Origin of the sequence: Streptomyces sp. NPDC001717 (assembly GCF_042892775.1) — a bacterium.
In the GTDB taxonomy this organism is placed as follows: domain Bacteria; phylum Actinomycetota; class Actinomycetes; order Streptomycetales; family Streptomycetaceae; genus Streptomyces.
Genome location: NZ_JBIAUK010000047.1, coordinates 1 through 52,873 on the forward strand (window position 1 = coordinate 1; position 52,873 = coordinate 52,873).

Below are 52,873 nucleotides of genomic sequence, written 5' to 3' on the forward strand. Positions count from 1 at the left end.
CGAGGAGTGGCGCCCTGCGGGACGTTCAGGGACCACTAACCCGCCTCGTATGTGACGTGGGTCCTGTGGGGCGCCTCACCGCCGAGGGCCCCGAATGTCACCGTCCGCGTCCGTCCGTACCCGAGTCGAAGGAGACGGGAGCGTCGAAGGCAGCCTTCCGGGTGGCCCGCCGCAGCGCCTTCAGCAACGTGGCCCCGAGCGTGAGCGTCAGTACGACGGTCAGCGCGGCCCGCCCCAGGTCCCAGCCCAGCGAGGTCGCCAGGCAGTACGCGGCGAAGCGCGCGAGGTTCGCCGCCACCGGGTCCCCCGGGTGGAAGGAGACGCCCTGGCCCATGCCCTGCAGCATCACCCAGCCCTGCAGGTTCATGACCGTGCCGTACGCGAACGAGCCGAGGAAGCCGTACGCCGCCAACATCGCCAGCTCCACCCGGCCGCGGATCCGCTCGGGTCCCGGCAGCAGGCCGGCCCCCAGCGCGAACCAGCCGAGCGCGAGCATCTGGAACGGCATCCACGGGCCGACACCGCCGGTGAGCAGGGCGGACGCGAACATCGTGACGGAGCCGAGGACGAAGCCGAAGCCCGGCCCGAGGACGCGTCCGCTGAGCACCATCAGGAAGAACATGGGCTCCAGGCCGGCCGTACCCGCGCCCAGCGGTCGGAGCGCCGCCCCGACGGCGGCGAGCACACCGAGCATCGCCACCGCCTTGGCGTCCATGCCGTGGTCCGCGATGGTCGCGACGACGACGGCGACCAGCAGCGGGAGCAATGCGGCGAAGAGCCAGGGGGCGTCCTCGGAGTGGGCGAGCCCGGACTGCCCGTCGGCGAGGAGCGGCCAACCGAAGGCCGCGATCCCGATGAGGGTCACCAGGACCAGGGCGGCGGCGGCACGGCGGCCGATGCGGACGGGGCGGACAGGGCGGACGGGGCGGGCGGGGCGGGCGGGGCGGGTCGCCGTGCGGCTCATTCGGGTGCCTCCGCTGCCGCCAGGGCCTCGGTGACCTGGGTGACCGTGAGCCAGTGGCCCGGGGCCAGGACCTTCGCGACCTGCGGTGCGAACGCGGGGGAGGAGACGACCACCTCGGCCGTCGGACCGTCCGCGACGATCTCCCCGCCCGCCAGGATCAGCACGCGGTGGGCCACCTCGGCGGCGAGCTCCACGTCATGGGTGGCCAGGACGATGGCGTGGCCGTCGGCGGCGAGGCCACGGAGGATCTCGATCAGGCGGGCCTTGGCGGCGTAGTCCAGACCCCGGGTCGGCTCGTCGAGCAGGAGCAGCGCCGGGCGGCCCGTCAGCACCAGGGCGAGGGCCAGGGCGAGCCGCTGCCCCTCCGAGAGGTCGCGGGGGTGGACGTCGTCGGGCACGTCCGGGAGCAGCGACGTGACCAGCTCCCGGCAGGTGCCGGGGGCCGCGCCCGCGTCGGAGTCCGCGGCGGCGCACTCGGCGGCGACGGTGTCGGCGTAGAGGAGGTCGCGGGGCTCCTGGGGTACGAGACCCACGCGCCGCACCATCTCGGGCGGCGGGGTGCGGTGAGGGGCGAGGCCGCCGACGGACACCTCACCGGTGGCGGGCGGGACGGTGCCGACCAGGGCCGAGAGCAGGGTGGACTTGCCGGCGCCGTTGCGGCCCATGAGGGCGACGGTTTCGCCGGGGGTGACGGTGAGGGTGATCCCGCGGAGCACTTCCCGGCGGCCGCGGCGGACCCCGAGGTTCCGAACCTCGGCCGGTGCCGTGCCGGCGGCGGGGGTCGGGCGGCTCGGCTTGCCCCGGCGGAGCAGACGGGCCGGCAGGCCGGTGCGGGGTGCGGGGTGCCGCTGCGCGGAGCCGTCCCCTCCCCGCCCCTTCCCGAAACTGGGGCTCCGCCCCAGACCCGGGGCGGACAGGGACGCGAGGCGGGCGCGGAGAGGGGCGGCGAGCCTACGGGCGTCGCGGACCGACAACGGGAGCGGGGACCAGCCCGCCACCCGGCCCAGGGAGACCACGGGAGGGTGGACGGGGGAGACGGCCATGACCTCCGACGGGGCCCCGAGCACGGGCGCCGCGCCCGGGGCGGGCAGGAGCAGGACCCGGTCGGCGTACTGCACCACCCGCTCCAGCCGGTGCTCCGCCATCAGGACCGTGGTGCCGAGGTCGTGGACCAGCCGCTGGAGCACCGCCAGGACCTCCTCCGCCGCCGCCGGGTCCAGCGCCGACGTGGGCTCGTCCAGTACGAGGACCTTCGGGTGCGTGGTCAGGACCGAGCCGATCGCGACCCGCTGCTGCTGCCCGCCCGAAAGGGTCGCGATCGGCCGGTCGCGGAGCTCGTTCAGGCCCAGGAGGTCCAGGGTCTCCTCGACGCGGCGGCGCATCACGGCGGGCGCCAGTCCGAGCGACTCCATCCCGTACGCCAGCTCGTCCTCGACCACGTCCGTCACGAAGTGCGCGAGCGGATCCTGGCCGACCGTGCCCACCACGTCCGCGAGTTCGCGCGGCTTGTGGGTGCGCGTGTCACGGCCCGCGACCGTCACCCGGCCGCGCAGGGTGCCGCCGGTGAAGTGCGGGACCAGCCCGGAGACCGCGCCCAGCAGGGTGGACTTGCCCACCCCGGACGGGCCGACGAGCAGCGTCAGCTCCCCTTCCGGGATCACCAGGTCGACGTCCTGGAGGGAAGGGCCGGCCGCGCCGTCGTAGGTGACGGACACCTGCTCGAAGCGGATCACCGGGATGACTCCTCAGAGGCTGTGGACGGTACGGGGGCCACGAAGGCGGGCAGCAGGCCGATCAGGATCGCCGCCGCCGGCCACAGTGGGAGGGTCGGCGCCACCAGCGGCACCACCCCCGGATGCAGGGCGGCGGGGTCGCGCGCGCCCGCGTACACGAGGAGCGCGGCGACGGTCGCGCCCGAACCGGCGACCAGCCAGGCGCGCGGTCCCCAGCGGTCGGGCCGGTAGCGGGTGCGCACCGACCGGCGGCCGCCGAGCCGCAGGCCCGCGAGGGCCAGCAGCAGGCCGATGCCGAGCACGGGCAGCCCGTACGCGGCGCCCTCCGCGGCGAGCAGCCCGTACGTGCCGGCGCACATGCCGAGCAGGCCGCCGAGGGTGAGGGCGTTCGTGGTGTGCCGCACGGCGGGCGGGACCTGGGCGGTGCGCCCGTACCCGCGCGCGTCCATCGACGCGGCGATGGCGACGGAGCGCTCCAAGGCGCCCTCCAGTACGGGCAGGCCGATCTGCAGGATCGCCTTGATCCCGCCGGTGGGGCGGCCGCGCAGTCGCCGGGCGGTGCGCAGGCGGACGACGTCGGCGACCATGTTCGGCGCGAAGGTCATGGCGACGACCACGGCGACGCCCGCCTCGTACAGGGCGGCCGGGAGGGACTTCAGCAGCCTCGCCGGGTTCGCGAGGGCGTTGGCGGCGCCGACGCAGACCAGGAGGGCGGCCAGCTTGGCGCCGTCGTAGAAGGCGAAGACGAGCTGCTCGGCGGTGACCCTGCCACCGAACCGGACGCCCTGCGCCCAGGCGGGCAGCGGGACCTCGGGGAGGGTGAAGAGGGTGTGCGAGCCGGGAATCGGGGAGCCCAGCAGCACGGAGAAGAAGAGGCGCAGACCGACGACGAACAGGCCCAGCTTGAGGAACGCACCGTAGGAGCGGGCCCAGGGCGCGTCCGTGCGGCGGGCCGCGACCACGTACCCGGCGACGCCGATGACCAGCCCGAGGAGCAGCGGGTTGGTGGTCCGCGAAGCGGCGGTGGCGAGCCCGAGGGCCCACAGCCACCAGGCCCCCGCGTGCAGGGCCGTCGCCCGGCCGGCGAGGGGGGCCTGCCATTTCTTGTACGTCGGCCCGTGCGGGGGGCCCGGCGGCGCGGCGGGGCTTCGGCGGGGCGGGGCCACCCGGTCGGGTGCGGCGCCGCTGCAGGGGGCTCCGCCCCCGGACCCCCGGGAAGCGGAGGCGCGCGGGGCTGGAACGCCCGGCTGGTCGTGCGTCATCGGGGCCGGCGGCGGGACTGCCAGATGCCGGCCGCGGCCAGCGCGGCCACCGCCGCGAGGCCGGTGATCAGGCCCGCGGACGGGCCGCCGCCCGCCTCGGCCGCGGACGGGCCGCCGCCCGGGGCAGGGGACGGTGCCGCCGTCGGATCCGAGCTGTCGGCCGCCGGCGAGGCGACCGGCTCGCCGCAGCCCTGCGCCGGGTAGCCCGAGATCGCGCACAGCATCGCCGCGCCGTTGTAGCGCAGCGGCTTGGCCACCGACGCCAGTGCCTCGGCCGTCGTGGCGTCCGGGGCGACCTGCGCGCAGGCCGTGCGGGGGGCCTCCTGCGGCGGGTTCTCGCCGGAGGGGGCGTCCGCGGGGACGCCGAAGTCGACGACGAGGGCCACCCGCTTCTTCCCCTCGGCCGCCGGGGTCGCCCCGCAGATCGCCGCGAAGTCGGCCGCCGCCCGCGGCCGGGCCGCCTCGGCGGAGGCGTCCTGGCTGACGGCGAAGCGGAACCCCTGCACGGAGCCGTCCGCCGGGCGGGCCATCGAGGGGCCCACCGTGGCGTACGACCAGGACCCGCCGGCCGGCGCGTCCCAGAACGACCAGTACCGGTAGCTCGACGCCGCCGCCGGGAAGGCGGCCAGTACGACCAGGGCGAACCCGAGCAGCACGGCGAGCAGGGACGGCGGGCGGCGACGCATCAGAGCCGGTTCTTCTTGCGGCGGCCGCTCAGCAGGATGCCGATGCCCATGCCGGCCGCGGCGCCCGCGAGGACGATCCACCAGATGTTCTGGCCGCCGGACGGCTTGTCCTTCTTGCCGTCGACCGAGGTCGCGGAGGAGTCCGCGCCCTGCGGGGCCGGGCCGGTGGCGTTCAGCGCGGCGACGAGGTCGGTGCCGCCGAAGGACTTCGGGTCGGCGCCCGTGGCGTGCGCGGCCAGGATCAGCGTGCCCAGACCCGCCGGGTTGCCCTGCGCCCACTGCGCGGAGTTGCCCTTGAGCCACTCCAGCGCGCCCGCCGCGGACTGCTTGTGCCCGGCCGCGGCCAGGGCGATCACCGCGTCGGCGGTGTTGCCGGTGTCGGGGGTCGGCTGGTCCGCGCCCGGGGTGACCGCGGTGAGGTGGCCGTCCTTCTTGAGGGCCTCGGCCAGGTAGCCGGTCGCGCCCTGGGCCAGGGCCGCCGGGTCGGCCGCCGCGTCGGCGGAGGCCGGCGGGCAGGTCAGCGGGGTGGCGGGGGTGTCCGAGGCGGACAGGGCCACGGCCGAGCCCTGACCCAGGCCGGCCAGGGCCGCGGCGGCGGTGGCGTCCGCGTTGGCGGTCAGCTTGCCGTCGAGGGGCTGGTAGGCGAAGGCGCCCCGGTCGCCGGCGGGCTCGGCGGCGCAGCCGAGCTGGAAGGCGGCCAGGCCCTGGTAGGCGGACTTGCCGGCCTTCGACTTCACCTCGGCGGGCTTGTCGCCCGCCACCGCGAGGGCGCTGATCACCAGGGCGGTGGAGTTGGCGTCGCTGGGGGAGCCGGGGACGTAGGACCAGCCGCCGTCCTCGTTCTGGACCGACTTCAGCCAGTCCGTGCTCTTCTTGACCGCCGCGTCCTGGCCGCCGAGCGTCTTCAGCGCCTGGACGGCCGCCGCCGTGGCGTTCGTGTCGAACATCGTCGTCGCCTCGCACGCCGCGGAGGCGTCCGCGCGGAACGCGGCGAAACCGCCGTTCGCGCACTGCTGGCCGACCAGCCAGTCCACGGCCGCCTTGGCGGGCTTGACGCCCACGGTGTGCTGGGCGAGCAGCGCGAAGGACTGGCGCCACACGCCGTCGTACGTCGGGTCGTTCTTCCCGTACAGCCCCGACGGGATCACGGGAGGCGCGGAGGGGGAGGGCGGCGCGGTGTCGGCGAGGGCTGCGGGGGCGGCACCCACGCAGAGCACGGCGGAGGCGGCACCCACGCAGAGCACGGCGGAGGCGGCGAGCGCGGCGGCGCTGCGGCGGACGTTCATGGGGGCGGGGGTGCCTCTCCTGCTGGGGAGCCGGAGGCAGGCACACGCGCGGGCACGCACGGGACCGGGCTCCGGCTCCGTTTACCTCGACGGTGCCGGCCACCGGAGGACCCGGCGACACGAGCCGCGCACCTCCGGAACGGGGCATTCCGGCTCCCTGCCCGACGGCGGGGCCGGGGCGGGTCACGGTTGCGGGTCAGCGCCGGATTCGCACCGGCTTCCCCCCGTACGGAAGTGAGGACGACTCGCCCACTCTACCGGCCCGTAGGAAGCGGGCACGGGGGTGCCGGCCCGCAGCGCCCCTTACCGGCCAACCCCGGCCGCCGCCTACAGGGCTCGGTACGCGACCGGGTCGCTGCCCGGGACCGCTTCCGCGCGGCCCTGCTTCACCAGCCGTCGAAGGTGAGCCTCCGCTTCCGAGACGGCGATGTTGCGGGAGCCGTACGGGATCTGTTCCCAGGGGCGGTTCCACTCCATCCGCTCCGCCAGCCCCCACGGGGTCAGCGGCTCGGCGAGCAGCGCCCACAGGCCGGTCAGCCGCTCCTCGTGGTGGTCGAGCAGCTCCCGTACGCGGGCGGGCGCGTCGGTGAAGGCGTACTGGTGGGCGGGGAGCACCTCGGCCGGTTCGAGGCGGCCGATGCGTTCGAGGGAGTCGAGGTAGTCGCCGAGGGGGTCGGTGATCCGGTCGCTCTGCGGATCCTCGTACAGGCCGATGTGCGGGGAGATGCCGGGCAGCAGGTGGTCCCCGGAGAAGAGGCGGCCGTTGCCGGGGAGGTTCGCGGGGTGGGCCTCCTCCAGGTGGAGGCAGACGTGGCCGGGGGTGTGCCCGGGGGTCCAGATCGCGCGCAGCCGGCGCCCGGCCAGCGGCAGCAGCTCGCCGGGGACGATCTCCCGGTCGGGGACGGCGGCCCGCAGTCCGGGCAGGGTCCGCATCCGGCCGCTGTCGCGGGCGGCGCGCAGCGGGGCGATGTGCTCCTCGGGGGCTCCGGCGGTGGCGAGCTTCTCGCTCATGTAGTCGAACCAGACGCCCGGCTCGGAGGCCCGGGTCCGTACGACGACCTCGGTGTCGGCGGCGTGCATGGCGATCCACGCGCCCGAGGCGTCCCGGACCTGCCCGGAGAGGCCGTGGTGGTCGGGGTGGTGGTGGGTGATCACCACGCCGTGGACGTCGGCGACGGCGATGCCGAGCGCGCCGAGGCCGGCGACGAGGGTGTCCCAGGACTCGGGGTCGTCCCAGCCGGTGTCGACGAGGACCGGACCGCGGTCGGTGTCGAGGACGTGGACGAGGGTGTGGCCGAGCGGGTTGTCGGGGATGGGGACCTTGATCCCCCACACGCCGCCACCGTGATCGGTGACGTGCGGCGCGTCCTGCGGCGCGTCCTTGGCCGTGTCCATTCGCCGTCCCCTGCCTCTATAAGAACGTGTTCCAGTAGTAGCCCAAGTCGACCACTTCTTCGGGCTTCTGACTAGTCGTTGGATCTTCTCCACTCTTCCGTCCTGGCCGTGGACTCCTCGAACTAGAACTGGTATCAGTTCTGCACACGCCAAGCCGCAGGAGGCCTCAGCCATGACCGAGCTCGTGGAACACGGACAACTGTTCATCGGCGGGGAGTGGACGGATCCGCTGGGCACCGACACGATCCGGATCGTCTCCCCCCACACCGAGCAGGTCATCGGCTCCGTCCCGCACGCCTCGAAGGCGGACGTGGACCGCGCCGTCGCAGCCGCCCGCACGGCGTTCGACGAGGGCCCCTGGCCGCGGATGTCCCTGGACGAGCGCATCGCCGTCGTCTCCCGCATCAAGGACGCCATCGCCGTCCGGCACGAGGAGATCGCCCGCTCGATCAGCTCCCAGAACGGCTCCCCGTACTCCTGGAGCGTCCTCGCGCAGGCGCTCGGCCCGATGATGGTCTACGACGCCGCGATCACCGTCGCGCGCAACTACCCGTACGAGGAGTACCGCGCGGGCGCGCTCGGCCCGATCCTCGTACGCCGAGAGCCCGTCGGGGTCGTCGCGGCCGTCATCCCGTGGAACGTCCCGCAGTTCGTGGCGGCGGCCAAGCTCGCGCCCGCCCTGCTGACCGGCTCCACCGTGATCCTCAAGCCGTCCCCGGAAGCCCCGCTCGACTCCTTCATCCTGGCCGACATCGCCCGCGAGGCCGGCCTGCCCGAGGGCGTGCTGTCGATCCTGCCCGCCGACCGCGAGGTCAGCGAGTACCTGGTCGGCCACCCGGGCGTCGACAAGGTCGCCTTCACCGGCTCCGTGGCCGCCGGCAAGCGCGTGATGGAGGTCGCGGCCCGCAACCTCACCCGCGTCACCCTCGAACTCGGCGGCAAGTCCGCCGCCGTGATCCTGCCGGACGCCGACCTGGACGCCGCCGTCGCCGGCATCGTCCCGGCCGCCTGGATGAACAACGGCCAGGCCTGCGTGGCCCAGACCCGCATCCTCGCCCCGCGCAGCCGCTACGACGAGATCGCCGACGCCTTCGCGGCCGCCGCGGGCGCCCTGGTCGTGGGCGACCCGCTCGACCCGGCCACCCAGCTCGGCCCGCTCGTCGCCCGGCGCCAGCAGCAGCGCTCCCTCGACTACATCCGTATCGGCCAGGAGGAGGGCGCCAAGATCCTCGCGGGCGGCGGCCGCCCGGCCGGCCAGGACCGCGGCTGGTACGTCGAACCCACCCTCTTCGGCGACGTCGACAACTCCATGCGGATCGCCCAGGAGGAGATCTTCGGCCCGGTCGTCTGCCTGATCCCGTACGGGGACGAGGCGGAGGCCGCCCGCATCGCCAACGACTCCGAATTCGGCCTGAGCGGCAGCGTCTGGACCGGGGACGTGGAACACGGCATCGACTTCGCCCGCCAGGTGCGCACGGGCACGTTCAACGTCAACACCTTCAGCCTCGACATGCTCGGCCCCTTCGGCGGCTACAAGAACAGCGGCGTCGGCCGCGAGTTCGGCCCGGAGGGCCTGTCCGAGTACCTGGAGCACAAGATGATCCACCTCCCCGCGGGCTACGAGGCGGGTGCCTGATGGGCGACCGCTGGCAGGTGGAGGTGGACCGCGGGGTCTGCATCGGCTCGGGCATGTGCGTGAACCACGCCCCGGACGCCTTCACCCTCGACTCGGCCCGCCAGTCCCACCCCCGCACCCCGCAGACGGACGCGAACGAGCCCACCCTCACGGCGGCGGAGGGCTGCCCGGTGGAGGCCATCATGATCACCCTGGCCGAAACGGGCGAGCCGGTCTTCCCGCCGGAGGAGTAGCGCGCCAGGGCGGGGCGGGGCGGGGCGGGGTCGGGCTCGGGCTCGGGGGTGTGGCCCCCTGGGCCCCGGCCCTGCCCCCGACCGCGACGCTCCGCCCGGCCGGGGCGCGCGTGCGGAACGTACTGCCCGCCGCCCCTACGGCCGGCCCCACTCCACGACCCGCACACCATCGGGCTTGGGGAACGGCAGGATCTCCCACCCGAGGGGCCACCCGCCCGGCCGGGGCAGGCCCGCCTCTGCTTCCAAGACCAATGGAATCCGGCGGTGCCACCACCGGGGCCCCTCTTCGGGACGGTCGGGCCACGGGACCGTTGCCGCACGGAACCGGCCGTCCAGCTCGTCGAGCTCGGGCCGCCGGATCGCCCGCACGCGCGGGGGCAGCAGCGGCCACGCCCTGCCCAGCGCGTCCCGGCACGAGAGGTCGTCGTCGAACTCGGGCGCGCAGGGCCCGTACCCCTCCTCCACGTCCTCCACGACATCCCGCCAGCCCGCGAACAACGAGTTGAGGGTCCACGCCCCTCCCCGTCCGCCCGCCGCGACGGCGGCACGGACGGCTTCGTACTCCTCGGCGGTCAGTGGCGTCCCGTCGACGGGATCAGGCGCGAGCTCCATGCATCTCCTCTTCTCTGCAAGGATGTTAGGTTCCTCCCCGTGGCGGAACACCAGGACGAAACCGGGGCGGCCTACGACGGCGTCGTCGAGCTGTACGCGTCCCTGTTCGACGACCAGCTGGAGACGCACCCGTTCTCCCGGGCCATGATCGGTACCTTCGCGGAGCTGGTCCGCGCGACGGGCAACCGGCGGGCGGCGGACGTCGGCTGCGGGCCCGGACACCTGACGGCCATGCTGAACGACCTGGGACTGGACGCCTTCGGGCTCGACCTCTCCCCGGGCATGGTCGCCCACGCCCGCCGGGTCCGCCCGGCGCTGCGGTTCGACGAGGCGCGGATGGAGGCCCTGCCGGTCGAGGACGGCTCGCTCGGCGGCGTACTGGCCCACTACTCGACGATCCACACCCCGCCCGCGGAACTGCCCGGGCTCCTGGCCGAACAGGTCCGCGTCCTGGCGCCGGGCGGCCTGCTCCTGACCTCGTTCTTCGCCACCGACGGCCCGGAACCGGTCCGCTTCGACCACAAGGTCACCCCCGCCTACAGCTGGCCGGTGGACCACTTCGCCGATCTGCTGACCACCGCCGGCCTCACCCCCTTCGCCCGCCTGATCCACGACCCGGCCTCGGAACGGGGCTTTCTGGACGCGCACTTGCTGGCGCGGCTGCCGGGTGAAGCGTAGGCCCGGAGCCGGTGCCTTGACGGGTGGACGGTCGCACGCGTGGATACGAGGCGGATCACAGTGCGTACGGGTAGACCTCAAGGGCGAAGGTTACGAACGACACGTGCATGCCGATCCTCAGCTCGTCCTTGCGGCGGCCGATCTCGACCAGCACCACGTCCGTGCCGACTTTGAGATCCACCACCGGATCCTCCTGCCCACCGATGGCCAGGACCTCCCCCGTGACGGCGATGCCGTCATGCTCGACGGCCAAGGCGCGGCCGGCTGTTGGCTCCACCGGACGCCAATCGGAAACGACCTCGTCAACAGTGAGTTCCACGACTGCCCGGGTGCCCTGTTCGGGAAGCTTCTTGCCCATCCAGCGGGCCACCGCCCCACCATGGCCCGCGTTGCATCGGAACGCGACGACGCGCTGTTCCTCGCCGACCCGGTTCACGAAAATGTCCACTGTCGCGCTCCGCTCATCCGCTTGAACGTCACGTGCCACTCGACGACGTGAGTTCCCGGCGGTGCTCCAGCCAGGTGTTGCTCAGGTCGTCCCAGATCGCCTGGTAGCGACCGAAGACCTCGCCGAGCTGGTCGTACGTGAGCCGGTCGGCGGCGGTCGAGGCCACGAGGTACTCGAGGTCGTCGCCGAGCCGCCGGAAACGGTGCTGCGCCTGCTCCATCAATACCCACCGGGAACGCCAGTTGAAGAACGGCTCGACGGCTCCCAGCAGCGTCACCAGTGCCACGCACGCCAAGGCCAGGCCGGTCCACGCGTTGAGGTTCTGCAGGCCCAGGATGACGGTGGACGCGGCGGACAGCGCCAGCGTCGCCACCTTGGTGAGGGAGGCGCTTCGGCTGAACCGCTTCTTGCGTCTCCGGGCGTACTCGTTGCCCTCACGGATCTTGTCCAACAGGAGGACGGCCGTCTCGGTCGGGCTGAGACCCACCCCTGGTCCACTGCTCGGCTGCACTCCGCCCCCAAGGTTTTGTTGCTGTCGCCGAAACCACCGGCTCCCCCTTGGGCGGGGCCCAACGCGGCCCGTTGAAAGCGTCGTTGGGGGAGCGCCTGGTGATCTTCATCGCCTGACATCTGGCGAGGGGCTTTGTGGTCATCCGGCTGAAGGTGGAGCGGCTGCGCTGTACGGAGCAGCACTCGACATCGGGGGGTAAGGGGCCGCCGTCTGCCGGCCCGAGACCGGTCTGCGGGTCGGGGGCGGGGGCTTTCGGTGCCCCGGTCGGTCGGGGCCGGGAAGGGTTGGGGCTATCCCGTCGGTCCCATGGTCCTTCCGCGTCGGGCCGCCCTGTCAAGGGCGCTCCTCCTTCGTCGTCGCGTCGCTGCGCGATCGCCTGCGGCGACCCTTGACAGACCGACCCGCCACGGAAAGACAAGGACCAACGGGAAACCCCCAAAGGAACGGGCCGGGAGGAACAGGGACAACCAGCCGGGACAGGCATGTCCGACCCGGCTCCGCGCCGGCAGGCCCCCCACATGTCGACCACAAGAGCCCCAGCCGCAGGAAGGGCGCATCACATCGCTACGCGCTCCTCGCGTCTCAGCGTCTGCGGTCCGTCTGGGGCTGATCTCGCCCCAGATCGCTACGCGCTCCGCGTTGACGGCGTCCGACGGCTGCTTGGGGCTGGACATAGGCCGCCCAAGGCCTCGATTTCTCATCCCTGACCGCGTCCGACGGTCGTCGAGGGGGAAGACGGAGCCAAACAGCGACTATTTCAACCTGTAGTGCAGTCAGGGCAGGTGAGCAGCCAAAATGCTTGAGGTTATGCCCTAATTCATGCGATATGGGTGTGGGTTTTCGGTGTCCGCCGCTCTTTCTCGCGGATGCCCCTCGGCTGGGGAGGATATCCGCCCCGAATTCGGGTCCATCAGCCCCAGGAGGGGGTTGGTCGCGGTCGTCGGGAAGCGCGTAGGGATCGTGGGCGGCTTATGTCCAGCCCAAAGCGACCGCCGACGCCGTCAAAGAGAAGCGCGTAGCGATCTGACGCGTGACCAGCCCCAGGCGGACCGCAGACGCTGAGACGTGAGGAGCGCGTAGCGATTTGGGGCGCCCTTCCCCCCCCGTCGGGGCTCTTGTGGTCGACATTTGGGGAGTGGCCTGCTGGGCCGGAGCCGGGTCGGACATTTCTGCTCCGCCCGGTCGTTTCCGTTCCTCCCGGCCCGTTCTTTTGGGGGTTTCCCGTTGGTCCTTGTCTTTCCGTGGCGGGTCGGTCTGTCAAGGGTCGCCGAAGGCGATCGCGCAGCGACGCGACGACGAAGGAGGAGCGCCCTTGACGGGGCGGCCCGACGCGGAAGGACCATGGGGCCGACGGGAAACCCCCAAGACTTCTCTGGCTGCCGACCGGCCGGGGCGCCGACCACCCCCACCCCCGACCCGCCCATCCGGCAGGGCCGGGTGTGGGCGCCGCTCGGGCCCCGACCGCGTGTCGGTCCGTACCCCCTACTTCACGCCTTTTCCGGGGCGGTCAGGTCGATCAGGCGGCAGACCGTTTCGATGTCTATCTTGACCTGGGCTATGGACGCCCGGCCCGAGAGCCAGGTGATCAGGGCCGAGTGCCAGGTGTGTTCGATGACGCGGACCGCCGAGAGTTGTTCCGCCGTCGGTGGGGCCTCCAGGCCCATGGCGTCCAGGATGATCGCCGTCGTCAGCCGGGACACCGTGTCCACCTCGGGGCTCACGCTGCGGTCCGCGAAGGTCAGGGCGCGGACCATGGCGTCGGCCAGCTGGGGTTCGCGCTGGAGGGCGCGGAAGGCGCGCATCAGGGTTTCCGCCACCCGGGCCGCCGGGTCCTCGCCCGCCGGGGGGCGTTTGCGGAGCGTCGTGTGCATGTGCTGGAGCTGGTCCTGCATGGTGGCGACCAGGAGGTGGACCTTGGACGGGAAGTACCGGTACAGGGTGCCCAGGGCGACGCTGGAGGACTCCGCGACCTCCCGCATCTGCACCGCGTCGAAGCCGCCCCGGCTGGCCAGCTGGGCGCTGGCGTGCAGGATCCGGCGGCGGCGCGCCTCCTGGCGCTCCGTCAGGGGCGGGGACGCCGGCGTGGTGACCGTGGCGGCGAGGTGCTTCGCTTCCGGTGTCATATGTCCCGTTCCGTGGCGTTCCGAGTCGTTGCGGGGAGTGTGCGTGGGCTGATTCGGGCTGCTCCGGGTCCAGCATCTCAGGCGCCGGAGCCGTGGCGCGAATCACCTGCTCCGCCTCTTACGGTGTGGTTTCCGGCCGGTAGATTCAATGGTCTTCAACGGATCAAGTCTGCAACTTGTTCTACATTATCCGAGCGGTTACGCTCCGGCGAAAGTGCAGGGAGAAGGGGGCCGAGAGTGACCGCTGAGGCCATGGTGACGAGCCCTTTCGCGGGTTCCGCCACCGACGGCGACCGCCCGCTACGCATCGCACTCCTCACCTATAAGGGGAACCCGTTCTGCGGCGGCCAGGGCGTCTACGTCCGCCACCTCTCGCGTGAGCTCGTACGCCTCGGACACTCCGTCGAGGTCATCGGCGCGCAGCCGTACCCGGTGCTCGACACGGGTGCCACGCTCACCGAGCTCCCGAGCCTCGACCTCTACCGCCAGCCCGATCCCTTCCGTACGCCGAAGCGCGACGAGTACCGGGACTGGGTCGACGCGCTGGAGGTCGCAACGATGTGGACCGGCGGCTTCCCCGAGCCGCTGACCTTCTCGCTCCGGGCCCGGCGCCACCTGGCGGCCCGTGCGGGCGAGTTCGACGTCATCCATGACAACCAAACCCTGGGGTACGGGCTGTTGGGGGACCTCGGTGCTCCTCTGGTGACCACCATCCACCACCCCATCACCGTGGACCGCGCCCTCGACCTCGCCGCCGCCAAGGACCGCATGGGGCGGCTCTCCGTGCGCCGTTGGTACGGGTTCACGCGCATGCAGAAGCGGGTCGCCCGGCGGCTCCCCTCGGTGCTCACCGTGTCCGGGTCCTCCCGGCAGGAGATCGCCGAGCACCTCGGCGTGCGCGACGAGCGCATCCACGTCGTCCACATCGGCGCCGACACCGACCTGTGGTCGCCCGACGCGTCCGTCGCCGAGGTACCCGGCCGGATCGTCACCACCTCCAGCGCCGACGTCCCGCTCAAGGGCCTCGTGCACCTCGTCGAGGCCCTCGCGAAGCTGCGCACCGAGCAGCCCGACGCGCACCTCGTCGTCGTCGGCAAGCGGGCCGAGCAGGGTCCCGTGGCCCGCGCGATCGAGACGTACGGGCTCCAGGACGCGGTCCGCTTCGTCAAGGGGATCACCGACGCCGAGCTCGTCGACCTGGTACGCAGCGCGCAGGTCGCCTGCGTGCCCTCCCTCTACGAGGGTTTCTCGCTGCCCGCCGCCGAGGCCATGGCCACCGGCACCCCGCTCGTCGCGACGACCGGCGGGGCCATCCCCGAGGTCGCCGGCCCCGACGGCGAGACCTGCCTCGCGGTGCCCCCGGGCGACGCGGGCGCGCTGGCCGCCGCGCTCGGCCGGGTCCTGGGCGACCCCGAGCTGCGTACCCGGCTCGGCGCCGCCGGGCGGGAACGGGTGCTGACCAGATTCACCTGGGCCAAGGCCGCCGAGGGCACCGCCGCGCACTACCGCGCCGCCATCGAGCAGGCCGCAGCCCGTACCCGCCGTTCGCGGTGACCTCCCTCCTCATCCACACCACCCCCGTACACCCCCGCGACCGCGAAGGCAGGCCCCCGTGCTGACCGTCGATTTCTCCCGGTTCCCGCTCGCCGCAGGAGACCGCGTGCTCGATCTGGGCTGCGGCGCAGGCCGGCACGCCTTCGAGTGCTACCGGCGCGGCGCCCAGGTGGTCGCCCTCGACCGCAACGGCGAGGAGATCCGCGAGGTCGCCAAGTGGTTCGCGGCGATGAAGGAGGCCGGCGAGGCCCCGGCCGGCGCCACCGCCACCGCCATGGAGGGCGACGCGCTCGCGCTGCCCTTCCCCGACGACTCGTTCGACGTCGTCATCATCTCCGAGGTGATGGAGCACATCCCCGACGACAAGGGCGTCCTCGCCGAGATGGTGCGCGTCCTCAAGCCCGGCGGGCGCATCGCCATCACCGTGCCCCGCTACGGCCCCGAGAAGGTCTGCTGGGCGCTCTCCGACGCCTACCACGAGGTCGAGGGCGGCCACATCCGCATCTACAAGGCGGACGAGCTGCTGGGGAAGATGGAGGCGGCCGGTCTCAAGCCGTACGGCACGCACCACGCGCACGGCCTGCACTCCCCGTACTGGTGGCTCAAGTGCGCCTTCGGGGTCGACAACGACAAGGCGCTGCCGGTCAAGGCGTACCACAAGCTCCTGGTCTGGGACATCATGAAGAAGCCGGCGCTCACCCGCTACGCGGAGAAGGCCCTCAACCCGGTCATCGGCAAGAGCTTCGTGGCGTACGCGACCAAGCCGCACCTCCCCGTCGACGCCGCGGGCGCGACCAAGTGAGCTCGCCCGAGCGCACCGAACACCTCGTCCTCGACGGGGTGCTGACCGCCGATCAGGCCGCCGAGACCGTCGCGGGCATCCTGGCCGCGCAGCGCGCGGACGGGGCCATCCCGTGGTTCCGCGGGCACCACCTCGACCCGTGGGACCACACCGAGGCCGCGATGGCCCTGGACGCGGCCGGCGAGCACGAGGCCGCCGAGCGCGCCTACGCGTGGCTGGCCCGCCACCAGAACGAGGACGGCTCCTGGTACGCGGCGTACGCCGACCGGCCGGACGGCGTCGACACCGCCCAGCCGCAGGACGCCGGCCGGGAGTCCAACTTCACGGCGTACATAGCCGTCGGCGTGTGGCACCACTACCTCGCCACCGGCGACGACGCATTCCTCGACCGGATGTGGCCGACGGTCTACGCGGCCGTCGAGTGGGTCCTCGCCCTCCAGCAGCCCGGCGGGGAGATCGGCTGGAAGCGGGAGGCGGACGGCACGGCCGTCACCGACGCCCTGCTCACCGGTTCCTCCTCCATCCACCAGGCGCTGCGCTGCGCGCTGGCCGTCGCCGAGCACCGCGAGGAACCCCAGCCGGACTGGGAGCTCGCCGTGGGCGCGCTGCGGCACGCGATCCGCCGCCACCCCGAGCGGTTCCTCGACAAGAACCACTACTCGATGGACTGGTACTACCCGGTCCTCGGCGGCGCTCTGACCGGCCCCGAGGCGAAGGCGCGCATCGAGGAGCGGTGGGAGGAGTTCGTCGTCCCGGACCTCGGCGTGCGCTGCGTGCTGCCGAACCCGTGGGTGACGGGCGGGGAGTCCTGCGAGCTGGCGCTGGCGCTGTGGGCGATGGGGGAGTCGGACCGGGCGCTGGAGATCCTGCGCTCCATCGGGCACCTGCGTGCCGACAACGGCATGTACTGGACGGGCTACGTGTTCCAGGACGACGCGGTGTGGCCGGTCGAGCAGACCACCTGGACTGCCGGGTCCCTGCTGCTGGCCGTGGCGGCGCTGGGCGGGGACGAGGCGACGGCCCAGGTGTTCGGCGGGAACGAGCTGCCGGCCGGTCTGGAGCCCGACTGCTGCGGCTGACGGTGCGGCCGGCTCAGAGGCGGTAGAGCCGGCCCGCGACGGCGTGGCCGACGAGGAGGTAGACCACGGCGGCCACGCCGTAGCCGAAGACGACCTGGACCCATTCCCTGCCGAAGGTGAACAGGTCGTAGGACCAGCCGGCGAGCCAGGTGGCCGTGTCGTGGACGAACTCCACCAGCTCGTTGCCCCGGTTGGCGTCCAGCAGGTACAGCAGGATCCACAGGGCGATGACGAAGGCGAGCAGGTCCGCCACCAGTGCGACGGCCCGCCCGGCCTGATTGCTTCCGCGTGCGCTTGCTCGGGTGAAGGTGGGCATGCACCGCGTGTTGCCGCATCGGCGGACGGCAAACCCCGAACGGGTGCGGCAGGTGGCGGGGCCGGAAGGCCTGGGGGAGGCTGCGGGGGACAGCTCAGCCACCGGAGGCACCCGTGTCCGTACCCCGTACTGCCCGACTGCGCCGAGCCCTCACGGCGGTGCTCCTGTCCAGCGCGCTGCTCGCGGGCGCCACCGCGTGCGGCGGCGGCAGCGCCCGCGGCAGCAGTAGCCAGGCCGGCCAGCCGGCCGCGGACCAGCCCGCCGAGGACCAGATCTCCATGGCCTCGGCCGCGGAGCTGGCCGCCCTGGCGGCGGCGATCCCGGCCGCCGGCGAAGCCGACGAACTGGCGGCCGCGACGCCCTCGCCCACCACTTCCGCCGAGCGGCAGAAGTTCGCCAAGACGCGCTTCGTCGCCAACGCCGGGCTCGCGGCCGGGGCGACGTACCAGTGGATCGTCAAGCCGTACCGCGCGGGCAAGTTCAAGAAGGGCGCCAAGGGCCGTACCTTCGCCCTCGTCAAGGCGGGCCTCGCCGGGGCCTTCGCCTACAACCGGCTCAAGGCGGCGTCCGAGAACGCGAAGGGCGACCCGCTGCTGTCGAAGGCGGTGGCCCCGCTGACGGCCGGCATCGAGTCCCTGAAGGGCCTCGGCACCAAGCTGCGCAAGGGCCAGGCCGGCGACGCCGACATCAGCTCCTTCCAGAACGTGATCGACGGCATCAAGACCGCGGGTGCGGGCGCCGGCGCCCCGGTCAAGGACCAGGTCCCGAGCCTCTCCCAGCTGGGAGGGTAGCCCTCCGCCCCGGCGGGCCTGTTTCAATGGCCGGATGATCGAGTACGTGGTGATGGCGGGCGTGGCCGCCGGGACCGGCTGGCTGCTGCGGCGCAAGCACCGGCAGCGGGTCGCCGCCGGGAACGTGGCGGGCGTCCCCGGGATGGCGCGGCAGCCGGCCGGCGAGGGCCGCTGGCGGATGGGCCGTCTGTACGTCGACCGGGGCGCGGCCCGCTGGGTCCCGCGGCGCGGGGAACCGGTGCCGCTGCCCGGCGCCCGCGCCACCGGGGTTCGAGCCCCCTCCGTGCGGGAGGGGATGTCCATCAACCCCGGCTCGCGGATCGTGACCTGTGGCTACGAGGGCGGCACCATCGACATCGCGGTGATGCCGCTGGACCTGCGCGGGGTCCTGGCGGCGGTGCCCGGACAGGACACCGCCGATCCCTCGGACCCGGCGGGCCCCTCGGACACCGTCTAGTGCTCTGACCGGAAAGGTTCACCGCCTCACGACGCCCGGCACGGCACCTCGCCGCGTTGTCGGGCCACGCAAGTACGTCCAGTACGAGCCGTGGCCCTCCGCCTTGCGATGCACCGCACCGGACGCCGCGAGTCGGCAAACCTTTCCGGCCAGAGCACTAGCCCTGCCTCGTCCAGCGCTGCGAGGCGTCCCCGTCGCAGCTCGCCGTCAGCAGACCGCCGGTGCCGCTCATGCCGAGGTCGAGGCAGCCGCCGCCGAGGTCCGACACCAGGCTGCCGCCCGAGCCGCCGCGCCAGATCCGGCCGATGTCCTGGGCGCAGTCTCCGACGAAGACGGCCTGGTTCAGCCCGTTGGAGTACAGGCAGCCGCCGCTCTGCTTGTTGACGAGCTTGAAGCCGCCGCCGGAGCGGGCCTGCACGGTCCACTGGGTGGTCGCGTCCGTGCATTCGGCGAAGCTCGATGACCCGTACACCTGGCTGATGCACTTGCCGTTGCTGCCGTTGCGGTAGCGGGAGGTGCCGGAGGCGGGCGGCGGGGCGGCCGAGGTCTTCGGGCCGGTCGGGGGCGCGGGGTTCTGGGAGCCCGCCGAGCTGCCGGTGCCGGCGGAGCCGCCGTTCTGGCTCCCGGCCGCGCCCTCGCCGCCGGCTCCTGCGCCGTTTCCGGTTCCCGTGCCGGGACCGGTACCGGCCCCGGGGGCCGTGCCCGGGCCGCCCGCCCCGCCCTGCGCGTTCTGGGCGCCGCCCTCGGCCTTGCCCTCGGGCGGCGACTGGACCGGCGAGGCCGGACCCGACGAGCCGCCCGGATCGGCCGGTGCGGAAGCGGACGACTGCGGGGCGGAGTTCGCGCCGGCCTGGGGGGAGGACGTGTTCGGCAGGTACTGGATGGCGAGGGTCGTACCGCCCGCGACCAGGACGACGGGCACCGCGGCGAGGACGACGCGGACGCGCCGGCGGCGCTCCGGGCGGGCCGGGGCCCCGACCGCGGCCTTGGCCTTGGCCTTGGCCTTGGCCTTGGCGTCGGCCCCGGGCGAGGCCGCAGGGGCGGAGGCCGAGGCGGAGGCGGGGGTGGGCGTGCCGGTGGGCGCGGCGGCCGGTTCACCCGGAGAACCCTCGACCGGTTCCTGCCCGGGCCCGGCCCCGAGGGATTGCCCCCCTCCCTCCTCCGCTTGCGGAGCGGCCCCCGCGAGCGGGGTCGTCGGTACGTCGAGATCCTGTACGTCGGCCGCGAAGGCGGCCCGCTCCGTCAGCCGTTCGTCGACGGCCGCCGGCCACAGCGGCGCCGTGAACGGCCCCTTCCCCGCAGCCAGTTCGAGGAGCGCGGCGGCCGTGGGACGGTCCGCCGGGTCCTTGGCGAGGCAGTTCGCGACGAGGTCCGCGAGCTCCGGCTCGGCCTCCCGCAGCGGGTGCAGGTCGGGTTCCTCGTGGACGATGCGGTACAGCACGCCGTGCCCCGACTCGTCACCGAAGGGCGGCCGGCCGCTCGCCGCGTACGCGAGGACCGAGCCCAGCGCGAACACGTCGGTGGCCCCGCTCGATCCCCCCGATCCCGTGGCCTGTTCGGGCGCCATGTAGGCGGGTGTGCCCACGACCATGCCGGTCACGGTCAGCCGGCTCTGCTCGGCGGCCCGGGCGACGCCGAAGTCGATGAGGGTCAGGCCCTCGACCGTCAGCATGATGTTGGACGGCTTGAGGTCCCTGTGCACCATGTCCAGCGCGTGCACCTGCGCCAGGCCCGCCGCGGCCTCCCGCAGCAGCAGCCACAGGGCGTCGGCGGGCAGGGGGCCGCCGTTCAGTTCGAGTGCCTCGCGCAGGGTGAGCCCGGGGACGTACGCGGTGGCGAACCACGGGGGCCGCGCGGAGCGGTCGCTGCCGAGCAGGGGTGCGGTGGCCCCCTCGGGCAGCCGGGCGAGGTTGTCCAGCTCGTGCCCGAAGCGGCGCACGAAGTCCTCGTCCTCGCCGACGACGGAGGCCAGCAGCTGTTTGACGGCGACGTACCGGCCGTCCCGGACCCCGAGGTACACCCGCCCCATGCCGCCGGCGCCCAGCCGGCCCGCGAGGGGGATCGGTCCGATCCGGCGCGGATCCTCGGGCTCCAGCGGCTCGGCGCCGCTCCCCGTCAGCTCTAACACGTCAGCCCCGTAAGGATTGGAATCAGTCCCCGGAATCTACCGGATGGGTTCATGGGACAACGAGGCTCGGGTGTAAGGGACTTGGGGTCCGTGTCAGCTGTTGAGCTCCGCGAGCACCCGCAGGGTGTGGGGGTCCGGGGCGGTCAGGAGGAGATCGGTGACGGGGCCCTTGCGCCACAGTTCGAGGCGTTCGGCGATCCGCTCCCGGGGGCCGATCAGCGAGATCTCGTCGGCGAACGCGTCCGGGACGGCCAGCACCGCCTCCTCCTTGCGCCCGGCCAGGAACAGCTCCTGGATGCGGCGGGCCTCCTCCTCGTACCCCATGCGCGCCATGAGGTCGGCGTGGAAGTTGCGTGCCGCGTGCCCCATGCCGCCGATGTAGAAGCCGAGCATCGCCTTCACCGGCAGCAGTCCCTCGGCGACGTCGTCGCACACCTTGGCGCGGGCCATCGGCGCGATCATGAAGTCGTCGGGGAGGCCGGCGAGGGAGGCCTGGTAGACGTCCGTGCGGGTCGGCGACCAGTACAGCGGCAGCCAGCCGTCCGCGATCCGGGTGGTCTGCTCGATGTTCTTCGGCCCCTCCGCGCCCAGCAGCAGCGGCAGGTCCGCGCGCAGCGGGTGCGTGATGGGCTTGAGCGGCTTGCCGATGCCGGTGCCGTCGTCGCCGCGGTACGGGTGCTGGTGGAAGCGGCCCTCCAGGGTGACCGGGCCCTCGCGGCGCAGCACCTGCCGGATCACGTCGACGTACTCGCGGGTCGCGGTGAGCGGGCTCGCGGGGAAGGGGCGCCCGTACCAGCCCTCGACGACCTGCGGCCCGGACAGGCCGAGGCCCAGCATCATCCGGCCGCCGGAGAGGTGGTCCAGGGTGAGGGCGTGCATGGCGGTGGCGGTCGGGGTGCGGGCGGCCATCTGGGCGATGGCGGTTCCCAGGCGGATCCGCGAGGTGTGCGCGGCGATCCAGGTCAGCGGGGTGAAGGCGTCCGAGCCCCAGGCCTCGGCGGTCCACACCGAGTGGTAGCCGAGGTTCTCGGCCTCGGTGGCGAGGTCGAGGTGGTCCGGGTTGGGGCCGCGGCCCCAGTAGCCGAGTGCGAGTCCGAGGCGCATGTACGGTCCCCTCCGCGCTGCCGTTCCTACCGTTCCTGACGGGTCGTCAGGTGACTGTAGGGCAACGGCCCCCCGCCGGGAAGGGCGGGGGGCCGTCGGTGCGTGCGCGTGGGACCGGCCGGCTAGCCGCGCTGGATGCCCGAGGTGTCGTTCAGGACGCCGCGGCGGCCGTCCTGGGTCTGGGCGATCAGCGTGGAGGGGCCGCGCTGCTCGACGGCCAGGTACCAGGTGCCCGGCGCGAGTTCCGCGATCGGGTTCGGGGAGCCGTCCTCGGCGAAGAGGGGGCGGGCCACCGGGACCGCGAACCAGAACGGGGAGAAGTCCCCCTCCGGGGGCGGGGTGGGCGTGGCCGCCTGCTGCCCGGCGTCCTGCGGAGTGCCGCCGTACGGCGGGACCGGCTGCGGGGTGTTGCCGTAGGGCTGGCCCTGCTGGCCCTGGCCCTCGGGCGCGCCCGGGTAGCCGTACCCGACGCCGGGCTGGGGCTGGCCCCCGTACGGCGCGGGGGCGGCGGGGCGCGCCTCCGGCGTCAGCGGACCGGCCAGCGCCGGAACCTTGGCGCCGAACAGGGCCACGCCGGCCAGGGCCAGGGTGGCGATGAAGGAGAGGATCGCGCCCGGGCCCAGGTCGAGGATGGCCGGGCAGGTGAACAGCGCCCACAGCGAGGACCACGCCGCCGACACGGCGAGCACGGTGCCCCACGCGATCAGCGGCAGCCCCAGTACCTTGCGCTCCGGCTGGACGCGGCCGAAGACGAGCAGCCCGGCCGCGACGAAGCCGACCAGGAAGATGGTGGGCAGGGCGAGGCCGCCACCGTTCCACGCGCTCGGAAGGTCGCCGCCGGTGGCGGAGTAGAAATCGAGGAACGAGGCGATGAACAGCAGCGCCGCTGCTCCGATCACCACGCCGTCGCCTCGAGTGAGGGAGCGGATGTTCACGTCTTAGGTGTCCTTCTCGGTCTCGGTCGTCTCGTGGTGCCGCGGTCGCAGTACGGAGCGGGCGGGCGGCACCATGGTACGGAGGTTCCCCGCGGCGATCAGGATCGGGGCGGTGACCAAGTCCCGGCGGGACTCCCGAGAGGGCTACCCGCCGAGGAAGGCCACGATGCCGTCCGCGATGCCCTGGGCCGCCTTCTGGCGCCACTCCGGACTCGTCAGCTGCGCCGCGTCCTTGGCGTCACGCATGTTGCCGCATTCGATGAACACCTTGGGCCTGGTTGACAGGTTCAGTCCCCCGAGGTCGTCGCGGACGACCAAACCGGTGCCGTTGCCGAGATAGTTGGCGGGGTCGGATCCGGTGGTCCGGGCGAAGTTCGAGGCGATCCGTTCGCCGAGGGTCCGGGAGGGGCCGACGATCGGCGAGGTGTCGGCGTCGCCGCCCTTGACCCTGGCGGGGAGGATCACGTGGTAGCCCCGGTTGCCGGCCGAGACCCCGTCGGCGTGCACGGAGACGACGGCGTCCGCCTTCGCCTCGTTGCCGATGCGGGCGCGTTCGTCGATGCACGGACCCCAGGGGCGGTCGCCCTCGTGGGTGAGGACCACCTTGGCCCCCTGGGCCTCCAGTGCCGTGCGCAGGCGCTGCGAGACGTCGAAGGTGAACTCGGCTTCCATGTAGCCGGAGTTCGTGGTGGTGCCGGTGGTGTCGCACTCCTTGAGGTTCGTGCCGATGTCCACCTGCTGGTCGATCTCGTCGGTGTGCTTGAAGTTGCCGGTGTTGTGTCCGGGGTCGACGACGACCGTCTTCCCGGCCAGCGGACCCTTGGCGGGGGCCTTGGCGGGGGCGGAGGCCGGTTCCTCGGTCGGGGTGGCGGGCGCGGCGGCCGCCTTCGCGTCGTGGCGGCCCGGCCGGGCGGCGTCACCGGAACCGGACCCGGCTCCCGCCCCGGCGCCGGTCAGGACCTGGGTCAGCACCCACCCGGCCAGACAGGCCGGGGCGAGTGCGGCGACCCCTACGACCAGGGTGGACCGTCGGGCGTACCAGGGCCGCACCGCGGGGCCGGCCGGGGCCGAGGCGTCGGCGGGCTCGGCGGACTCGGAGGGCTGGGGGCTGTCGTCGTAGCGCACGCCGCGATGCTAGACCGGCGGCCCGGCCCGGTCCGTGTTCTGGGCCATTCGAGGGCGTGGTGCGCTTATATGCCCGGAACTGATCCGTTCGGCCCTGTTCACGTGTTCGCCCGTTCCCGGTTCGGGCGCCCCGCACCCGCCGGCCCGCCGTGGGGCGGAGCCGGTCAGATGCCCCCGCCGACGCGGCGCAGCACGCGCAGGGAATCCGTCACCGAGACCTCCTCGAAGGCGCCCGAGGCGAGAGCCCGCAGGTAGATCCGGTACGGGGCCTGGCCGCCGTCGGCCGGGTCGGGGAAGACGTCGTGGATGACGAGCGTCCCGCCCACGGCCACGTGCGGGGCCCAGCCCTCGTAGTCGCCGGTCGCGTGCTCGTCGGTGTGGCCGCCGTCGATGAAGACGAACCCGAGCGGTCCGCCCCACGCCGCCGCGACCTGCGGGGAGCGCCCCACGATCGCGATGACGTGGTCCTCCAGCCCCGCCTTGTGCAGGGTGCGGCGGAAGGTGGGCAAGGTGTCCATCAGCCCGATCTCCGGGTCCACGACCGTCGGGTCGTGGTACTCCCAGCCCGGCTGCTGCTCCTCGCTGCCCCGGTGGTGGTCGACGGTGATCGCCGCCACCCCGGCCTCGCGGGCCGCGTCGGCCAGCAGGATCGTGGAGCGCCCGCAGTACGTCCCGACCTCCAGCAGCGGCAGCCCGAGCGCGGCGGCCGCCGTCGCGGCCTCGTACAGGGCGAGGCCCTCGCCCACGGGCATGAACCCCTTGGCGGCCTCGAAGGCGGCGAGGGTCTCCGGCTTGGGGGTGGCGGCCATGGGTCCTCCGGGGGTGGGGCTGCGTGGTGGTGACGGTGGCGGCCCATGCTGCCCTACCGCCGGGTAGGGGTCCATGCCGGGGCCCGGCACACCGGCGGACCCGGCTCCGGGGGGGCCTCGCGGGCCGGTGGCCGGTCGCCGCCCCGCCCTTCGAAGCGGGCGCGAACAGCCTTTACCCTGAGGCGAGTTCGGCCGACCAAGCGGACTCACCGGGGGAATGGGCAGCATGGGCAGTGGGATCAGCGACGACCAGGACGACCGGCACGACGACGACGCCGATGGCGGCATCACACCGCTCGCGGCCGCGGATCCGAGCCGGATAGGACCGTACCTGCTGCTCGGCCGCCTCGGCGCCGGCGGCATGGGTCGGGTGTACCTGGCCCGGTCCGACGGCGGGCGGACCGTCGCCGTGAAGGTGGTGCACGAGGAGCACGTCTCGGACGCGCAGTTCCGGGCTCGTTTCCGGCGCGAGATCGACGCCGCCCGGCGGGTCGGCGAGCGGTACACCGCGCCCGTGATCGACGCGGACCCCGACGCCGACCGGCCCTGGGTGGCGACGGGGTACGTCCCCGGGCTCTCGCTGGAGCAGATCGTGCGCCGGCACGGCCCGCTGCCCGCGGACTCGGTGCACGCCCTCGCGGAGGGCCTGTTGTACGCCCTGGAGGACATCCACTCGGCCGGGATCGTGCACCGCGACCTCAAGCCGTCGAACGTGATGCTGACCGTCGAGGGCCCCCGCGTCATCGACTTCGGCATCTCGCGGGCGCTGGAGACCTCCGTCGAGTCGTTGCTGACCAGCACCGGCATGGTCGTCGGGTCGCCCGGGTTCATGTCGCCCGAGCAGGTCCGCGGGCAGCGCGCCGGGGCGAAGAGCGACGTGTTCACGCTCGGCTGCGTCCTCACGTACGCGGCCACGGGAAGGCTGCCGTTCGGGGCCGGTGCGAGCAACCAGCACGCCGTGATGTTCCAGATCGTGGAGGCCGAACCGGAGCTGGACGGGGTCGAGGACGAGGCCCTGCGCGCGCTCATCCGACGCTGCCTGGCCAAGGCCGTCGACGACCGGCCCGGAGTGGAGGAACTGCTGGAGGACCCGGAGCGGGTCCGTCCGGCGGCGCCCGGCGGGGCGTGGCTGCCGCCCCAGGTCGTCGCGCGACTGGCCCGGCAGGCGGCGCGGCTGCTCGACGCGGAGGCGGCGCCCCGGCGGGAGGCGGAGGCCGGGGCCGGTCCGGAGGCCGCCGACCGGGCGACGCTCGGGCTGCGCCCCGAGGACGGGTCCGAGGAGCCGGCCGCGGAGCCCGACGCGGAGCCCGCCGTCGTACCGGGTGCCGACGCGCCCCCGGGGCCGTCGGCCGTGGACGGCACCTCCGCGAGCGGGCGACGGGACCGCAGGCGGCGGTGGGCGGTCGTCGTGCCGGCCGTGTTCGTGATCACGATCGGCGGCGGCACGGTGGCCCTGATCCAGCCGTTCGGCGGTGAGGGGTCGCAGGCCGCGCCCCCGCCGAGCAGCGCGCCCGTGACGCCGGGGGCGGGCGGCGCCCCCTCCGCCGCGAGCGGCTCAGCGGCCCCGGGTACGCAGGCCCCGCAGAGCCCCGACGGCACGGCGCAGGGCGGCCAGGTCGGCGGCGCCGCGGACCCGGGCGGCACGGGCGCGCAGCAGGGCGGCGCGGCGGGCGCGGGGACACCGGGCGGCGCGGGCTCCCCGGGCGGGACCGGGAACGGCGCCGGCAAGGGCGCAGGAGGGGGCGGGGGCACCGGTACCGGCACCGGCGCCAGTACCGGCACCGGCGCCGGTCCGGGCGGTGGCAACGCGTCCGGCACCACCCCGGGCTCCACCCCGGGCGGCGCGGGTTCACCGAGTGGCGGCGGCTCCTCCGGTGGGGACGCCGTGCCCTCGTACTTCGCCGGCTCCTGGACGTACAAGGGCCAGTTCAACATCGACCAGCCGGTGACGGTGATCATCTCCCGGTCCGGGTCCGTCCGCCTGATCACCGAGTCCCAACTGGGTCACTGCGAGAACATGGCCAAGGTGGTGTCGGTGGGCGGCGGCGGGAGCCGGATCAACGTCGGCTCGGCGGCGGTCGACAAGAGCAAGTCGACGGGCAACTTCTGCGGCGCCCTGGACCCGTCGTTCTTCACGAAGAGCGAGCCGGCCGGGATCCAGCACAACGTGGGGCCCGCGCACGGCGACGGCTACTACTACGAACGCTCCTGATCCGGGCCGTTGTTGACGGTCTGTATGATCCGCAGCCGGAACCGGGGGAGAGGTTGCGGGACATGCAGAACCAGGAGTCGTCCGTGCCGGCCCGCGTGGGGCCGTTCCGGGTGGTGGGGGTGCTCGGGCAGGGCGGGATGGGCCGGGTGCTGCTCGGGGCGGCGCCCGACGGGCGGCTCGTCGCGGTCAAGGAGGTGCACGCCGAGCTGGCCGAGGACGACGGGTTCCGGGCGCGGTTCCGGCGGGAGGTGGACGCCTCGCGGAAGGTGTCCGGCGCCTACACCGCGCCCGTCGTCGACGCCGATCCGGACGCGGCGACACCGTGGCTGGCCTCGCAGTTCGTACCCGGCCCCACCCTGGCCGAAGCGGTGGCCGCCGGTCCGCTGCCCGAGGACGCGGTGCGCCGGCTGGCGGCCGGGCTGGCGCACGCGCTGGCCGACGTGCACGGCGCGGGGTTGATCCACCGGGACCTCAAGCCGTCCAACGTACTGCTCGCGGAGGACGGTCCGCGCGTGATCGACTTCGGCATCGTGCGCGCGGCCGGGGACCAGACGAAGATCACGCACACCGGGGCGCTGATCGGTTCGCCCGCCTTCATGGCGCCCGAGCAGGTGCTGGGGCAGGAGCTCACCCCGGCCGGCGACGTGTTCTCGCTCGGCGCCACCCTGGTCCTGGCCTGCACCGGGAGCGCGCCCTTCGCCGCGGCGTCCGTGCCCCGGCTGCTGCACGACGTCGTGTACGCCGAGCCCGACCTGTCCGCCGTACCGCCCTCCCTGCGCGGGATCATCGCGCCCTGCCTGGCGAAGGACCCGGCCGCCCGGCCGACCCCGCGTGAGCTGCTGGTGATGGTCGGAGCGGTGACGCCCGCCGCGCGGCCCTGGCCGGAGCCGGTGAACGCGCTGATCGCCGCCCAGCGGGGCCGCCTCGCCGGGCTGCTCGACGCACCGGCGCCGGAGCGGACCACCACCGGGCGGGCCGTGGGGTCGAGGCGTCGCCGACCCGGGCGGACCGGGCTGCTGGTCGCGGCGGGGCTGGTGGCGGCCCTGGTCGCGACCGGGCTGACCTTGGGGCGTCCGGTCGTCGACGAGGTCTTCCGCACGGTCGTGCCCGAGGAGGTGCCGACGCCGGGCGCGGTCCCGTTGTCCCAGGTCGCCGACGCGTACGCGGGCCCGCTCCCCAAGACCTGCGACGAGACCCGCGGCAAGGTGGCGGTCCCGGAAGGCTTCGAGGCCGCGCCCGGCACCAGCGGGGTCTTCGACACGCAGGGCGCGGACGGGACCCGGCATCCGCAGCTCACCTGCGTCTGGAACGACCGCTACGGCGACGAGATCTACGTCATCTGGGACCTCTACACCACCCGCTCCGGCGGCAGGACCGGCGCCGAGCAGGCGAAGCAGCACTACGAGGGCTTCTACATCCGCGGTGGCACGAGGCGTGACGCCGCCCTCGGGTTCGTCGAGGAGGGCATGTGGCTGAAGAAGACGAAGAAGGAGGACGGCTGCGTGCTGTACGCGCGTGATGTGAACCTGGAGCTCTTCCTCTCGCTCCAGGGCCCCGACCACCCGCCGGGTGCCGCCTGTGAGGACACCCTGCGCGGAGTGGCCCGGTCCGCCCCGGCACCGGTGGCCAAACGATGAGGCCGCTGAGGGACTCCGACCCGGCCGCCACCGGACCGTACCGGCTGCTCGCGGAGCTCGGCCGGGGCGGCATGGGCCGGGTGCTGCTCGGCGCCGCCCCCGACGGGCGGTTGGTCGCCGTCAAGCAGGTGCACGCCCGCTTCGCCGCCGACGACGCGTTCCGCGCCCGGTTCCGCCGTGAGGTCGACGCCTCCCGCAAGGTCTCCGGCGCCTACACCGCGGCCGTCATGGACGCCGACGCGGACGCGGCCACGCCCTGGCTGGCCTCGGTGTTCGTGTCCGGGCCCTCGCTGGGCGCGGCCGTGGAGGCCTCCGGCCCGCTTCCCGAGGAGACCGTACGGTGCCTCGCGGCCGGGCTGGCCACGGCCCTGATCGAGATCCATCGGGTCGGCCTGGTGCACCGGGACCTCAAGCCGGACAACGTGCTGCTCGCCGAGGACGGCGTCCGGGTCATCGACTTCGGGATCGCGCGGGCGGTCGAGGCCGGGGACGCCACCGAGCTGACGCAGACGGGTCTGGTGGTCGGCTCGCCCGCGTTCATGTCGCCCGAGCAGGCCGAGGGCGGGGAACTCACGCCGGCCTCCGACGTGTTCTCCCTCGGCTCGGTGCTCGCCCTGGCCGTCACCGGCCGCAGCCCCTTCGCCGGGACGTCCACCCTCCAGACGCTGTTCAACCTGGTGCACGCCGAGCCGGACCTGGGCGCCGTACCGCAGGGGGCGCTTCGTCGGGCCGTCGAGTGGTGCCTGGCCAAGGACCCGGCGGCCCGCCCGACCCCGGAGCGGTTGCTCGGGCTCCTGGGGCCGGTCGTCGCCGGGGCGGCCGGCGGCCGGCTGCCCGCCGTGCGGAGGATGATCGAGGCGCAGCGGGCGGAGATCGACCGGCTGCTGGCCGGCCCGGACCGTACGGCCGCCCCGCTGAGCACGGACAGTCCGCAGAGCCCGCAGAGCCCGCAGAGCCCGCGGAATCCGCAGCGCCCGCAGCCGCCGGTCTGGCTCCGGAAGCAGGCGGCGGCGGACGCGGTCCCGCCCACCGCTCCGCCCACCGCCCCGTACACGCAGGTCGTGGCCACGGAGTCGGGCCGCCGCCCCCGCAGGCCCGCCGTCCTCGCCCTCGCCGGGGTGCTCGCGGTCGCGGTCGTCGGGGGCGGTGCGTACTGGCTGACGAACGGGGACGCGTCGGCGGGCGGCTCCGGCGTGCCCGACAAGTACACGAAGTCGCCGGTCTGCGAGGAGGTGGCCGCGCGACTGCCGCTGCCCGCCGCCGACCGCCGGAAGGACAAGGACGTCCACGACGAGCGGCCTGAGGAGGCGAAGACGGACTGCGAGTGGCGCGGCGCCCCGTACGTGGTGGACGGCAAGAGCTACGAGCCGCAGGACCCGCACGCGCTCGTCGCGTGGGACCTGAAGCGCAGCACCGAGAGCAAGGGCAACGCCACGAAGATCCAACGCGAGGACTTCAGCGGCACCGACAAGGGCGAGACCCGCGAGACCGGCGTCGGTGTCGGTGACGCCGCCTTCTGGCGCGCGCACTGGTACCGGGAGAACTGCTCGCTCGTCGTCCGCGACGGCAACCTCGTCGTTCAGGTGGTCCTCTACGGGGACGAGCACCCGCCGGCGCGCTGCCAGGCCGATGCCAAGGAGATCGCCCGCGCGGCGGTGGCGGCCATGCCGGGCTGACGCCGGGGCCGGCCGTCGTGGAACACGTTCCGATCTGACCTTCCGTCAGAATGGAACGTGTTCTACTCTGCCGCGCATGGGCATCGGAATCACAGCGGAACAGCGGGAGTTGGCCGAAGCCGTACGCGGCTGGGCGGCGCGTGCCATGCCTCCCGAAGAGGTGCGCAAACTGCTCGACACCCCACCGCAGACCGGGACGCGACCCTCCTACTGGGACGCGATGGGCGCGCAGGGCCTGCTGGAGCCGCACCTGGAGGGCGGCACCCTGCTCGACCTGGCCGTCGTCGTCGAGGAGGCCGCCCGGAGCGCGCTGCCCGGGGCGTACCTGCCGAGCGCGCTGGCGTCCGTACTGCTGGACCGGGCCGGGGCCGAGCCGCTGGCCGGGCGGGTCGGGGCGGTCGCGCTCGGGCCCGGGACCCTGACGGCCGTCGCCGTCGAGGGCGGCGGCCACCTGCTCGACGGGCTCGCGCCGCCCGTGCTCGGCGCCGGCGAGGCCGACCTCGTGCTGCTCGCCGCCGAGGCCGCGCACGGCACCCGCTGGTTCGCCGTGGACGCCGCCGCGCTGGACGTCCGTACGCACGAGAGCGCCGACCCCACCCGGCCCACCGCCGAGGTGCACGCGCGCGGCGTCACCGTCGGCGCCGACCGGGTGCTGGAGCTGGACGCGGCCCTCGTGCGGGACCTGGCCTGCACGCTCTTCGCCGCCGACGCCTGCGGCACCGCCGCCTGGGCCCTGCACACGGCCGCCTCGTACGCGAAGGTCCGCGAGCAGTTCGGCCGGCCCATCGGGCAGTTCCAGGGCGTCAAGCACCTGTGCGCCGACATGCTCGTCCGCCTGGAGCAGGCCCGCGCCCTGGCCTGGGACGCCGCGAACGCGATGGACGAGCCCGCGGACGTGCGCTCCCTGGTCGCCGCGCTCGCCGCGGGCACCGCGCTGGACGCCGCGTACTCCTGCGCCAAGGACTGCATCCAGATCCTCGGCGGCATCGGCTTCACCTGGGAACACGACGCCCACCTCTACCTGCGGCGGGCGGTCGTCGCCCGCCAGCTGCTCGGCTCCGGCGACGGCCACCGCATCCGGGCCGTACGCCTCGCCGCGGGCGGGGCCCGGCGCGAACTGCGCCTCGAACTCCCCGCGGAGGCCGAGGATTACCGGGCACGGGCCCGCGCCGCCGTCGAGGACGCGCGCGGCCTCGACCCGGCCGCCGCGAGACGGATCCTGGCCCCGACCGGCTACGCCGCCCCCTACCTCCCGCCGCCCTACGGACTCGGCGCCGGCCCCGTCGAACAGCTCGTCGTCCAGCAGGAGATGCGGGCCGCCGGGGTCAGGGTCGCCGACCTCGGCATCGCCACCTGGGTCGTGCCCTCGCTCCTCGCCTACGGCACCGACGCGCAGCGCGAGACGTACGCACTGCCCACCCTGCGCGGCGAGCTGACCTGGTGCCAGCTCTTCTCCGAGCCCGGGGCGGGCTCCGACCTCGCCTCGCTGCGCACGAAGGCCGAGCGCACCGAGGAGGGTGGCTGGAGGATCAACGGGCAGAAGGTGTGGACGAGTTCCGCGCACACCGCCGACTACGGCATCCTGCTGGCCCGCACCGACCCCGACGCCCCCAAACACAAGGGGCTCGGCTACTTCGTCGTCGACATGAAGAACACCCCCGGCATCGACGTCCGCCCGCTCAAGGAGATCACCGGCGAGGCCCTCTTCAACGAGGTCTGGTTCGACGACGCGGTCCTCCCGGCCGACGCACTGGTCGGCGCGGCCGACGGCGGCTGGAAGGTCGCCCGCAACACCCTCGGCAACGAACGCGTCCACATGGCCGGCCTGATGAGCTTCGACACCGGCCTCGAAGCGCTCATCGCCCGCTCCGCCGACCTCGACGGGGCCCACCGCGCCCGGATCGGGGCGCTGGCCGCCGAGGCGCACGCGCTGGCCTGCATCGGGCTGCGGACCACCCTCCAGCAGGTGTCCGGGCTGGAGCCGGGCGCGGGCGCGTCCGTGCGCAAGCTCGTCCAGACCCCGCACCAGCAGCGGACCGCCGAGCTCACCCTCGAACTGCTGGGCCCCGCGGGCGCCGTACGGGAGGGGGCGGGGGAGCGGGCGGTGCACGGGATGCTCATGTCCCGCTGCCTGACCATCGCCGGGGGCACCACGCAGGTCCAGCTCAACGTCGTCGCCGAGCGCATCCTCGGCCTTCCCAGGGACTGAAGGGCAGTACAGACATGAAGTCGTACATCGTGGGCGTCGGCATGACGAAGTTCGAGAAGCCGGAGTCGCGGGACTGGCAGTACTGGGACATGGCGAAGGAGGCCGGGAGCGCGGCGCTCGCGGACGCGGGCGTGGACTACGGCCTGGTCGAGCAGGTGCCGGTCGGGTACTGCTTCCAGGCCTCCACGGCCGGCCAGCGGGCGGCGTACGAACTGGGGCTGAGCGGCGTCCCGGTCTACAACGTGAACAACAACTGCGCGACCGGCTCGACGGCGCTGATGATGGCGCGGCAGTTCGTCGAGGGCGGCATCAACGACTGCGTGCTGGCCCTGGGCTTCGAGAAGATGAAGAAGGGCGCGCTGGGCGGCGGCGCGGACGGCGGGGACTTCAAGACCTCGCCGGTGGCCCGCCACTACGGGATCATGGCGGCCGGGCACGGCTTCGAGATGTCCCCGCCCACCGCGCAGATCTTCGGCAACGCGGCGCGCGAGCACATGGAGCGGTACGGGACCACGGCCGCGCAGCTCGCGGCGGTCGGCGCCAAGAACCACCGGCACTCGGCGAACAACCCGAACGCGCAGTTCCAGGACGTGTACTCGGTCGAGGAGATCCTGGCGGCGAAGGAGATCCACTCCCCGCTGACCAAGCTCCAGTGCTCGCCGACCTCGGACGGCGCGGCGGCGGCGCTGGTGGTGTCGGAGCGGTTCGTCGTGCGGCACGGGCTGCACGACAAGGCGGTCGAGATCGTCGCCCAGTCGATGACCACGGACACGGACGCGTCCTTCTCCTCGGGCTCGTGCATCGACGTCGTCGGCAAGCCGATGTCGGCGGCGGCGGGGCGGCAGGTCTTCGAGGCGTCGGGCCTCGGCATCGAGGACGTGGACGTGATCGAGCTGCACGACTGCTTCTCCATCAACGAACTGCTCACGTACGAGGCGCTCGGCATGTGCGAGGAGGGCGCCGCCGGGAAGCTGGTGGAGAGCGGGGCGACGACGTACGGCGGGCGGTGGGTGGTGAACCCCTCCGGGGGCCTGATCTCCAAGGGCCACCCGCTGGGCGCGACGGGGCTGGCGCAGGCGGCGGAGCTCGTGTGGCAGCTGCGGGGGCAGGCCGGAGCCCGGCAGGTGGCCGGGGCGAGGGTGGGCCTGGCGCACAACATCGGGCTGGGCGGCGCGGCCGTCGTCACCCTCCTGCGGCGGGGATAGGAACGCGCTTTCGGGAACATGGGGGCGGAGCGTTAGGCTCCGCCCCCATGAGCGAGACGAGCGCAGTGTCCTTTGCCGCCACCGGCAGTCTGACCAGGGACGAGTACGACGAGGCCGCCAGGGCGGCGGGGCTGTTCCGGCGGGGCCGCGCCGTGGCCGCCCTCGGTACGGTCTTCCTCGCCGCGGCGGGCGTGACGCCGACCCCCACCGGGCTCACCGTGGACCCCGTCTCCCTCGGGATCGCGGTGGCGTACGGCCTCGTCGTGCTGCTGGTCCTGCCGCGGTGGGCGGTGGCCCGGGGCTTCCGCACCGGCCGGGGCTCCGAGGAGAAGCGGGTCGTGGTGGACGCCGCGGGCATCGAGGTGTTCCGCGGCGCGGAGTCGCAGCGGATCGGGTGGGACGAGGTGCGCTGGTACCACGAGACGCCCCGGCTGCACGTGTTCGTGGGCCGCTCGCGCCGCCGGACGTGTCTCGTGGCGCTGCCCAAGCGGCTGTTCACCGCTCCGGGCGAGAGCGACCTCCTCGCCGCGTTCGCGCACGCGCGCGCCGGCGACCGCTCGTAGGGCCCCAGCCCGTCCCTGCCCGGGTCAGAGCTTTTCGATGTCCTTGTGCACCACGTCGTTGCCGGGGTGGTCGGCGAGCAGGCGCACCTTGAGCGGGTGCCCGGCCGGTGCCTTGATGATCCGGTCCGGGTACTCGACCAGCTCGGTGCCGTTGCAGGAGGGCTCGCTGCTCAGGTTGGTCCATCCGTTCGGGCTGTCGGGGTCGTTCCACGACACCCAGGCGCAGTCGAGCTCGCCGCCGGTGATGTCCACGGAGATGATCCTGACCGAGTTCACCGCGCCGTCGACGCGCTCGTAGGTCACCGCCCCGATGTTGTGGTGGTGCCCCTTGCCGGCCTCCAGGGGGACCGAGAGGACCGGGCCGGCCGGGGTGTCGGCGGTGGCCGGGGCCGCGCCCGCGGCAAGGGTCGCGGCCACGAGCGCGGCGGTGGCGGACAGGGCGGATACGCGCATGATTCCGTCTCCAGTGACTAGGTCGAGGGAGACTCATCCTGGTCCACCATGTGGACGCGCGCTGCGGTGGAATCCGTCAACTTCCGGCCGGGAAAGCGTGGTTGAGCCCCCGGCCCGGGAGCTTCCGTACCCGTCCCCGGCCGTCGGCCCCGCCCCCGGCCGGGCCGCGGTCAGCGGGCTGCCGGCTTCAGCCGGCAGCGGCCGTCCACGCATGCGCGCTCCAGCCGCCCCTGCGAGAGGGTCTGGGCCAGCCCGATCGCCCAGCACATCGGACACCCGCGCAGGGCGAGCAGGCCCACGGGTGCCAGGAGCAGCGCCACCGGGCCCACGAGCGGGAGGAGGGCGAGAGCGCCGATCAGGGAGCCGAAGCCGATCGCGCCCCGCACCACGTGCCGTGTCAGGGTGGCGCTCGCGTAGTCGTCGCCGTCAGTGATCCGTGTGGTCATGGCTGCCTCCGGGAGCGGTGTGCAGGGCGTGCTGCACCGCCGCGCGGGCGCGGTGCAGCCGGGACTTCATCGCCGGGGTGCCGAGCCCCAGCGCATCGGCGGTCGCGCGGCCGCTCAGACCCTGGACGTCCCGCATGATCAGCACCCTGCGCTGGTCCTCGGGCAGCGCGGCCACCGCCGCCGCCACCCGGGCCGCCTCCAGGCGCAGCACCACCTCGTCCTCGGCGGACATCACCCGCTCCTCCGGTACCGCCCCGGGCCCTCGCGGGATCGCGGCGCGGGCCCGCCGCAGGCACTCGTTGCGGACGATGCGGAACATCCACGAGGCCAGCGCGCCCGATGCCCTCAGCATCCCGATCTTGCGGTACAGGATGATCAGCGCTTCCTGTGCCGCGTCCTCGGCGTCCTCGGGGGAGGCGCACAGCGAGTGGGCGAAACGGCGTACGTGCGGGTGCGAGCCGGACACCAGCGCGGTGATCGACTCGACGTCTCCGCGCTGCGCGGCCGCGACCAGCGTCGCGCCCGGCCAGGACGGGTCAGCCACGGGCCCGGCCCCGCTTGCGCAGGACGACGGCCGTGCAGGTGCAGAGCAGTACGAGTGCGACGGCTCCGGCGATGACGTAGATCACTGCGACCTCCAGGTCGTGCGGGTGCGTGCCGGCCTTGTCGTCGGCACACACACAAGAGGCGGGAGGGCCGGAAAAGGATTCACCCCAGGACCGGGTCGATCACCGTTTCGCCCATCGAGGCCCGCCGGATGGAATCGGCCAGTTCCTCCAGCGGCCCGTCCCGCAGCACCAGCCCCGCCGCGCCGGCGGCGAGCACCGCTTCGGCCAGGCCCGGATGGGCCGAGCCCGTCATGACCAGGACCCGGCACTCCGGGTCGTCCGCGAGGATCGCCGAGACGGTGGCGACCTCCTCCACCAGCGCCACCGCCGGACGCGCCGTCAGGTCCCGTACGACCTCGATGTCCGGCTGGAGGCCGAGCCGCAGCGCCAGGGCCGGATCGGGGGGATCCAGCAGGACCCGCAGGGACCGGACGGGGCGGTGGTTCACGGGCATTTCGCTCACGCCGGAAGAGTAACTGACGTGGAGTCAGCACATGGGGTCAGCGCTCTTCCCAACTGCTGGGGCGTGCGTTATACATTCCCTCACCGGTCCTAGAACGCGTTCTAAAACCGGTCCGCATGCGACCTCGGTGCGGCCGACGGTGCGGACGGCCGCACCGAGGTCTTCCATGAAGAACCAAGAACAGGGAGCAGCATCCTCATGCCGATCGATGCCGCCAGGGCCCTCGCCGCCGACCCCCGCACGGGGGACATCGGCTGGGACCACAAGGACATCCAGCTCTACCACCTCGGCCTCGGCGCGGGCGCCGCGCGCGGCGGGCAGAGCCTGGCGACCGACCCCGACGAGCTGCGCTACACCCTCGAATCCAAGCTGCACGTGCTGCCCAGCTTCGCGACCGTCGCCGGCGCCGGAATGGCCATGCTGGGCGGCCTGTCCGCCCCCGGCATCGACGTCAACCTCGCCATGGTCCTGCACGGCGGCCACTCCATCCGGCTGCACCGGCCCATCCCCGTCAAGGGGCAGGCCACCTCGACCTCCAAGGTCGCCGCCGTCTACGACAAGGGCAAGGCCGCCGTCATCGTGCTGCGCTCCGAGGTCGAGGACGCCGACGGACCGCTGTGGACGAGCGACGCGCAGATCTTCGTACGGGGAGAGGGCGGCTTCGGCGGCGAGCGCGGGCCCTCCGCCAAGGAGGAACTGCCCGAGCGCGCCCCCGACCGCGTGGAGGAGCGGCACATCCGGGACGACCAGGCGCTGCTCTACCGGCTCTCCGGCGACTGGAACCCGCTCCACGCCGACCCCGAGTTCGCCAAGCTCGGCGGCTTCGACAAGCCCATCCTGCACGGCCTGTGCTCGTACGGGATGACCCTCAAGGCCGTCGTCGACACGGCGCTCGGCGGGGACGTCTCCCGCGTCCGCGCCTACCGCACGCGCTTCGCCGGGATCGTCTTCCCGGGCGAGACGCTGCGCCTGCGGATGTGGCAGGAGCCCGGCCGGGTCCTGGTGTCGGTGACCGCCGTCGAACGGGACGACGCGCCGGTCCTCGCCGACACCGTCGTCGAACACGCGTAATCCAGACCCGTAGGACCTGTAGAAGGAGCCGCACCGTGCGCGCAGCACTCCAGAGCGAGATAGGCCAGGACAAGCTCGAGGTCGTCGACGACATGGAGGCCGTGGGCTTCGGCCCCGGCAAGGTCAGGATCCGCATCAAGGCCACCGGTCTGTGCCACTCGGACCTGTCCGCGATGAGCGGCGTACTGCCCCAGCCCGCCCCCTTCATCCCCGGCCACGAGGGCTCCGGTGTGATCGTGGACGTCGGCGACGGGGTCACGAGCCACACCATCGGCGACCGCGTCCTCGTCTGCTGGCTGCCGCCGTGCGGCCACTGTCCCGCCTGCAAGCGGAGCCAGGGGCACCTGTGCCTGGAGGCCTTCGGGAACGTGGCCACCCCCAACTTCAAGCGGGCGGCCACCGAGATCTTCGGCTTCGCCGGCACCGGCACCTTCTCCGAGGAGATGGTCGTACCGGCCGCGTGCGCCATTCCGATCCCCGACGACGTGCCCTTCGACATCGCCGCCCTCATCGGCTGCGGGGTCACCACCGGTCTCGGCGCGGCCATCAACACCGCCAAGGTCGAGGCCGGCGCCTCGGTCGCCGTCATCGGCTGCGGCGGCGTCGGCATCTCCGTCATCCAGGGCGCCAAGGTCCAGGGCGCGGCGCAGATCATCGCCGTCGACCCGGTGGAGTCCCGGCGCGAGGCGGCCCTGAGGTTCGGGGCCACGGAGGCCGTCGCGCCCGACGCCTTCGACGACGCCAAGAACCGCATCACCGGCGGCGAGGGCTTCGACTACGTCTTCGAGGTCGTCGGCAAGTCCGCCACCGCGCAGACCGCCTACAAGATGACCCGGCGCGGCGGCAGCGTCGTCATCGTCGGCGCGGGCGCGCTCGACGACAACTACCAGGTCGACATGTTCTCGCTCTTCTTCGACGAGAAGAAGATCCTCCCGTCGATGTACGGCGGCGGGGACGTGCTCCGCTCCTACGACCGCACGATCGCCCTGTGGCGGGCCGGCCGGGTGGACCTGGAGAGCCTGATCACGCACCGGGTGCAGCTCGCCGAGATCAACGACGCGCTGGACCAGATGCGCACCGGCGTCGCCCTGCGCACCTGCATCGAAATCTGACCCGTTCTGCCAACTCCGAGGGGAACCGTACGGATGTCACTGCCACTTGAGGGACTCTCCGCGATCGTCACGGGCGCGGGCCGCGGGCTCGGCCGGGCCGAGGCGATCGAGCTCGCGCGGCTCGGCGCGGGCGTGGTCGTCAACGACTTCGGGCAGCCGGGCCGTGACGGCTCCGGGGAGGCCTCGGCCGCCCCGGCGGAGGAGGTGGCCGAGGAGATCCGTGCGGCGGGCGGCCGGGCGGTGGCGCACCTGGGCGACGTGGCCGACTTCGAGCAGGCCCGCGAGCTGGTCGACCTGGCGGTCGCCACCTTCGGGAAGCTCGACGTCCTGGTCAACAACGCGGGCATCCTGCGCGACCGGATGGTCTTCTCGATGTCGGAGGACGAGTGGGACTCGGTGATCCGGGTCCACCTCAAGGGCCACTTCAACACCACCCACTTCGCGTCCGTGCACTGGCGCGAGCGGTCGAAGGCGGCCGGCGGCCCGGTCTACGGCCGGATCGTCAACACCTCCTCCGAGGCCTTCCTCGGCGGCTCGGCAGGCCAGCCGAACTACGCGGCGGCCAAGGGCGGCATCGTGGGCCTGACCACCTCCACCGCCCTGGCCCTCGCGAAGTACGGGGTGACGGCCAACGCCATCTGCCCGCGCGCCCGGACCCGGATGACGGAGGACGTCTTCGCCGGCTTCCAGGTCCCGGAGGAGGGCAAGCTCGACGCCCTCGCCCCCGAGCACGTCTCCCCGCTCGTCGGCTACCTGGCCTCACCGGCCTCGGCGAAGGCCAATGGCCAGCTGTTCGTCGTGCACGGCGGGATCGTGGTCGTGATGGAACGCCCCAAGGTGGCTGCCAAGTTCGACACGTCGAAGGAGGCCTTCTCCTTCGAGGAGCTGGACGAGCTGCTCACCCCGCACTACGACTCCCGCCCCGCGAACGAGACCTTCGCGGCGGCCGAGGTCCTCGGCCTCAAGCACGGCTAGGCGGTCGGTCCGGCCGTCCGCCGGTCCACTGCCCCGCGGCCCCGCCGTGGCTCCCGGTGTCCCCGGGGCTACAGCGGGGCCTGCTGCAGTGGTACCGGGCGGGGTGCCGCGGGCGTGGGGGGCGGCGGGTCCAGGTGGATCCGTGGGGGAGGGGGCGGCGGCAGGGCCATCCCGAGGATCCCGCAGGGCGCCTGCGGCGTCGCGTACGGGAGGTGCAGGCGGCCCTCCGGCGTCCACAGGCCCGTCCCGCCGAGCCAGCCGGCCGGGCCGCCGAGCCGGAAGACGTGCCGGTCGGCGGGACGCCACAGGGCGATCCCGGCCTCGCCCACCCGCAGCGCGACCCCGCAGCTCTCCGGCATCAGCGCCTGGCCCGGCTGCACCGCGAACGGGGTCGTCTCCTCGTCCAGCCGCAGGCACTCCGGGAAGCGCACCGGACGGGTGCTGCCCAGCACCCCCCACCCCAGGCGCGGTTCGCCCGGAGCGTCGGAGCGGATCAGCAGCAGCCCGCTGTCCGAGTCGGCCAGCAGCAGCCGGTCCTCGCTGTCCTCGGTGATCTGGAGCAGCGGCGAGACCTCGCCGCCCCGCCCCAGGTCCACCGCGACGGCCTTGACGGTGCCCTCCAGCTCCCGGTCCAGGGCCAGCATCCGGCCCGCCCGGTCCAGCCAGACCCCGCCGGAGCACCGGCCGGGAACGCTCGCCACCGGGGCGAAGGGGCCGCCCGCCACCTGCCACACCGTCGTCTCGGTGTCCGTCACGGCCAGGGCGAAGGCGGCGAGCCCGTCCGGGCACGGCGCGAGCAGCCGCACCCGCAGCCCTTCCTCCGCCTCCACCGTTCCGAGCCGGAGCTCCCCGGTCCGGGGCCCGGCCTCGGCCCCCGTCGGGTACAGCAGCGCGAAGGCGTGCCGCTCCGCGACCCGGCGGTGGATCAGCACCCGCCCGTCCGTCAGCGCGAGCACCTCGCTGTCGGCCTCCTCGGGCTGCGCGAGCGGCAGCGGCACCGCATACGCCTCGGACCCGGACAGGGTCCAGCGCTCGGCGTAGTACGCCTCGCCCTCTCCGGCGAGCCGGGCGGCGTACGAACCGTCCACGGTGATCCTGAACGGAGCCGTGGTCGTCACATCGATGGCGCAGACGGTCATCTGGGCCCTCACCTCCGACGAGGAAGCTAGTTTTCGCACCTCCCGCCGGACGGCACCGCCAACTCCGCTTCACACATACGGGTGTCCGGTCGCCGATTCGCCTGTGGCGGAGGTGATGGTTGTGCTGTGCGACGTGTCGACGGCGGTGCGGACGGGGCGGCCGGGCCGGGCAGGTGGTTCTCCTGACGGGGACGGTCGCCCCGGACGGTAGCCTTGGCCCGTGCCCCGTCTCTCTGAAGTCATCGCCGCGCTGGACGCTCTCTGGCCCCCCTCGCGGGCCGAGCAGTGGGATGCCGTCGGCACCGTCTGCGGCGACCCCGATGCCGAGGTCTCCCGGGTGCTGTTCGCCGTGGACCCCGTACAGGAGATCGTCGACGAGGCGGTGAAGCTCGGTGCCGACCTGGTCGTCACCCACCACCCCCTCTACCTGCGCGGCACCACCACCGTCGAAGCCGGCACCTTCAAGGGCCGCGTCGTGCACACGCTGATCAAGAACGACATCGCGCTGCACGTCGCCCACACCAACGCCGACACCGCCGACCCCGGAGTCTCCGACGCCCTCGCCGGCGCCCTGGACCTGCGGATCACCGGCCCGCTCGTGCCCGACCCGACCGACCCCAACGGCCGCCGGGGCCTGGGCCGGCTCTGCGAACTGGACCACCCCGAGACCCTGCGCGAGTTCGCCGCCCGCGCCGCCGCCTGGCTGCCGCACACCGCGCAGGGCATCCGCGTCGCGGGCGACCCCGACGCGATCATCCGTACGGTCGCCGTCAGCGGCGGTTCCGGCGACAGCCTCTTCGCACAGGTCCGCGCCGCGGGCGTGGACGCGTACCTCACCGCCGACCTGCGCCACCACCCGGTGTCCGAGGCCCGTGAGCAGAGCCCCCTCGCCCTGATCGACGCCGCCCACTGGGCCACCGAGTGGCCCTGGTGCGAGCAGGCCGCCGCACAACTCGACGCGATCTCCGAGCGCAACGGCTGGGGCCTGCGGACCCACGTCTCGCGCACGGTCACCGACCCCTGGACGGCGCACGCGCCGTCCGTCACCTCCCCTTCTACCTCTGGAGCCCCCAACTGAACGCCGAGCCCGCCGACCAGATCCGACTTCTCGACGTCCAGGCCCTGGACGTCCGGCTGTCTCAGCTCGCCCACAAGCGCAAGTCGCTGCCGGAGCACACCGAGGTCGACTCGCTGACCAAGGACCTCACCCAGCAGCGCGACCTGCTCGTCGCCGCGCAGACGCAGGCGAGCGACGCGGCCCGCGAGCAGACCAAGGCGGAGCAGGACGTGGACCAGGTGCGCCAGCGCGCCGCCCGCGACCAGGCGCGACTGGACTCCGGCGTCGGCGTCTCGGCCCGTGACCTGGCCAACCTGCAGAGCGAGGTCGTCTCCCTCGCCAAGCGCCAGGCCGACCTGGAGGACGTGGTCCTGGAGGTCATGGAGCGCCTGGAGGGCGCGCAGGAGCGGGTCACCGAGCTGACGGAGCGGGTCTCCGCGCTGGAGGCCAAGCTGGCCGACGCCACCGCCCGCCGTGACGCCGCGACCGGCGAACTCGACGCCGAGGCCGCCAAGGTCACCAAGGACCGCGAGGTCATCGTCGGCTCGATGCCGACCGACCTGATGGCCCTGTACGAGAAGATCCGCGTCAAGCAGGGCGGGGTCGGCGCCGCGCGCCTGTACCAGCGGCGCTGCGAGGGCTGCCGGCTGGAGCTCGACATGGCCGAGATCAACGAGATCAAGGCGGCCACCCGCGAGCAGGTCGTGCGTCACGAGAACTGCGGCCGCATCCTGGTCCGTACGGCGGACTCGGGCATCTGATGCAGCGGCCGGTCCGGTTCGTCGTGGAGGCGGACGGCGGCTCCCGGGGCAACCCGGGACCCGCCGGCTACGGCGCGGTCGTCCTCGACCCGGTGACGGGGGAGACGCTGGCCGAGCGCGCCGAGTTCATCGGCGTCGCGACGAACAACGTGGCGGAGTACAAGGGCCTGATCGCCGGGCTCAAGGCCGCGCGTGAGCTGTCCCCGGACGCGCAGGTGCAGGTCCGGATGGACTCCAAGCTCGTCGTCGAGCAGATGTCGGGCCGCTGGAAGATCAAGCACCCGGACATGCGGCCGCTGGCGGCGGAGGCGGCGAAGATCCTGCCCGCCTCCCAGGTGTCGTACGAGTGGATCCCGCGCGAGCGGAACAAGCACGCGGACCGGCTCGCCAACGAGGCGATGGACGCGGGCAAGCGCGGCCGCCAGTGGGAGCCGTCGGCCTCCACCGCCGTCTTCTCGACTCCGTCGGGGCCCCCGGGAGACGCGGCCGCGGGCGCGGCGGCGGCCCGCGCGGCCCTCGCCTCGGGCCGTACGAGGACCACCGGCCCGGAGGCCGAGGCCGCCTCCGGCGCCGGTACGCGGACCAGCGGGCCGGAAGCGGAAGCCGCACGCGGGATCGCGGCCGGGGCGGCGGCCACGCCGGTCGCCTCCGGCGGCGGCGGGCGTAGCCACGCGACGGCGTCCGGACACGGAGCCTCGGTCGGCGCGGCGGCCTTGGCCTCGTCCACCGCGGGCGCCGCCCGCGCAAGCGGCGCTTCCGCTTCCCCGTCGGCCCGCGGCGCCGCACGCACCTCGGCCGACCGGGTCCAGGAAGCGGCCGACGTGCTGTTCACGGACGGCGGGGCCCTTCCCGAGGCCCAGGCCATGCTGGAGCCCTGCCTCGACTCGGAGGCCTCCGAGACCACGGCCGCGGCCGCGGCCCCGGCGACTCCCGGCTGGGGTCCGGACATGGGTGCGCCCGCGACCTTCGTACTGCTCCGCCACGGCGAGACCGCGCTCACCCCGCAGAAGCGGTTCTCGGGGAGCGGGGGCAGCGACCCCGAACTGTCCGAGGCCGGACGCCGGCAGGCCGCCGCGGTGGCCGAGGCACTCGCCGCCCGCGGCACGATCCAGACGGTCATCAGCTCCCCGCTGCGCCGCTGCCGCGAGACCGCGCAGGCGGTCGCGACCCGCCTCGGCCTCACCGTGACCGTCGAAGACGGCCTGCGCGAGGTGGACTTCGGCGCCTGGGAGGGCCTGACCTTCGCCGAGGTCCAGGAGCGCTTCCCGGACGACCTCCAGGCCTGGCTGGACTCCCCGAAGGCGGCCCCCACGGGCGGCGGCGAAAGCTTCATGGCGGCCACCCGGCGGATCTCCGCCACCCGCGACCGCCTGCTCGCCGCCCACGCCGGCCGCACGGTGCTGCTGGTCACGCACGTGACCCCGGTCAAGATCCTGGTCCGGCTCGCCCTGGGCGCCCCGCCGGAGGCCCTGTTCCGCATGGAGCTCTCCGCGGCCTCCCTCTCGGCGGTGGCCTACTACGCCGACGGCAACGCCTCGGTCCGCCTCCTGAACGACACCGCGCACCTGCGGTAGCCGCTCAGGGCGCAGCCCCGCTCAGGGCCCCGCCCCGCTTCAGGGCGCGGGCCTGAGCCGGCCGAGGGCCTCGACCGCCAGGTCCAGGGCCTCGGCCGCGTTCCGCGCCTGGGCACCGGCGAACCGGACCTTCCCGCCCGCCTTCTGCGCGTGCCGCCGGCGCTGCGTCGGGTCCGCGTCGGCCCAGTCGTCACGGCGTTCGATGTGCTGGGCCAGTTGGTCCAGCGCGGTCTTCAGCCGGCGGGCGAGTTCGCCCAGGCTCTCGGTCACGGCGATGATGTCGGCAGGAGTCGCGTAGGCCTTGAGGGGATCGCCGGTCGCTGCGGCGAGGTCGCGTATGAGCGCGGCGGCGTCGGCCGCGGCGGCACGGTGATCGGTCATGGATCCGAGGGTGCCCCACGGCGCACCCCGCCGATAGACGCCCGCACCCGTCGCTCGTCGAGGACAAGGCGGCCCGGCGGGCCGGGGGCAGTGCCCCTTCAGCCCCGAACGGAGTGGGAACGGCAGACGAGCCGGCCTGTACGCCGGGTTCTGTCACCCGGTGACCTCGCGGTCGCCGGGGAGACGGCCATCCATCTAGGACCGGTGTTGCCACCGGCCTCGTGCGGTCTACCCGCGAACTCGGGCGAGCAGCCCTCGATCGTCCGCGCAGACCCGTCCGGGGACGGATCCTCTTGACCTTGCTCCGGGTGGGGTTTACCTAGCCGCCTGAGTCACCTCAGGCGCTGGTGGTCTCTTACACCACCGTTTCACCCTTACCGAGGGCCGAAGCCCCCGGCGGTCTGTTTTCTGTGGCACTGTCCCGCGGGTCACCCCGGGTGGGCGTTACCCACCACCCTGCTCTGTGGAGCCCGGACGTTCCTCGGCGGGATCCGGGGATCCCGACGCGGCCGCCCGGCCGACTCGTCTGCCGTGCGAGCCATGTTACCCGGGGCGGACGTCGCGCTTGACCTTGACGCAGCGGCAGGGTTTCTACTGGGCCCATGCGGATCGGAGAGATCGCCGCGCTCGTCGGGGTCACCACCCGGGCGATCCGGCACTACCACCATGTCGGGCTGCTCCCGGAGCCGGAGCGGAGGCTCAACGGCTACCGGGCCTACGGGGTCCGCGACGCCGTCCTGCTGGCCCGTGTGCGCCGGCTCACCGAGCTCGGGCTGAGCCTCGACGAGGTGCGGGACGTCCTCGCCGACGACGCCGGCCGCGAACTGGCCGACGTACTGGAGGAACTGGACGCCGATCTGGCCCGCCAGCAGGCCGAGATCGCCGAGCGCCGGCGCCGGCTCGCCGTGCTGCTCGCCGCCGGGCCCGGGGAGGCCGAGCCGCTGTCGCCCGCGCTCGCCGCGCTGTTGGCGAAGGCGCCGCGGACGGCTTCGCGCTCGGCGGCGATGGACCGCGAGCACCTGGAGCTCCTCGACGCCTCGGGCGCGGGCGGCGAGCAGCTGTACGCGGTGCTCGGGCCGCTGGCCGCCGATCCCGCCGTACTCGCGCTGTACGAGCGGCTCGACGCCCTCGCCGAGGCTCCGGCCGACGATCCGCGGATCCCGGGGCTGGCCGCGGAGTTCGTGGCGGCCGTGCCCGAGGAGGTGTTCGCGGCCGTCCCCTCGGACGGGGTGGTCGTGGCCGGCTTCCGGGACGCCTTGCTCGCCGAGTACGCCCCCGCGCAGGCGGAGGTCGTACGCCGGGTCATGGAGGCCTTCATGGAGAGGGGGAGGGGATGAGCGCGATACGCGCGGGGCGGATCGCCGTCGCCTGCGTCGTGCCCGCGGAGCTGGGGCTGATGGTGTGCCTGGCCGCCGGCGTCCGGTTCCCCGGGTGGGCCTTGGCCGCGGCCGAGGTGCCGGCGCTCGGGGTGCTGCTGCTGGAAGTCCGGGTGCTGCGCGGACTGTACGCGGCCGAGCGGCGCCGGGGCGCGGAGCGCGGGGAGGCCTGGAGGGCGGCCGTGCGGGCCGTGGTGCCCGTGCGGGTGCGGCGGCTGGTGCGGCACGAGCTGCGGGCCGCGGCCTCGCTCGGGTGGTGGGTGCTGCGCCGCCGGCACGGGGTGCGGGAGGGGGACCTCGCCGCCGCGTACACGGGGCCGCAGACCGCCATGATGTACGGGATGGTCTTCGTGGCGGTCGTGGAGACCGTCGCGCTGTCCTTCCTCATCCCCTGGCCGGCCGTGCACCGGGTGGTGCTCGTCCTCGACGTCTACGGGGTCCTGCTCGTGCTGGCCCTGCACGCCGCCTGTGTCACCCGGCCGCACGTGGTCCGCGCCGACGGGTCCCTGCGGATCCGCTACGGGGCGCTGTTCGACCTCGTCGTGCCGCCGGACGCGGTGGGCTCCGTACGGGTGGACCGCCGCTACCCCGAGGGCCGGCTCGTGACGGTCTCCGAGGACGGGGTGCTCGACCTGATCGTGGGCAGCCAGACCACGGTGACCCTGGAGCTGACCCGCCCCCTCCCCTTCACCCGCCCGCTCGGGGCACGGGGAGAGGCGCGCGTCGTCCGCTTCCACGCCGACGAGCCGCGGGCACTGGTCGCGGCCCTCGGGGAGGGGAGCGGGCGGGCCGTCACACCGTAGCGAAGAGGATCTTCGCCGTCCCCGGGTCCGCCTGCGTCAGGCGGACCCGGACGCGCTCGCCCAGCGGCAGCGCCTCCCGCGGGGACTCGACCCGGCCGACCACCGCGGGCTCCTCCAGGTGGACCGTTCCCACCAGCGGCTCCCGCTCCTTGACGTCGATCACCGTGGCGTCGAAGGTCTCTCCGACGCGGTCCTTCAGCACGGCGGCCTCGACGAGGTCCACGGACTCCCGCTCGACGGTGTTCGCCAGCCGGGACCCCTCGGCCATCCGCTCGGGGAGGCCGGCGAGGCCGTCCACCGCCCACCGCGGGGGCTCGACCCCGGCCACCGCCGCGACGCACAGCTCGCCGGCGTACCGGTCGGCGAGCCTGCGCAGCGGCGCGGTGCAGTGCGCGTACGGGGCCGCCACCGCGGAGTGGATCGCCGGGTCGGGGGTCTCGCCGCCGCTGAAGACCGTGTAGCCCGCGCCGCGCAGCAGGGCGGTGCACTCCTGGAGGAACGCCGCGTGGGCGGGGCGGTGCGGGTCGAGGGATCGGACGAGCTCCGCGTACGGGACGTGGTGCGGCCAGTCGATCCGCAGGGCCTTCGCCGCCCGCCGCAGCCTGCCGACGGCGCCGTCGGGCGCGTTCGGCAGGGTCCGCAGGATTCCGGTGCCGGAGGCCAGCATCAGGTCGGCGGCGGCCATGCCGGTCATGAGGGAGATCTGGGCGTTCCAGCCGTCCGCGGGCAGCGGGGCGCGGTAGGCGAGGGCGTACGAGCCGTCCCGGGCGACGACCTCCTGCTCGGGCACGTTCAGGGAGATGCCGCCGCGCTCCCGCTCCAGGGCCTCGCGGAGCCGGCCGACGTCCTTGAGGAGGGCGAGGGGTTCCTCTGCGGTGCCGGAGTCGATGGCCTTCTGGACGCCGTCGTAGTCGAGCTTGGCCCGGCTGCGGACCAGGGCGCGGCGCACGTCGGTGGTCTCGACCCGGCCGTCGGCGTCGAGGTCGAGGCGCCACAGCAGCGCCGGGCGGGTCCGGTCCGGCAGCAGGCTGGCCGCGTCCTCCGAGAGGACGGCCGGGTGCAGGGGGACCTTCCCGTCGGGGAAGTAGAGCGTGGTGACCCGGCGGTGCGCCTCGGCGTCGAGGGCGCCGCCCGGGGTGACGAACGCGGCGACGTCGGCGATGGCGTAGTGCACGCGGTAGCCGCCGGAGGACCGTTTGGCCAGGTGCATGGCCTGGTCGAGGTCGACCGAGTCCGGGGGGTCGATGGTGAAGAACGGGATGTCGGTGCTGTCCTGCTCGGGGAGGCGGGGGTGCGCGGCCGCCCGCTCCGCCTCGGCGAGGACCGGTGCCGGGAACTGTCCGGGCACCTCCAGCTTCGTCCGCAGTTCACGCAGCGCGGCCCGCAGGGCAGCCCCGTCTGCGCCGGTCATGTGCATCTGACGGCGTGGCATGGGTCGAGCCTAGGGGCGGGCCGCCCGTCCGGCACGGCGAGCGGTGGGGCGGCGGGTGCGGGGCCGTCTACCCTGGCTCGGGGGCCGCATCCCCTGCTCAGCGTCGTACCGAAGGAGAACCACCGTGCTCGTGCTGCTGCCGCCGTCCGAAGGAAAGGCCGCCGGCGGCTCCGGCGCACCCCTGAAGCCGCAAGAGCTGTCGCTGCCCGGACTGGCCGCGGCCCGTGCGGAGGTGCTGGAGGAGCTGGTCGGGCTGTGCGGGGCCGACGAGTCGAAGGCGCGCGAGGTGCTCGGCCTGAGCGAGGGTCTGCGGGGCGAGGTGGCGAAGAACCTTGAACTGCGGACCGCGGCCGCCCGCCCGGCGGGGGAGATCTACACGGGCGTGCTGTACGACGCGCTGGGCCTGGCCGACCTCCCGGAGTCGGCGCGGAAGCTCGCCGAGGACTCGCTGCTGGTCTTCTCGGGCCTGTGGGGCGCGGTCCGGGTCACCGACCGGATCCCGTCGTACCGCTGCTCGATGGGCGTGAAGCTGCCCGGGCTGGGGGCGCTGGGCGCGTACTGGCGGGGGCCGATGGCGGAGGTCATGCCGGAGGCGGCCGGGGACGGGCTGGTACTGGACCTGCGGTCGGCGGCGTACGCGACGGCGTGGAAGCCGAAGGGCGAGCCGGCGGGGCGGACGGCGACCGTGCGGGTGCTGCACTCGCAGATGGTGGACGGCGTGGAGAAGCGGTCGGTGGTGAGCCACTTCAACAAGGCCACGAAGGGCAGGCTGGTCCGTGACCTGCTGCTCGCCGGAGCCGTGCCGGCGGGCCCGGCCGAGCTGGTCGAGGCCCTGCGGGACCTGGGCTACGTGGTCGAGGCGGAAGCCCCCGCGAAGGCGGGCAAGGCGTGGTCCCTCGACGTGGTGGTCACCCAGATCCACCACTGACCTCCCGGTGGGGGGGGGTGACGCGGGTCCGTTGGGGGCTCCCGGACCAGCTCCGCCCGGGGCACCACCCAGCCCCGCCGGCGTTTGAGGCGCGGGGTCCGGGGCGGAGCCCCGGCAGCGGCGCCGCGCCGACAGGTCGGCCCCGCCGGGAGGCTAGCGGCCCAACGGCCAGGCGACGGCCGACGGGGTCTGGGGTGCGGTGCCCGCGTACAGGGCGCACGCGTCGGTCAGGGTTTCCAGCAGGGTGAGCGGGTCCGGGAGGGGGTGTTCCATGCCGCGGATCCAGGTCACCGCGTGGTCACCGGGCAGGGCCGCCGGGGGGACCAGGACGTAGCTGCCGCGGCAGTGCCAGCGCAGGCCCGGGTGCTCGTCCATCGTCTCGGGGTGGCAGTCCAGTTCGCAGGGCCACCACTCGTCCTCGTCCTCGGGGGTGCCGCGGGTGGCGGTGAAGAAGAGCATGCGGGCCTGGTCGCCGGTGCCGCCCGACTCGGCCACGGGGCCGACCTCGATACCGGCCTCCAGCAGGCGGGCGAGGGCGTCGGCGCCGGCCTCCAGCGGGACGTCGAGCACGTCATGGACCATGCCGGTCGCGGTGACGAAGTTGGCCTGGGGCTGGTTGCGGGCCCAGCGTTCGACCTGGGCGCGGTCGGTGGTCGACTGGGTCTGCCACGCGAAGGAGAGCGGGTGCCGGGCCGGCGTGGGACAGCCGATGCGGTCGCACGAACATCGGTAGCCGGCCGGGTGGGCGGCGGGGGCGAGCGGCAGACCGGCGGCGGCGACCGACAGGAGCAGCGCCTCGCGCTCGCGCCCGGGGTCCTCGGCCGCGGGTTTCCGGCGCCGCAGCAGCCACTGGGAAATCCTGCTCTGCGCGCCGCGCGTGACGCGGCCGGACTCAGACCCCATCTATCCCCTCACCAAACCTTGCCGCTGCAGACCCTGGCAGACCCTCACATCGTCCCACCATCCTGAGCCCCGAGTGACCGGTCTTGACGAGCGGGGGGCCGGTATGAGGTGGCCGAAAATCTATGCATAGACGGGCGAATGGCGCATATCGCCGCCCGATGTTCGCGATTCAACCGGCGGTGACGTTGGCCACCCCGCCCAGCACCCGGTCCACCAGGGCGTCCGTGAAGGCATGCGTCAGCGGCCCCGTCCGCATCAGCCAGCGGTAGGTGAGCGGGCCCACCAGCATCTCCACCGTCAGCCGCAGATCCGTGTCGGGGGCGAGCTGTCCGGCCTCGCGGGCCGTGCGCAACCGGGCCTCGTAGAGGGCGAGCTGCGGCTCCAGCAGCCGCTCGGTGAACTGTGCCCCGAGCTCCGGATCGGTGGCCCCGGCAGCCGTGAGGGCGCGCGCGGGGGCCGCGTACTTCTCGTCGTTGAACTCGTCGACCGTCGCCCGCAGGACGGACTTCAGGTCGGCGGCGAGGTCCCCGGTGTCGGGGAAGCCGGTCCACCCGGCCTCGCCCTCCGCCTCCCCGGCCGGCGCCAGCGAGGCGTCGAGGAGGACCGCCGCCTTCGACGGCCACCAGCGGTAGATGGTCTGCTTGCCGACTCCCGCGCGGGCGGCGATGGCCTCGATGGTCAGCTTGTTGTAGCCGACCTCCCCGACGAGGGCGAGCGAGGCGTCGAGGATCGCGCGCCGGGAGCGGTCGCTGCGACGGGAGGCGTCAGGTGTCTTGGGCATGGCTCGAAACTACCAACCGAGACGTCTCGTCTCCTCCTTGCCCGGTAAACCACCCAATCAGTTCACTGCGGTGTGCGGCTTGAGGAGAGACGATTCTCTCCACACTCGTCGCATGCCGACGTCGTAAGTCGTGAGGAGCCTTCTTTGCGCAGAGACGCCACACCCCGGCGCTACCTGATGTGCCCACCGGCACACTTCAAGGTCACCTACTCCATCAACCCGTGGATGGATCCCACGAAACCGGTGGACCTGCCGCTCGCCCTGGCCCAGTGGGAGGACCTGAGGGACCGCTACCGCGCCCTCGGGCACACCGTCGAGACCCTCGTCCCGGATCCCGGGCTGCCGGACATGGTCTTCGCGGCCAACGGCGCCCTCGTCGTCGACGGCCGGGTGCTCGGCGCCCGGTTCGCCTACCCGGAACGGGCCGCCGAGGCCGAGATCCACCTCGCGTGGTTCCGCGACCACGGCTACCGGGACGTCCACGAGCCGTCCCACGTCAACGAGGGCGAGGGCGACTTCGCCGTCACCGCCACCTACATCCTGGCCGGCCGGGGCTTCCGCTCCAGCCCGCTCTCCCACGACGAGGCGCAGGAGTTCTTCGGGCGCCCGGTCATCGGCCTCGACCTGGTGGACCCGCGCTTCTACCACCTGGACACGGCGCTCTGCGTCCTCGACGGCGACGAGATCATGTACTACCCGGCGGCCTTCTCGCCGGGCAGCCAGGGCGTACTGCGCCGGCTCTTCCCGGACGCGCTGATCGCCGACACGGCGGACGCCGCGGCACTCGGCCTGAACGCCGTCTCGGACGGTCGGCACGTGCTGCTCCCCCAGGAGGCGACGGGGCTCCTGGCACCGCTGAGGGACCGGGGCTTCGAACCGATCCCGATGGATCTGGGGGAGCTGCTCAAGGGTGGCGGCAGCGTGAAGTGCTGCACGCAGGAGCTGCGGCCCTAGTCGCTCTCGGTGTCGTGGGAGGGCGGGGGCCAGGCGTGGCCCCACTCGATGTCGCGAGCGGCCTTGTAGAGGTCGCCGTGGCGCTTGGTCACGTTGACCTTGGTCAGGCCCTCGTCCTCCCGACCGCACAGCTCCAGCAGGACGAGCCCCTTCCGGATCTGCGGCTTCCGCGTGATCCGGGAGGTGGCCGGCCGGGTGGGGAAGCGGGTCGCTGCGACGTAGCTGAACTTCTCGTCCTCGTACGGGAGCGAGCCGCCCTTGACCTGGCGGTGCAGGGAGGACCGGCTGACCCGTGCCGAGAAGTGGCACCAGTCCCGGCCGACCTCGATCGGGCAGGTGCCGTCGTGCGGGCAGGGGGCGGCGACGTGGAATCCGGCCGCGATCAGCTGGTCGCGGGCCTCGCGGATGCGGAGGTAGCCCTCCGGGGTGCCCGGCTCGATCAGGACCACGGCCTGGCCGGCGCGGGCCGCCTCGGCGACGACCGCGGTGCGGGCCTGCGGGGTGAGCTCGCCCAGTACGTACGAGACCGTGACGAGCTCGGCATCGGGGATGGCCATCCCGGCGCCGATGACGGCCCGCCGCCAGTCCGCTGCGCGGAGCTCGGGGGAGGGGGCCGCCTGCGCGAGTTCCCTGCCGAGCTTGAGGGCGGGCTCCGCCCAGTCCAGGACGGTGGTGTCGCGGGGACCGTCCCAGGTGGCGTCCACCGCCCAGGTCGCCGAACCCGTGCCGCCGCCGACGTCCACGTGCGAGGCCGGGGCCCAGTCCGGGGCGGCCTCCGCGAGCGCGTCGAGTGCGGAGCGGACGGCCTCGAAGGTGGCCGGCATCCGGTACGCCGCGTACGCCGCGACGTCCGAACGGTCGCGCAGCACGGGCGCGTCGGTCGGGGTCTGCCCCCGGTAGCTGGCGATGAGCCGCTCGACCGCGGCGGAGGCCTGCTTGGGCGGGAGGCCGTCGAGGAGACCGCCGAGTGCGGTGCGGAGGGTCTCGGCGGTGGTGGGGGCGGGGGCTGGATTCACCTCCGAATCCTACGCCGAGCGGCCTCCCGGCCCGGCCGTCGGCCAAGTGCGGCGCCGCCGCGGTGGCTCCGCCCCCCGCCCCCGAACCCCCACGCCTCGAACGCCGGCGGGGCCGTCGAGGCCGGAAGCCCGGGGCGGGTCGTGTCCGCCTCCGGCGGCGCCTCAAACGCCGGCGAGGCTGGATGTGGCTGCTGCCGCCTGCCCGGCGCGCCTGGTCTGACCCGCAGGGCCAAACCAACAGGGCACGTCCAGCTCCGCCGGCACCATCCAGCCTCGCCGGCGTTCGAGGCGCGGGGCACCATCCGGCCTCGCCGGCGTTCGAGGCGCGGGGGGACCTTTCCAGCCTCGCCGGCGTTTGAGGCGCGGGGTCTGGGGCGGAGCCCCAGGACGGGTCCGGGGCGGAGCCCCGGGGAACGGTGGAAGGGCGGGTAGGGGACCAGCCCCGCGCAGCGGCACCCCGCCCCCGCCCGC

51 protein-coding genes, 1 other RNA gene and 1 riboswitch are annotated in these 52,873 nt (G+C 73.8%); of the genes, 24 read left to right on the forward strand and 28 right to left on the reverse strand.

Annotated elements, in window-relative coordinates:
- Positions 1-97: 97 nt before the first annotated feature.
- The 6 genes from ACFYZL_RS38280 to ACFYZL_RS38305 all read right to left on the reverse strand — a co-directional run bounded on the left by ACFYZL_RS38280 (position 98) and on the right by ACFYZL_RS38305 (position 7,326).
- Complete coding sequence (locus tag ACFYZL_RS38280) at positions 98-964, reverse strand: ECF transporter S component (protein WP_388685556.1); 867 nt, start codon at positions 962-964, stop codon at positions 98-100.
- Positions 961-2,697 carry an ABC transporter ATP-binding protein gene (locus ACFYZL_RS38285; protein WP_388685559.1) on the reverse strand — a complete coding sequence of 579 codons (1,737 nt, stop codon included), beginning with the start codon at positions 2,695-2,697 and terminating at the stop codon, positions 961-963. The genes ACFYZL_RS38280 and ACFYZL_RS38285 overlap by 4 nt, the downstream gene beginning before the upstream one ends.
- Positions 2,694-3,863 (reverse strand): energy-coupling factor transporter transmembrane component T, encoded by a 1,170-nt coding sequence (locus ACFYZL_RS38290; RefSeq protein WP_388685561.1) that lies wholly within the window; start codon positions 3,861-3,863, stop codon positions 2,694-2,696. The genes ACFYZL_RS38285 and ACFYZL_RS38290 overlap by 4 nt, the downstream gene beginning before the upstream one ends.
- 92 nt (positions 3,864-3,955) lie before the next feature.
- Positions 3,956-4,645 carry an SCO2322 family protein gene (locus ACFYZL_RS38295; protein ID WP_388685564.1) on the reverse strand — a complete coding sequence of 230 codons (690 nt, stop codon included), beginning with the start codon at positions 4,643-4,645 and terminating at the stop codon, positions 3,956-3,958.
- Positions 4,645-5,931: a prenyltransferase/squalene oxidase repeat-containing protein gene (locus tag ACFYZL_RS38300; protein ID WP_388685567.1), complete on the reverse strand. Its 1,287-nt coding sequence runs from the start codon at positions 5,929-5,931 to the stop codon at positions 4,645-4,647. The genes ACFYZL_RS38295 and ACFYZL_RS38300 overlap by 1 nt, the downstream gene beginning before the upstream one ends.
- 142 nt (positions 5,932-6,073) lie before the next feature.
- A riboswitch (cobalamin riboswitch) is annotated at positions 6,074-6,155 on the reverse strand.
- Positions 6,156-6,258: 103 nt separating this feature from the next.
- A complete protein-coding gene (locus tag ACFYZL_RS38305) occupies positions 6,259-7,326 on the reverse strand; it encodes an MBL fold metallo-hydrolase (RefSeq protein ID WP_388685571.1) in 1,068 nt (355 codons plus the stop codon).
- 172 nt (positions 7,327-7,498) lie between these two features.
- Between ACFYZL_RS38305 and ACFYZL_RS38310 the strand changes: the two genes are divergently transcribed.
- Positions 7,499-8,962, forward strand: coding sequence for an aldehyde dehydrogenase (locus tag ACFYZL_RS38310; protein ID WP_384756727.1), 1,464 nt, complete (start codon positions 7,499-7,501; stop codon positions 8,960-8,962).
- The gene (locus ACFYZL_RS38315; protein WP_384756725.1) at positions 8,962-9,195 is read left to right on the forward strand and encodes a ferredoxin; all 234 of its coding nucleotides are present in this window, start codon (positions 8,962-8,964) and stop codon (positions 9,193-9,195) included. Before ACFYZL_RS38310 ends, ACFYZL_RS38315 begins: the two co-directional genes overlap by 1 nt.
- A gap of 135 nt (positions 9,196-9,330) precedes the next feature.
- Here the strand turns inward: ACFYZL_RS38315 and ACFYZL_RS38320 are convergent, their stop codons facing one another.
- Positions 9,331-9,807, reverse strand: coding sequence for a hypothetical protein (locus ACFYZL_RS38320; protein ID WP_388685575.1), 477 nt, complete (start codon positions 9,805-9,807; stop codon positions 9,331-9,333).
- A gap of 39 nt (positions 9,808-9,846) precedes the next feature.
- Between ACFYZL_RS38320 and ACFYZL_RS38325 the strand changes: the two genes are divergently transcribed.
- Positions 9,847-10,485 (forward strand): class I SAM-dependent methyltransferase, encoded by a 639-nt coding sequence (locus ACFYZL_RS38325; RefSeq protein WP_388685577.1) that lies wholly within the window; start codon positions 9,847-9,849, stop codon positions 10,483-10,485.
- 55 nt (positions 10,486-10,540) lie between these two features.
- Here the strand turns inward: ACFYZL_RS38325 and ACFYZL_RS38330 are convergent, their stop codons facing one another.
- The 3 genes from ACFYZL_RS38330 to ACFYZL_RS38340 all read right to left on the reverse strand — a co-directional run bounded on the left by ACFYZL_RS38330 (position 10,541) and on the right by ACFYZL_RS38340 (position 13,567).
- Positions 10,541-10,933, reverse strand: coding sequence for a hypothetical protein (locus ACFYZL_RS38330; protein WP_388685580.1), 393 nt, complete (start codon positions 10,931-10,933; stop codon positions 10,541-10,543).
- Between the two features lie 28 nt (positions 10,934-10,961).
- Positions 10,962-11,420, reverse strand: coding sequence for a DUF4231 domain-containing protein (locus ACFYZL_RS38335; RefSeq protein ID WP_388685583.1), 459 nt, complete (start codon positions 11,418-11,420; stop codon positions 10,962-10,964).
- 1,511 nt (positions 11,421-12,931) lie between these two features.
- On the reverse strand, positions 12,932-13,567 hold the full coding sequence (locus tag ACFYZL_RS38340) for a TetR family transcriptional regulator (RefSeq protein WP_384755810.1): 636 nt from the start codon (positions 13,565-13,567) through the stop codon (positions 12,932-12,934).
- 237 nt (positions 13,568-13,804) lie between these two features.
- Here ACFYZL_RS38340 and ACFYZL_RS38345 point away from each other — a divergent pair, with 237 nt between their 5' ends.
- The 3 genes from ACFYZL_RS38345 to ACFYZL_RS38355 are packed head-to-tail and all read left to right on the forward strand — an operon-like array spanning position 13,805 to position 17,002.
- Positions 13,805-15,121, forward strand: a complete 1,317-nt coding sequence (locus ACFYZL_RS38345; RefSeq protein WP_388685586.1) for a glycosyltransferase family 4 protein — start codon at positions 13,805-13,807, stop codon at positions 15,119-15,121.
- A gap of 58 nt (positions 15,122-15,179) precedes the next feature.
- The gene (locus tag ACFYZL_RS38350; protein WP_384755805.1) at positions 15,180-15,923 is read left to right on the forward strand and encodes a class I SAM-dependent methyltransferase; all 744 of its coding nucleotides are present in this window, start codon (positions 15,180-15,182) and stop codon (positions 15,921-15,923) included.
- A complete protein-coding gene (locus ACFYZL_RS38355; RefSeq protein ID WP_384755802.1) occupies positions 15,920-17,002 on the forward strand; it encodes a prenyltransferase in 1,083 nt (360 codons plus the stop codon). The genes ACFYZL_RS38350 and ACFYZL_RS38355 overlap by 4 nt, the downstream gene beginning before the upstream one ends.
- Before the next feature lie 13 nt (positions 17,003-17,015).
- Here ACFYZL_RS38355 and ACFYZL_RS38360 read toward each other — a convergent pair whose 3' ends face one another.
- Entirely contained in the window at positions 17,016-17,318 is a 303-nt protein-coding gene (locus ACFYZL_RS38360) for a hypothetical protein (RefSeq protein WP_384755799.1), read from the reverse strand.
- Positions 17,319-17,431: 113 nt separating this feature from the next.
- Between ACFYZL_RS38360 and ACFYZL_RS38365 the strand changes: the two genes are divergently transcribed.
- Positions 17,432-18,109 carry a hypothetical protein gene (locus tag ACFYZL_RS38365; RefSeq protein ID WP_388685589.1) on the forward strand — a complete coding sequence of 226 codons (678 nt, stop codon included), beginning with the start codon at positions 17,432-17,434 and terminating at the stop codon, positions 18,107-18,109.
- Positions 18,110-18,143: 34 nt separating this feature from the next.
- Complete coding sequence (locus ACFYZL_RS38370; protein ID WP_388685591.1) at positions 18,144-18,566, forward strand: hypothetical protein; 423 nt, start codon at positions 18,144-18,146, stop codon at positions 18,564-18,566.
- A gap of 157 nt (positions 18,567-18,723) precedes the next feature.
- On the opposite strand, the gene ACFYZL_RS38375 is transcribed toward ACFYZL_RS38370, so the two are convergent.
- From ACFYZL_RS38375 to ACFYZL_RS38395, 5 genes are all read right to left on the reverse strand, one after another.
- Positions 18,724-20,694, reverse strand: a complete 1,971-nt coding sequence (locus ACFYZL_RS38375) for a protein kinase (RefSeq protein ID WP_388685594.1) — start codon at positions 20,692-20,694, stop codon at positions 18,724-18,726.
- 93 nt (positions 20,695-20,787) lie between these two features.
- Positions 20,788-21,798 carry an LLM class F420-dependent oxidoreductase gene (locus tag ACFYZL_RS38380; protein ID WP_384755788.1) on the reverse strand — a complete coding sequence of 337 codons (1,011 nt, stop codon included), beginning with the start codon at positions 21,796-21,798 and terminating at the stop codon, positions 20,788-20,790.
- Between the two features lie 122 nt (positions 21,799-21,920).
- Positions 21,921-22,733, reverse strand: a complete 813-nt coding sequence (locus ACFYZL_RS38385) for a hypothetical protein (protein ID WP_388685597.1) — start codon at positions 22,731-22,733, stop codon at positions 21,921-21,923.
- Positions 22,734-22,877: 144 nt separating this feature from the next.
- Positions 22,878-23,858: an N-acetylmuramoyl-L-alanine amidase gene (locus ACFYZL_RS38390; protein ID WP_384755782.1), complete on the reverse strand. Its 981-nt coding sequence runs from the start codon at positions 23,856-23,858 to the stop codon at positions 22,878-22,880.
- Between the two features lie 164 nt (positions 23,859-24,022).
- Positions 24,023-24,667, reverse strand: coding sequence for a class I SAM-dependent methyltransferase (locus ACFYZL_RS38395; RefSeq protein ID WP_384755779.1), 645 nt, complete (start codon positions 24,665-24,667; stop codon positions 24,023-24,025).
- A 226-nt stretch (positions 24,668-24,893) separates the two neighbouring features.
- Between ACFYZL_RS38395 and ACFYZL_RS38400 the strand changes: the two genes are divergently transcribed.
- From ACFYZL_RS38400 to ACFYZL_RS38425, 6 genes are all read left to right on the forward strand, one after another.
- A complete protein-coding gene (locus ACFYZL_RS38400) occupies positions 24,894-26,879 on the forward strand; it encodes a serine/threonine-protein kinase (RefSeq protein WP_388685601.1) in 1,986 nt (661 codons plus the stop codon).
- Between the two features lie 62 nt (positions 26,880-26,941).
- A complete protein-coding gene (locus ACFYZL_RS38405; protein WP_388685604.1) occupies positions 26,942-28,516 on the forward strand; it encodes a serine/threonine-protein kinase in 1,575 nt (524 codons plus the stop codon).
- Entirely contained in the window at positions 28,513-30,192 is a 1,680-nt protein-coding gene (locus ACFYZL_RS38410) for a serine/threonine-protein kinase (RefSeq protein ID WP_388685606.1), read from the forward strand. The genes ACFYZL_RS38405 and ACFYZL_RS38410 overlap by 4 nt, the downstream gene beginning before the upstream one ends.
- A 76-nt stretch (positions 30,193-30,268) precedes the next feature.
- Positions 30,269-32,401: an acyl-CoA dehydrogenase gene (locus ACFYZL_RS38415; RefSeq protein ID WP_388685608.1), complete on the forward strand. Its 2,133-nt coding sequence runs from the start codon at positions 30,269-30,271 to the stop codon at positions 32,399-32,401.
- 14 nt (positions 32,402-32,415) lie between these two features.
- Positions 32,416-33,606, forward strand: coding sequence for a lipid-transfer protein (locus ACFYZL_RS38420; protein ID WP_384748028.1), 1,191 nt, complete (start codon positions 32,416-32,418; stop codon positions 33,604-33,606).
- 47 nt (positions 33,607-33,653) lie between these two features.
- The gene (locus tag ACFYZL_RS38425; protein WP_384748031.1) at positions 33,654-34,169 is read left to right on the forward strand and encodes a YcxB family protein; all 516 of its coding nucleotides are present in this window, start codon (positions 33,654-33,656) and stop codon (positions 34,167-34,169) included.
- Between the two features lie 24 nt (positions 34,170-34,193).
- Here the strand turns inward: ACFYZL_RS38425 and ACFYZL_RS38430 are convergent, their stop codons facing one another.
- From ACFYZL_RS38430 to ACFYZL_RS38450, 5 genes are all read right to left on the reverse strand, one after another.
- Positions 34,194-34,622, reverse strand: coding sequence for a hypothetical protein (locus tag ACFYZL_RS38430; RefSeq protein ID WP_384748033.1), 429 nt, complete (start codon positions 34,620-34,622; stop codon positions 34,194-34,196).
- Positions 34,623-34,792: 170 nt separating this feature from the next.
- Complete coding sequence (locus tag ACFYZL_RS38435; RefSeq protein ID WP_384748036.1) at positions 34,793-35,068, reverse strand: hypothetical protein; 276 nt, start codon at positions 35,066-35,068, stop codon at positions 34,793-34,795.
- Entirely contained in the window at positions 35,049-35,612 is a 564-nt protein-coding gene (locus ACFYZL_RS38440; RefSeq protein WP_388685611.1) for an RNA polymerase sigma factor, read from the reverse strand. Before ACFYZL_RS38440 ends, ACFYZL_RS38435 begins: the two co-directional genes overlap by 20 nt.
- A complete protein-coding gene (locus tag ACFYZL_RS38445) occupies positions 35,605-35,748 on the reverse strand; it encodes a hypothetical protein (RefSeq protein ID WP_384748042.1) in 144 nt (47 codons plus the stop codon). Before ACFYZL_RS38445 ends, ACFYZL_RS38440 begins: the two co-directional genes overlap by 8 nt.
- Positions 35,749-35,776: 28 nt before the next feature.
- Positions 35,777-36,130 (reverse strand): DNA-binding response regulator, encoded by a 354-nt coding sequence (locus ACFYZL_RS38450; RefSeq protein WP_384748082.1) that lies wholly within the window; start codon positions 36,128-36,130, stop codon positions 35,777-35,779.
- A gap of 207 nt (positions 36,131-36,337) precedes the next feature.
- Between ACFYZL_RS38450 and ACFYZL_RS38455 the strand changes: the two genes are divergently transcribed.
- The 3 genes from ACFYZL_RS38455 to ACFYZL_RS38465 are packed head-to-tail and all read left to right on the forward strand — an operon-like array spanning position 36,338 to position 39,297.
- On the forward strand, positions 36,338-37,210 hold the full coding sequence (locus tag ACFYZL_RS38455) for a MaoC/PaaZ C-terminal domain-containing protein (protein ID WP_388685614.1): 873 nt from the start codon (positions 36,338-36,340) through the stop codon (positions 37,208-37,210).
- Positions 37,211-37,245: 35 nt separating this feature from the next.
- On the forward strand, positions 37,246-38,322 hold the full coding sequence (locus ACFYZL_RS38460) for a Zn-dependent alcohol dehydrogenase (RefSeq protein ID WP_384748048.1): 1,077 nt from the start codon (positions 37,246-37,248) through the stop codon (positions 38,320-38,322).
- Between the two features lie 33 nt (positions 38,323-38,355).
- Positions 38,356-39,297: a 3-oxoacyl-ACP reductase gene (locus tag ACFYZL_RS38465; RefSeq protein WP_388685617.1), complete on the forward strand. Its 942-nt coding sequence runs from the start codon at positions 38,356-38,358 to the stop codon at positions 39,295-39,297.
- A gap of 68 nt (positions 39,298-39,365) precedes the next feature.
- Here the strand turns inward: ACFYZL_RS38465 and ACFYZL_RS38470 are convergent, their stop codons facing one another.
- On the reverse strand, positions 39,366-40,436 hold the full coding sequence (locus tag ACFYZL_RS38470; protein ID WP_384748054.1) for a hypothetical protein: 1,071 nt from the start codon (positions 40,434-40,436) through the stop codon (positions 39,366-39,368).
- 220 nt (positions 40,437-40,656) lie between these two features.
- Here ACFYZL_RS38470 and ACFYZL_RS38475 point away from each other — a divergent pair, with 220 nt between their 5' ends.
- Genes ACFYZL_RS38475 through ACFYZL_RS38485 form a run of 3 tightly spaced genes read left to right on the forward strand, consistent with a single transcriptional unit; the run spans position 40,657 to position 43,828 of the window.
- Complete coding sequence (locus ACFYZL_RS38475) at positions 40,657-41,514, forward strand: Nif3-like dinuclear metal center hexameric protein (RefSeq protein ID WP_384592939.1); 858 nt, start codon at positions 40,657-40,659, stop codon at positions 41,512-41,514.
- Positions 41,511-42,254, forward strand: a complete 744-nt coding sequence (locus tag ACFYZL_RS38480) for a zinc ribbon domain-containing protein (RefSeq protein WP_384748084.1) — start codon at positions 41,511-41,513, stop codon at positions 42,252-42,254. The genes ACFYZL_RS38475 and ACFYZL_RS38480 overlap by 4 nt, the downstream gene beginning before the upstream one ends.
- A complete protein-coding gene (locus ACFYZL_RS38485) occupies positions 42,254-43,828 on the forward strand; it encodes a bifunctional RNase H/acid phosphatase (protein WP_388685621.1) in 1,575 nt (524 codons plus the stop codon). The genes ACFYZL_RS38480 and ACFYZL_RS38485 overlap by 1 nt, the downstream gene beginning before the upstream one ends.
- Positions 43,829-43,867: 39 nt before the next feature.
- Here ACFYZL_RS38485 and ACFYZL_RS38490 read toward each other — a convergent pair whose 3' ends face one another.
- Complete coding sequence (locus tag ACFYZL_RS38490) at positions 43,868-44,209, reverse strand: hypothetical protein (protein WP_384748060.1); 342 nt, start codon at positions 44,207-44,209, stop codon at positions 43,868-43,870.
- A 123-nt stretch (positions 44,210-44,332) separates the two neighbouring features.
- Positions 44,333-44,734: RNase P RNA component class A (rnpB, locus tag ACFYZL_RS38495), an RNA gene on the reverse strand.
- Between the two features lie 77 nt (positions 44,735-44,811).
- Here rnpB and ACFYZL_RS38500 point away from each other — a divergent pair.
- Both ACFYZL_RS38500 and ACFYZL_RS38505 read left to right on the forward strand, forming a co-directional pair.
- The gene (locus ACFYZL_RS38500) at positions 44,812-45,546 is read left to right on the forward strand and encodes a MerR family transcriptional regulator (protein WP_388685624.1); all 735 of its coding nucleotides are present in this window, start codon (positions 44,812-44,814) and stop codon (positions 45,544-45,546) included.
- Positions 45,543-46,388 carry a hypothetical protein gene (locus ACFYZL_RS38505; protein WP_388685627.1) on the forward strand — a complete coding sequence of 282 codons (846 nt, stop codon included), beginning with the start codon at positions 45,543-45,545 and terminating at the stop codon, positions 46,386-46,388. The genes ACFYZL_RS38500 and ACFYZL_RS38505 overlap by 4 nt, the downstream gene beginning before the upstream one ends.
- Here the strand turns inward: ACFYZL_RS38505 and ACFYZL_RS38510 are convergent.
- Positions 46,378-47,820 (reverse strand): RNB domain-containing ribonuclease, encoded by a 1,443-nt coding sequence (locus ACFYZL_RS38510; RefSeq protein ID WP_384748068.1) that lies wholly within the window; start codon positions 47,818-47,820, stop codon positions 46,378-46,380. The two genes, ACFYZL_RS38505 and ACFYZL_RS38510, sit on opposite strands and share 11 nt — an antisense overlap.
- A 124-nt stretch (positions 47,821-47,944) precedes the next feature.
- Between ACFYZL_RS38510 and yaaA the strand changes: the two genes are divergently transcribed.
- Entirely contained in the window at positions 47,945-48,748 is an 804-nt protein-coding gene (gene yaaA / locus ACFYZL_RS38515; RefSeq protein WP_388685630.1) for a peroxide stress protein YaaA, read from the forward strand.
- 153 nt (positions 48,749-48,901) lie between these two features.
- Here the strand turns inward: yaaA and ACFYZL_RS38520 are convergent, their stop codons facing one another.
- Together ACFYZL_RS38520 and ACFYZL_RS38525 are read right to left on the reverse strand one after the other, a co-directional pair.
- Entirely contained in the window at positions 48,902-49,651 is a 750-nt protein-coding gene (locus ACFYZL_RS38520) for a bifunctional DNA primase/polymerase (RefSeq protein WP_384592960.1), read from the reverse strand.
- Positions 49,652-49,820: 169 nt separating this feature from the next.
- Complete coding sequence (locus ACFYZL_RS38525; RefSeq protein ID WP_384748074.1) at positions 49,821-50,432, reverse strand: TetR/AcrR family transcriptional regulator; 612 nt, start codon at positions 50,430-50,432, stop codon at positions 49,821-49,823.
- Between the two features lie 72 nt (positions 50,433-50,504).
- On the opposite strand from ACFYZL_RS38525, the gene ddaH reads away from it, so the two are divergent.
- Complete coding sequence (gene ddaH, locus ACFYZL_RS38530) at positions 50,505-51,386, forward strand: dimethylargininase (RefSeq protein ID WP_384748076.1); 882 nt, start codon at positions 50,505-50,507, stop codon at positions 51,384-51,386.
- On the opposite strand, the gene ACFYZL_RS38535 is transcribed toward ddaH, so the two are convergent.
- Positions 51,383-52,402 carry a small ribosomal subunit Rsm22 family protein gene (locus tag ACFYZL_RS38535; RefSeq protein WP_388685634.1) on the reverse strand — a complete coding sequence of 340 codons (1,020 nt, stop codon included), beginning with the start codon at positions 52,400-52,402 and terminating at the stop codon, positions 51,383-51,385. The two genes, ddaH and ACFYZL_RS38535, sit on opposite strands and share 4 nt — an antisense overlap.
- Positions 52,403-52,873: the final 471 nt, after the last annotated feature.

Bases quoted from the DNA above. Each gene is read 5' to 3' on its own strand.
- ACFYZL_RS38370 (WP_388685591.1), top strand. From the start codon at position 18,144: ATGATCGAGTACGTGGTGATGGCGGGCGTGGCCGCCGGGACCGGCTGG.
- ACFYZL_RS38505 (WP_388685627.1), top strand. From the start codon at position 45,543: ATGAGCGCGATACGCGCGGGGCGGATCGCCGTCGCCTGCGTCGTGCCC.
- ACFYZL_RS38490 (WP_384748060.1), bottom strand. From the start codon at position 44,209: ATGACCGATCACCGTGCCGCCGCGGCCGACGCCGCCGCGCTCATACGC.
- ACFYZL_RS38465 (WP_388685617.1), top strand. From the start codon at position 38,356: ATGTCACTGCCACTTGAGGGACTCTCCGCGATCGTCACGGGCGCGGGC.
- ACFYZL_RS38510 (WP_384748068.1), bottom strand. From the start codon at position 47,820: ATGCCACGCCGTCAGATGCACATGACCGGCGCAGACGGGGCTGCCCTG.
- ACFYZL_RS38410 (WP_388685606.1), top strand. From the start codon at position 28,513: ATGAGGCCGCTGAGGGACTCCGACCCGGCCGCCACCGGACCGTACCGG.
- ACFYZL_RS38485 (WP_388685621.1), top strand. From the start codon at position 42,254: ATGCAGCGGCCGGTCCGGTTCGTCGTGGAGGCGGACGGCGGCTCCCGG.
- ACFYZL_RS38425 (WP_384748031.1), top strand. From the start codon at position 33,654: ATGAGCGAGACGAGCGCAGTGTCCTTTGCCGCCACCGGCAGTCTGACC.
- ACFYZL_RS38520 (WP_384592960.1), bottom strand. From the start codon at position 49,651: ATGGGGTCTGAGTCCGGCCGCGTCACGCGCGGCGCGCAGAGCAGGATT.
- ACFYZL_RS38405 (WP_388685604.1), top strand. From the start codon at position 26,942: ATGCAGAACCAGGAGTCGTCCGTGCCGGCCCGCGTGGGGCCGTTCCGG.
- ACFYZL_RS38360 (WP_384755799.1), bottom strand. From the start codon at position 17,318: ATGCCCACCTTCACCCGAGCAAGCGCACGCGGAAGCAATCAGGCCGGG.
- ACFYZL_RS38340 (WP_384755810.1), bottom strand. From the start codon at position 13,567: ATGACACCGGAAGCGAAGCACCTCGCCGCCACGGTCACCACGCCGGCG.
- ACFYZL_RS38320 (WP_388685575.1), bottom strand. From the start codon at position 9,807: ATGGAGCTCGCGCCTGATCCCGTCGACGGGACGCCACTGACCGCCGAG.
- ACFYZL_RS38435 (WP_384748036.1), bottom strand. From the start codon at position 35,068: ATGACCACACGGATCACTGACGGCGACGACTACGCGAGCGCCACCCTG.
- ACFYZL_RS38395 (WP_384755779.1), bottom strand. From the start codon at position 24,667: ATGGCCGCCACCCCCAAGCCGGAGACCCTCGCCGCCTTCGAGGCCGCC.
- ACFYZL_RS38380 (WP_384755788.1), bottom strand. From the start codon at position 21,798: ATGCGCCTCGGACTCGCACTCGGCTACTGGGGCCGCGGCCCCAACCCG.
- ACFYZL_RS38280 (WP_388685556.1), bottom strand. From the start codon at position 964: ATGAGCCGCACGGCGACCCGCCCCGCCCGCCCCGCCCGCCCCGTCCGC.
- ACFYZL_RS38455 (WP_388685614.1), top strand. From the start codon at position 36,338: ATGCCGATCGATGCCGCCAGGGCCCTCGCCGCCGACCCCCGCACGGGG.
- ACFYZL_RS38500 (WP_388685624.1), top strand. From the start codon at position 44,812: ATGCGGATCGGAGAGATCGCCGCGCTCGTCGGGGTCACCACCCGGGCG.
- ACFYZL_RS38525 (WP_384748074.1), bottom strand. From the start codon at position 50,432: ATGCCCAAGACACCTGACGCCTCCCGTCGCAGCGACCGCTCCCGGCGC.
- ACFYZL_RS38310 (WP_384756727.1), top strand. From the start codon at position 7,499: ATGACCGAGCTCGTGGAACACGGACAACTGTTCATCGGCGGGGAGTGG.
- ACFYZL_RS38315 (WP_384756725.1), top strand. From the start codon at position 8,962: ATGGGCGACCGCTGGCAGGTGGAGGTGGACCGCGGGGTCTGCATCGGC.
- ACFYZL_RS38415 (WP_388685608.1), top strand. From the start codon at position 30,269: ATGGGCATCGGAATCACAGCGGAACAGCGGGAGTTGGCCGAAGCCGTA.
- ACFYZL_RS38420 (WP_384748028.1), top strand. From the start codon at position 32,416: ATGAAGTCGTACATCGTGGGCGTCGGCATGACGAAGTTCGAGAAGCCG.
- ACFYZL_RS38305 (WP_388685571.1), bottom strand. From the start codon at position 7,326: ATGGACACGGCCAAGGACGCGCCGCAGGACGCGCCGCACGTCACCGAT.
- ACFYZL_RS38450 (WP_384748082.1), bottom strand. From the start codon at position 36,130: ATGCCCGTGAACCACCGCCCCGTCCGGTCCCTGCGGGTCCTGCTGGAT.
- ACFYZL_RS38400 (WP_388685601.1), top strand. From the start codon at position 24,894: ATGGGCAGTGGGATCAGCGACGACCAGGACGACCGGCACGACGACGAC.
- ACFYZL_RS38295 (WP_388685564.1), bottom strand. From the start codon at position 4,645: ATGCGTCGCCGCCCGCCGTCCCTGCTCGCCGTGCTGCTCGGGTTCGCC.
- ACFYZL_RS38300 (WP_388685567.1), bottom strand. From the start codon at position 5,931: ATGAACGTCCGCCGCAGCGCCGCCGCGCTCGCCGCCTCCGCCGTGCTC.
- ACFYZL_RS38470 (WP_384748054.1), bottom strand. From the start codon at position 40,436: ATGACCGTCTGCGCCATCGATGTGACGACCACGGCTCCGTTCAGGATC.
- ACFYZL_RS38430 (WP_384748033.1), bottom strand. From the start codon at position 34,622: ATGCGCGTATCCGCCCTGTCCGCCACCGCCGCGCTCGTGGCCGCGACC.